Here is a 54,307-nt window from a genome sequence, read left to right as displayed (position 1 = left end):
CCCGGCAAAGAAACTCGTCGCATAAGACCAAGCTTGACCGATGCTAAATCGATTCATTCCTTTTCTCCCCCTGAATGACTCCCCAATTGCGACCCAAATTATGCGAATACGCCGCCGTCAGCGCGGACGGCCAACTGACGATAGATCGATGCAATCACCGCCGTATTGAGCAAGCCGAAGGCAGCCGATACAGCCGAATTAATCGCACTGCCGATCAGATGGCCGAACGTGCCCTGCACTCCGAAAAGCCCCGTGATACCTGCAGTGATCGCCGACACGACGAACAGGACAATCATGAACAGGATGACGAACAATGCGATGCGCCACCCATTGCCCCGCGTCAGATCCCAGCTGCCCTGCAGCGCCGTAAGCGGATTCTTGAGATCGCGATCGGCGAGCAGCGGATAAACGGCAGAGAATCGTCCGACGAGGTAGATCGCCGGCAGGATCAGCAACAATGCGGCGATCCCGAAGAGAAACATCTGGATCGCGAATATCGCAATCAGCGTCGGGATCATCGCAAATGCGAAGGCCAGCGCCTCGCCGACACTGGTTCCCGCGCGTGCAAGCCACAGCCGCAGGATGGCGATCGAGCCGAACGTCGAAGCGAGGGCGATGCCCAGAACCCACGGCAGTTGCTGCCGCATATCGGCGAGCATCAGCGTCATGAGTTGGTCCGGCGTTGCATCGCTAGGCGGGGCGAAGGGAACGGGGCCCAACACCGCCAGCGCCATCCCCGGCAGAAAGAGGAATATGCCCGCAAGAATGCTGGTCAACGGTAAATGGGCTTTCACAAGCGTCACCGCATCGTCCCACGCCGCACCCATGTCGAATTTTACCATTGATACCCCGTCATTTTTTCGTTCGTCGTTGCATCGAAGGTGACGATCTTGAGCGCGTCTGTCCAGCCCTGTCGGTAAAGCATGCCCTAGGTCTTGCGCATGGAGCTCTGGCGCGCCAGATAGCCGGCGCGATGAGCATGCTTCCTCCACCAGAATGGACGATCAGTTCCGGCCTTACCGACTATGATGTCGCGCTGTCCGACATGGAGGCCCGCGCCGCCGCGATCCATGCCGGAGACGCCGGGGAACGCATCTGGCTGATCGAGCATCCGCCGCTTTATACTGCGGGGACGAGCGCCGATCCGGCCGAGCTGCTGAGCCCGCAATTTCCGGTTTACGATGCCGGGCGCGGCGGACGCTATACCTATCACGGCCCCGGCCAGCGTGTCGGCTATGTCCAGTTCGACCTGACGAAACGCGGCCGCGACGTGCGCGCCTATGTCTCCGCGCTCGAAGGCTGGGTGATCGACGCGCTCGCGCTGCTCGGGGTCGAGGCGCGCCGCGCCGAAGGTCGTATCGGGATCTGGACCGACGACCTGGATGGCCGAGAGGCGAAGATCGGCGCGATCGGGGTGCGCGTGAAGCGCTGGGTGACGATGCACGGCTTCTCGCTCAACGTCGCACCCGATCTTGCGCATTTCGGTGGCATCGTGCCTTGCGGCATCGCCGAATTTCCGGTGACCAGCCTTGCGGCGCTCGGCAAGACGGCAAGCTTTGCCGACGTCGATGCCGCGCTGGTGCAAACGCTGCCCGCCTTTCTCGACAAGCTTTCGCCAAGCGATTAGGAACGCCGGATGACCCGCACCCTTCTCGCCTCGCTCTCCCTGCTTGCTCTCGCTGCCTGCGGCGGCGGCGACACCGCCGGCAAGTCAACCACCAAGCTCGACGCGGTCGAAGTCCAGCCAGGATCGGTGAGCGATTCGATGATCATCCTCGACGATGCGGTGAGCGACGGGACCGCGGTCGACAACAGCATCCCCGATGACGGCACCAAGAAGGATGCGGCGAAGACCGACGAAGCGGACGCGGCGGAAGAGCCAGCCGAGGAAGGTGCCGGGGCCGATAATCCCGATGCGGTCGATATGCCGGCTGCGAAGAAGGCGATCACCACCACCGACGCTGCCGCCAAAAAGGGCGAATAAGCTCTAGCGCAGCCCCAGATTCTTGTGCGTCTGCAGCGACAGGCGCCAGCGCGGGTCATCCATAACCAGATCGATGCACGCCTGAACATTCGCGGCGGCGTGTGGGTCGTCGAGCGGCTGGACGAGCAGATGTTCGAAATCGAGCGCCGCAAGCCACGCGACGTCGCTGCCCGGCTGGGGCCAGACAAGCTTCAGCTCGTCGCCACTCGTCTGCACCAGTTCGCTGCCGGCCTTTGGACTGACGCAGATCCAATCGATGCTGCGCGGGATCGCGAAAGTGCCGTTGCTTTCGATCGCGATGGTAAAGTCGCGCTCATGCAGCGCGTCGATAAGCGCCGCATCGACCTGGAGCATCGGCTCTCCGCCGGTCAGCACCACATAGCGGTCGTCGCCGCCCTTTCCCCAAGTTTCGGCGATGACATCGGCCAGCGCCGCCGCGCTCTTGTACTTTCCGCCGAGGCTCCCGTCGGTGCCGACGAAATCGGTGTCGCAGAATTGGCAGATCGCCTTCGCGCGGTCCTTCTCGCGTCCCGTCCACAAATTGCAGCCGGCGAAGCGGCAGAAAACCGCGCGGCGCCCTGCCTGCGCGCCCTCCCCCTGCAGCGTGAGGAAAATCTCTTTGACCGCGTAAGTCATCGGTTCAGGCGTAGCGCGTCGGATCGGCGAGCCCCGCGTCGGCGAAGCCCTTGCTGCGCAGGCGGCAACTGTCGCACGATCCGCAATGCAGCCCGTCGGGCGTTGGGTCATAGCAGGACCAGCTCATCCCTGCGTCCATGCCGAGCCGAGCCGCTTCGGCGGCGATATCGGCCTTGGTCATATGCTGGAGCGGCGCATGGATGTGGAACTCGACGCCTTTGTCGCCGTCGCGGGTTGCCAGCGCGGCGAGTTTTTCGAAGCCCTGGATGAATTCGGGGCGGCAATCGGGATAGCCCGAATAGTCGAGCGCATTGACACCGATGACGATATCCTGCGCAGCCCGCGCCTCGGCAAGCCCGAGCGTCAGCGACAGGAAGATGAGGTTGCGCGCGGGGACATAGGTGACCGGCACGTCGCCGCCCCCCTCGACTTCGGGGACGCCATCCTTTGGCACGTCGATGTCGGCGGTCAGCGCCGACCCGCCGAAGCGGCGGAGGTCGAGCGGCAGGACGATATGTTCGGCCGCCCCGACATAATCGGCGATCCGCGCGGCGGATTCCAGCTCGACGCGGTGGCGCTGGTTATAATCGATCGTGAGCGCGACGATCCGCGCGCCGGCTTCGCGTGCCAGGCCCGCACAGACCATCGAGTCGAGCCCGCCCGACAGGAGGACGATCACCGTTTTTCCGGAAACTTGCTGCATCGGCGCCAGATAGGCCCGTGGCGCGGGGGGTGCAAGGGCTGTGCCGCACCAAAAGAAATGGGCCGCGAAGCTGCTGCGACACGGCCCAGTTCGGCATCACAGCCGTTAGGGAGAAGGGCACACATCGGTATGCCACCCACTCACCCTGACACGGGATGGTTAATATTTCGTTCGATCAGCAGCCGCCGGTACGGCGTGCCTCGATCGCCTGCGAGAAGGGTTTGCCCTCGGCGATCCCTTGCGTATCGATCTGGACGAGCCGGTTCGTCTCGCTACGGATGCTTGTACGGCCATGCCCTGCACCGGGGCAGGTATAATGGACCGTCACCGAATTCGGCGTGTCCTCAATGACATAGCGCGAACAATTTGCGCGCGGATGCTGAATCTGGATCAGCCTGCGGGCGTCGCCAAGGCATACCGTCTGCAGCACGGCATCCTTGCCGCGCTCGCGTAGCTGCCAGCTTCCTTTTTCCAGCCGGTCGAGCATCGCCAGCGACGGCGCCTGCGCGGGGACCGCGCCGGCGCCCGCAAGGCCGAGCGCCATCAACGACATTCGCAACATGGGAGAGAAGATCGCCATTCCACCTATCCATTGGCCGCCCGCGAACGAGCGAATATGCGACCCCGTTCCCACTTAGCTAGCAAGCCGGGGATGCGTTTTCAACCGCTTGGCGCTGAATTTACTCGCCTCGCCGTGAAGAACGGCAGCGATTTCGTCGCTATTCCGGCCGATTGTGGGTCGCGATTTCATCCAGCGGGATCGGAAAGAAACGCGAGCAAAAGGCGCAGTCGACGACGATCCGGCCATTCTCGTCCGCCATATCGGCGCGCTCGGCCTCCGGAAATTGCGCGAGCACGCCCGCGAAATATCCGGTGCTGCACCGGCAGCCGCGCGACACCGTCACGCCGGCCTCGACGCGGACCTCGTCCTCGTGAAACAGCCGCCAAGCGAGCGTTTCCAGCGAGGTTGCAGGATCGGTAAGCTCCTCGGCCTTCAGCGTGGTGGCGATGGTCTTGGCATGTTCCCATTCGGGAGTGTCGTGCCGTACATGCAGACGGTCGCGGCCGACTTCGCCTTCGGGCAGATGCTGCAGCAACAGGCCGCCCGCGAGACACCCCGCCTCGGCGTCATGTCGCGCGGCCAGCTTGATCAGGCTCGAAATCTGTTCCGACTGCTCGAAATAATGCTCGGCGGCCTCGCCGATCGAGCTGCCTTCAAGCGGCACGATACCCTGATAGCGCTCGCCCGTGGTCGCCTGGTCGAAGGTGATCGCAAGGAAGCCTTCGCCGAACAAGGCGAACAGGGTCGGATCCGACCCGACCTCGGCAAGCCGTTCGGCATCGAATTTAAGGTAACCGCGCAGTTCGCCCGCGCGATAGTCGCAGACGAGCAGTTCGACGGGGCCGCCGCCGGTCTGCGCCTGCAGCGTCATCTGGCCGTTTTCGTCCTTCAGCGTCGAACCGAGCAGCACGGTAAGCACCAGCGCCTCCGCCAGCAGCTTTTCGGCGACCGGCGGATAATTATGCGCGCCGATGATCGTCTGAAGCGTCGGCCCCAAACGCACCAAGCGCCCGCGGACGTGCCGTTCGGCGATCGTGAACAGCAGGGGCTGGTCGAACCAGGTTTCGATGATTTCACTCACGTCTTCAAACTCACAATTTTCCGAACGCCCACAGCAGGATCGATTTCTGCGCATGGACGCGATTCTCGGCTTCATCCCATACACGCGACTGCGGGCCGTCGATCACCGCGTCGACCACCTCGTCGCCTCGGTGCGCGGGAAGGCAATGGAGGAAGATCGCATCTTCCTTGGCGCCGGTCATCAGCCGTTCGTCGACCTGATACGGCGTCATCGCCGCGATCTTATTATGCGCATGGTCCTGCCCCATCGACACCCAGGTGTCGGTGACGACAAGATCGGCGCCCGCAACGGCTTCACGCGCGTCGCGCGTGATGTCGATCCGGACGCCCTTCGCGCGCGCTGCTTCGACGAAGCCCGCCTCGGGCTCATAGCCCTGCGGCACGCCGGCGCGGACGTTGAAGCCGAAGAGGCCCGCGGCCTCGATCAGCGAACCAAGCACATTGTTTCCGTCGCCGAGCCAAGCAAGCTCGAGCCCCGGCAATGCCTTGCCGCTTTCGACGATCGTGAGCAGATCGGCAACGATCTGGCACGGGTGCGACAGGTCGGTAAGCCCGTTGATCACCGGGACGCTCGCATATTCTGCAAGCTCCTCGGCCTTCGCATGATCGTCGGTGCGGATCATGATCGCGTCGGCGTAGCGCGACAGCACGCGAGCGGTGTCGGCGATCGTCTCGCCGCGACCCAGTTGGGTGACGCCCGCGTCCATGATCATGGACGTGCCGCCGAGTTGGCGCATCGCGATATCGAAAGAGGCACGCGTGCGCGTCGAATTCTTCTCGAACACCATCGCCAGCACATGTCCCGCGAGCGGCGCGTCCGCGTCGGGCTTGCCCTTTGGCCAGCCCGCGCGCGCCGCCTTGCGATCGATCGCGTCGGCGAGCATCGCGGCGACCGCGTCCCCGCCCGCATCGGACAGGTTCAGGAAGTGCCGCATCAAACTTCGGGCGGCGTGTAGCTCGCCGCGCCCGCTGACAGTTTTTCGATGAACTCGGCGATATGGCTGTCGTCGATGTTCAGCGGCGGCAGCACGCGCACGACATTCTCGCCCGCCGCGACGGTCAGCAGCCCGTGGTTGTCGCGCAGATGCGCGACGAACGCGCGGCTGTCCGAATTGAGCTTGAGCCCGAGCATCAGCCCGACACCGCGCACGCTGTCGAACAGTTGATCGTGGTTCGGAATTAGCTGTTCAAGCGCGCCGCGAAGGCGCTCGCCGGTCGCCTTGACCTGATCGAGGAAGCCCTCTTCGAGCACGACGTCAAGCACCGCCTGCCCCGCCGCACAGGCGAGCGGGTTACCGCCATAGGTCGATCCATGCGTGCCGATGACCATACCGCGCGCCGCTTTCTCGGTCGCCAGGCATGCGCCCATCGGGAAGCCACCGCCGATACCCTTGGCGCTCGCCATGATGTCGGGGGTCACGCCGAAATGTTCATAGGCGTAGAGATGCCCGGTACGCGCAACGCCGCACTGCACTTCGTCGAACACGAGCATCAGGTCGCGCTTGTCGCAGATGTCGCGCAGCGCCTGCAGGAAAGGCTGCGAAGCCGGGCGAATGCCACCTTCGCCCTGGATCGGCTCGACCAGGAAGCCTGCCGTATTGTCGTCGACCAGATCGAGGGCGGCGTTGATGTCGTCGAACGGAGCATAGGCAAAGCCCGGCAGCAGCGGGTCGAAACCCTTGCGCAGCTTTTCCTGATTGGTCGCCGAGATCGTGCCGAGCGTGCGGCCGTGAAAGGCGTTGTTGAAGGTGATCAGCGTGTGTTTTTCGGCGTTCCCCGCGCTGGAATGATAAGCGCGCGCCGTCTTGATCGAACATTCGACCGCTTCGGCACCAGAGTTGGTCAGGAACACCGTGTCGGCAAACGTGTTCTCGACCAGACGCGCGGCATAGGCCTCGCCCTGCGGGCTGCCGTAGAGGTTCGACACATGCATCAGGGTCGCGGCCTGATCCTGGATCGCCTTGGTCAGGTGCGGGTGGCCGTGGCCGAGCAGGTTGACCGCGATGCCGCTGGCGAAGTCGAGATAGCGCTCGCCTCGTTCGCCGATCAGATAGGCGCCTTCGCCGCGAACCGGACGCACACCGCACCGGGGGTATACGGGCATCAGCGGCGTGATCGTCATGGCAGGCACCTTTCATTCAAAAGTAAAAAAGGCGACCCCAAAACGGGCCGCCCTTGGTCGGACCGCCCCTATACTGCCGCAGCCGGAGCCGCGTCAACACAGGGGGTGGCCCAATCCTTCCCATGGCCATGCCAAAGGGAGGATCGTTAGATTGACTTGCCCGCCTCCATAGCGAGCGCGACCGAATGTTTGCGCGCGTCATGGTCGTACATGGACGAGGCGACAATGATCTCATCGACGCCGGTGCGCGCCTGGAACGCCTTAAGGCCGGCCGCTACGTCGTCGACCGTTCCGACCGCCGAACATTGCAGGACATGGTCAAGGATCGCGCGCGCGTTCGGCGGGAGGCTGTCCTTGTAGCCAGCAAGCGGCGGCTTCATCTTGCCCGGATTGCCGGTACGCAGCGCAACGAAGGCTTGTTGCTGCGACGAGGCCAGCAGTTCGGCTTGTTCGCGCGTGTCGGCGGCGAAGACGTTGAAAGCGGCGGCCGCATAAGGCTGCGCCAATTGTTCGGACGGCTTGAACTGGCGGCGATAGATATCGAGCGCTTCATCCAGAGCGTCGGGCGCGAAATGGCTGGCGAAGGCATAAGGCAGCCCGAGCATCGCCGCAAGCTGTGCGCCGAACAGGCTGGAACCGAGGATCCAGAGCGGCACATTCGTCCCCTCACCCGGCACCGCGCGGATGCCGAGGCGGTCGTCGCCTGCCAGGAACGCTTGCAGCTCGACGACATCCTGCGGGAACTGCCTTTCGTCGCTCGCAAGGTTGCGGCGGAGCGCACGCGCGACGATGCCGTCCGAGCCGGGCGCACGACCAAGGCCGAGATCGACGCGGCCGGGGAACAACGCTTCGAGCGTGCCGAATTGTTCGGCGATCACCATCGGGGCGTGGTTCGGCAGCATGATACCGCCCGCGCCGATGCGGATCGTCGAAGTCGCCTGACCGATATGCGCGAGCACGACCGAGGTCGCGGCGCTCGCAATCCCCGCCATGCCATGATGCTCTGCAACCCAATAGCGTTCGTAACCGAGCGCCTCGGCATGGCGAGCGAGATCGGCGGCGTTCGCGAGCGACTGGGAAATTGTGCCGGTGTCGGTGACGGGCACAAGGTCGAGGAAAGAGAGTTTCGTCATGAAACTGATATGCGGTGCGGGTCGTCGCGGTTCAAGCGCAGCGGTTCGCGGGCGGTACGAAGAAAAACTATGCGCGCTCGTCCTTTGGCGAGTCCATCAGCACATAGGTGGTGATCGAATGCACCTGCGGCAGCACGCCGAGCACCTCGGTATGAAAATGCTTGTATGTCGCCAGGTCGTCGGTCTCGACGCGCAACAGATATTCGATCGTGCCGGTGATATTGTGACATTCGCGCACCTCGGGCGCGAGCGCCATCGCCGCCTCGAAATCGGACTGCGACTGTTTGGTGTGCGATGACAGACCGACGGTCACATAGGCGATGAAGGTCAGTCCGAGCTTCGCGGGGTCGATCACCGCGCGATAGCCCTTGATGACCCCGCTGCGCTCCAATTCTTGGACGCGCCGCAGACAGGCAGACGGCGACAGCCCGACGCGTTCGGCAAGTTCGAGATTCGAGATTCGTCCGTCGCTCGACAATTCGCGCAATATATTGCGGCCAATGGCATCAATCTTGGTCATAGATTGCATAATCTATCGCAATGCGCCCCATCTTTGCAATCCGTCGCGCATCGAAACGCATTATGTTGCGCCCTATGGATCAAACCGCTCTCGTCGCGCTCTCCGCCTTCGCTCTCGTCTCGTCGATCACGCCGGGGCCGAACAACATGATGCTGATGGCGTCGGGCGCCAATTTCGGCCTCCGCCGTACTGTCCCGCACGCGCTCGGCGTCGGTTTCGGATTCACGCTTATGATCGTCCTTGTCGGGGTCGGGCTGATGGGGTTGTTCGATCTGTTCCCGATCCTCAATACGGTGCTCAAGGTGGTGAGCGTCGCCTATCTGCTGTGGCTTGCGTGGAAGATCGCCAATGCGGCGGCGCCCGACACCGAAAGCGGCGGACGCGCCAAGCCGATGACCTTCTTTCAGGCGATTCTCTTTCAGTGGGTCAATCCCAAGGCCTGGTCGATGGCGCTGACGGCGATCGCGCTCTACGCTCCCGACCGCAATCTTGGGGCGGTGCTGCTCGTTGCGATCGTGTTCGGGATCATCAACCTGCCCTCGACCAGCCTGTGGGCGGTGATGGGCCAGGTACTGCGAGGCTGGCTGTCCAGCCCGGCGCGGCTGCGGGCGTTCAACTGGACGATGGCGGCGCTGCTCGCCGGATCTCTCGCGCTATTGATCTGACCCGATTGCAAGGTTGCATCGCGCAACCTATGGACGGCGCTCCCCTCTTCTGACCGGAGAACAAGAGCATGCAGAGTCGTCGTCTCGGCAAGAGCGCCATCCATGTGTCCGACATCTGCATGGGGACGATGACCTTCGGCAGCCAGACCGAAGAGGCCGAGGCATTCCGTATCCTCGACCGCTGCTTCGACGCCGGGATCAATTTCTACGACACCGCCGAGGGCTATCCGGTGCCGCCCGACATCAAATGGGTGGGCCGCACCGAGGAAATCGTCGGCCGCTGGATGAAGACCAAGCCGCGCGACGCGATCATCCTTGCGACCAAGGTATCGGGACCCAGCCATGTGTGGTTCAAGTCGCCGTGCCGCAACGGCATGACCGCGCTCGACCGCAAGAACATCTTCCAGGCGGTCGACGACAGCCTGACGCGGCTCCAGACCGACTATATCGACCTCTATCAGACGCACTGGCCCGACCATGATGCGCCTTATGACGAGATGATGGACGCGCTCGACGAACTCGTCCGCGTCGGCAAGGTCCGCATCCTCGGCTGTTCGAACGAGACGAGCTGGGGATTGATGAAGTCGCTGGCGGCGTCGGAACGCCTTGGCGCCGCGCGCTATCACACGATCCAGAATAATTTCAGCCTCAACAACCGCCGCTTCGAGGATGAGCTGGCGCAGGTGTGCCGGCAGGAAGGCGTCAGCCTGATCCCCTATTCGCCGCTCGCAGGCGGCGTCCTCTCGGGCAAATATCAGGACGGGGCCCGCCCCGAGGGTGCGCGCTTCTCGCGCTATCTGGGCATGGAGGGACGGCAGGCCGCGATGGGCCGCCGTTTCGTCAACGAAAAGAGCCTCGCGGCGACAGCGCATTACCTCCAGATCGCCGAAGAGGCGGGGCTGCATCCGGTGACGATGGCGACCGCCTGGTCGAAACAGCATGATTTCGTGGCTTCGACGATCGTCGGCGTGAGCGCCTATGATCAGGTCGATCCGATCCTCGACGCAATGGAACTGGTGCTCGCGGACGATGTGATGAAGGCGCTGCACAAGGTCAGCAAGGACATCCTCTACCCGATGGGCTGAACCGACGGCCATTCGAGGCTTAACGCACCGCCAACCGGCAGCGCGCGCCATGCCTTCGAAAGCCGGTCGAACGCCTCGAACACGTGCGGCCGCGCAGCGTCGATCCGCGCGCGTTCGTCGGCGCTGAGCGAGCCGCGCGTACGCTCGGCCTCGCCCAGCGCAGCGCGCTGCGCCGCGGTGTCGGGACGCGAGCGGCTACGCCATGCGATGTCGAAGAGGAAGGCGGCGAGTTCGGACAATTCGCCCTCGCGGCCCTGGCTTTTGATCAGCTTTGCGCCCTTGGCGACCTGTTTGCGCGCCGCGCGCTGGCGTTCCTTTGCCGACAGCGCGCCGCCTGCCTCGACATGGAAGGAGCCCGCATCGCCGCCCGCCGCGATCTGACCGAAGACGCCGGTCTTGAGCCCCAGCGCCGCCTCGACCACAAAATGCACCATGTCGTGCGGCAGGTCGGGGTCGAAGCCGGGCGCCGGGTCCATCACCAGCACCGGCGCATCGGCACGCTCGATCCGCATGGAGTAGCGGCGATCGCCCGATCGGATGAAATGGACTTTCATGGGCCCCGCCTATAGGCTTCGCAGCGGTTCCACCAAAAGGATTTGCGATGACTTCTGTCCGCCGTGCGTTTTTCGCCCTCGCTGCTTTTTCCGCCATCATCGGGACCGCGCACGCCGCGAACCCGGTGATGTTCCGCGATGCGGGCTGCGGATGCTGCCTCAAATGGCTCGAGCAGGTGAAGGCCTCGTTCGGACAAAAGGCGGTCGTGGTGAACTCGCCCGACATGAATGCGGTCAAGGACAAGCAGGGCGTGCCGCAGGCGCTGCGCAGTTGCCATACCGTGCTGGTCGGCGGCTATGTCATCGAGGGGCATGTGCCCGCGAAGGACATCGCGCGCCTGCTCCGCGAAAAGCCCAAGGGCGTAAAGGGCCTTGCGGTCGCCGGCATGCCGATGGGATCGCCCGGCATGGAGCATGGCGACCATCGCGAAGCCTATAAGGTCATGACCTTCGGCCCTGCAGGCCAGCGCGTCTTTGCAAGCTACGCCGCCAGCGGCGGCGCGCACGCGCACTGAGCGCGTTGCCGCAAATCAGGCCAGCTCGGCCTTGAACAGCTCGAGCATCCGGCTCCATGCCTTTTCAGCGGCCGCTTCGTTATAGGCGCGGCCGTCGGGCGGGCACCAGCCGTGCATCGCGCCTTCATAGACTTCGACTTCATGCCACTGTTTGCGCGGCGCGAGCACGGCGTTCAGCAAGACCTTCTCGTTCGGCGTTTCCTTGTCGTCATTGTCGGCGATCGCGAACAGATAGCCAGCGTTGGTTTTCGGGATCAGCAGGTGCGGGCTGTCGGGCTTGTCGGTACCGACACCGCCACCGTGAAAGCTTGCCGCCGCACCGACGCGGTCAGGTTTCAGCGCCGCCGTATAGATCGTCATCGCGCCGCCCATACAATAGCCGGTGGTGCCGATCTTGCGCTTCGTATCGACTTCCTTCTGCGTGTCGAGAAAAGCGAGATGCGCCTTCGCGTCGGTCTCGACGATCGGGCGCGTCAGTTGCTTGAGATAACCGAACAGCTTTTCGCGGATCGCAGGGTCGCTAAAGTCGTTGGCGGCATCGACCACCGGCGACTTCTGCCAGCGGTAAAAGGGGTTCACGGTCAGCACGGCATAGCCTTCGGCTGCAAGCCGGTCGGCCATCTGCCGGAATGCAGGGCGAAGTCCGCGGATATCGGGCCACACCAGCACGGCGGGATGCTTACCCTCTGCCGGAGCGACGAAATAGGCATCGCAGGTACCGTCGTCGGTCTTGATCGTGACATCGCGGCCCTTGACCGGCTTGCCCGCGATTGCCCGCGCGGGCAACGCCGCGGCCAACGCGCCCGCACCTGCAAGCACTGTGAAGCTGCGCCGTCCAACGGACATGCCGGCACGATCAAGATCGGCTTCGGTGTTCTCGGTGCACATGTGTCTCTCCTCGCTGGGCGTTTTGAAAAGTCGCTGAAAACTGCGCAACTTCACTCGGGATTCGATTGTTCGCGCCGTCATCGGGATGCGAACGAATGGCAAAGCTAATCCAGCACCATTTTATAGGACAGCGATTTTTGGGCAGCCCCCTGTCGCGGCAATAGCGTATTTAGAAGATGAGAGACGCCACCTCGTCAAATGTCAGCGCGACATGATGCACGCCGACCTCGCGCAGCATCTCACCATGCCCCGCGCGGTCGACGATATGGCCCGCGCCGCAGAAACCGACCACGGCCATTCCCGCGGCAATTGCCGCCCGCGCCCCCGTCGGCGAATCCTCGATGGCGAGGCATCCCGCGGGGTCGACGCCAAGACCCTTCGCGGCGGCGAGATAGATGTCAGGAAACGGCTTGCCTCGATCCCAGCCGTCGGCGCTGTAGACATGCTCCCCGAAATGATGGCCGAGCCCGAATAGGCCGAGTGCCCAGCCGATATATTCGGCGCGGCTCGACGAAGCGATCGCGCGCGGTAGCGGCCCCAGCGCGTCGAGAAATACAGCGACGCCGGGCACGGCATCGAAGCCCTCCATATAGCGCGCCCGCGCCCGCTCGCGGTGGGTCTCGCGAAAATCGGCGGGTAGTGCGCGGCCATAGCGCGCGACGATGCGCCGTTCGGTTTCCTGCCAATTATGGCCATAATAATCGCGCAGGCACTCGTCATAGGTCGCGGGCATGCCCGCGGCGGTCAGGCTTTCGGCAAGCGACAGGTTCGCGCGCACTTCGCTGTCGGCGACGACGCCATCGAAATCGAAAATGATCGCGGCAGGCGTCATGCGAATCTCACAATCTTCATACTTGGTGCCTAGGCGTTTCACGATCAGGAGACAGCATCATGAAATTCATTTCCTTGAACTCGCGCGGCGGCAATTATCTGGTCGTCGCCGAAAATGTCGCCTGGCTCCGCGATTATGAGAACGGCCAGACGCAGGTCGGGATGGTCGGCGGCGCACCGCTGCTGGTTTCGGGCAAGATCGAGGAGATCGCAGCGTCGATCCTTGCCCAGGCCAACGCGACGGAGTGACCGCGACTATTTCAGCGCATCACCTCATGCTCGCGCGCATAGCTCCATGGCCCCTCGCCGGACCAGCCGCGACCGTCGGGGAAGCTAAGCTTTAACCCGCTGAGCTGCGCCGGGTCGAAAAGGCGCATGTTCACGCCCATCATGTCGACCTCTCCGCCCATCCGTTCGATCAGTCCCTCGGTTGCCGACCAGTGCGTCGTACAGCCACAAGTCGCGCAAAAATGCAGGTCCGAATTGGGGTTTTCGCGGTCGGCGCGATTATAGGTGCGCGTCGCACCCTCGATCACGACGTCGCGCGGCGACATATAGCTCCAGAGGATGCCGTGCGAGAAGCAGAGCGAGCAATTGCACTCGGCGATTTCCTCGGGCGCCTTGGCAAGCCGCACCGAGACGGCGCCGCAGTGGCAGGTGGTGTTCCAGCTCATTTCGCCTGCACTCTATAATCCATATTTATCATTCCTTGTGACCAGCTCCAGTCCCGTCTCGACCAGCGTGCCGGCATCGACGGCATCGCGCGAGACTGGATAGAATTCGGAGACGCGAAAGGCCGCGCCGATCGCCATCAATTCCAGTTCCTTCGCCCCCAGAATTGCGTCGCGCACCTGCAGGAAATGCCGATGCATGTACGATGGGCCGTTTGCCATGAGCGTCGAATCGTCAACGGGCGCGCCGTCGCTCACGACTAGAAGGATGCGTCGCCGTTCGAGGCGGCTCTTTAGCTGATTGACGCCCCATTCCAGGGCCTCTCCGTCGACATTTTCGCGCAGGACATCGGGGTTCAGCATTTGCCGCCAGTCGTCCGGATCGAGCGCCGCATTGTCGAACGGCTGGTACAAGATATGAAGCAAGGCGCATAGGCGCCCGGGTCTGGACGGCTTTCCATCGCGCAGCCATTTGCGCCGCGTAAAACCACCATGCCAGCCAGCGGTCGAATAGCCGGCAACCGCGACACTTGCGCCGCGCCTTCCCAGCTCCTCCGATAGGCGCCGAACCCCCGCGGCAACCCACGCCATCGGTTCGCCACGCATCGAACCCGATTGATCGACCATGAGTAGCACAGCGGTACTGGAAAGTTCGCCGTCTTCATGAGTTTCCAGCGCCCCCAAATCTCCGAGCCGGTCATAATTGTGTTCTGCGCGATCGATCTGGAGACGCCACTTCCGATCATCCTTTTCGAGATATCCCTTTTCGCCGTCGGGGCTGATCTCCGGCAAGCTTGTCGGTACAGCGGCAGCAGAGAGGGTACGGTCGAATTCGCGCGTATATGCTCGATAAAGCTCGTTTTCCGGGCCATCTTCCACCTGTTGCGGCGTGCGGCGATGGAAACCGACCGTCAGCGCGGCGATCAGCGCAACCATGGCCAGCGCGATACCGATATCGACCAATCCGGGCGTCATACCCCCTCCGCGATGCGTCTCCTACTCGACCGTAACCGATTTCGCGAGATTGCGCGGCTGATCGACGTCGGTGCCCTTGGCGACAGCCACATGGTACGCCAGCAATTGCACCGGCACCGCGTAAACGAGCGGTGCGATCAGCGGGTGGACCTTGGGCATTTCGATCGTCGCCATGCAGCCGTCACCGGCTTCTGCGAGCCCTTCTGCGTCTGAAATCAAGACGACCTTGCCGCCGCGCGCCATGACTTCCTGCATGTTGCTGACGGTCTTTTCGAACAGCGGGCCCGAGGGAGCGAGGACGATGACCGGGACCGCCTCGTCGATCAGCGCGATCGGGCCATGCTTCATCTCACCCGAGGCGTAACCCTCTGCGTGGATGTACGAGATTTCCTTGAGCTTCAGCGCGCCTTCCAGGGCAAGCGGATAGTCGGGGCCACGACCGAGGTAGAGCACGTCGCGCGCGGGGGCGACGAGATGCGCCATCTTCGAGATTTCCTCGTCGTGCGCGAGCGCGGCGTTGAGTGCCGCAGGCGCCTCGATCAGATGCTTGACGATCTCATGCTCTTCCGCGGCGCTGAGCTTACCCTTTTTGAGCGCGAGATGCGCGGCGAGCGCGGCGAGCACCGCAAGCTGACAGGTGAAAGCCTTGGTCGACGCAACCCCGATTTCGGGACCGGCATGCGTTGGCAGCAGCAGGTCCGCCTCGCGCGCCATGCTGCTGGTGGGAACGTTGACGACGACCGCGATCGTCTGCCCGTTCGCCTTGCAGTGGCGCAGCGCCGCGAGCGTGTCGGCAGTCTCGCCCGACTGCGAAATGAAGAGCGCAAGCCCGCCCGGCTGGAGCACCGGGTCGCGATAACGGAACTCCGACGCGACATCGATGTCGACGGGAACGCGCGCGAAGGTTTCGAACCAATATTTGGCGACCATGCCCGCGTAGAAGCTGGTGCCGCACGCGACGATCGTAATGCGCTCGACCGTCGACAGATCGAAATCCATCTGCGGCAACGCGACCGTCTGTTCGAGCGGACGAATGTAGGAGGAGAGCGTCTGCGCGACGACGGTCGGCTGCTCGAAAATCTCCTTCTGCATGAAGTGGCGGTAATTGCCCTTTTCGACCGCGGCGGCCGTGACGCCCGAGGTCGTGATTTCGCGCGTCACGGGATTATTGTCGGCGTCGTAGATCTGCGCACCATCCTTGGTGATGACCACCCAGTCGCCCTCGTCGAGATAGGCGATCTTCTGCGTCAGCGGCGCAAGAGCCAAAGCATCGCTGCCCAGATAGGTTTCGCCCTCGCCATAACCCACGACCAACGGCGAACCGAGGCGCGCCCCGATCAAAAGGTCGGAATGCTGGCGGAAGGCGATTGCGAGCGCGAAGGCGCCGCGGAGCTGCGGGAGGACCGCCTTCACCGCGTCCTGAGGTGACTTGCCCGCTTCGACCTGTTCGCTGACGAGATGTGCGACGACCTCGGTATCCGTCTCGCTCTCGAACTTACGGCCGCGCGCGGTCAGCGCCTCGCGCAGCGGCTTGAAATTCTCGATGATCCCGTTGTGGACCAGCGCGACCTCGCCTGTCGCATGCGGGTGCGCGTTGCTCGTCGTCGGCGCGCCGTGCGTCGCCCAGCGCGTGTGCGCGATGCCGACGGTGCCGGGCGCGGGATTGCCGGCGAGTTCCTTGACGAGATTGCCGAGCTTACCCTCGGCGCGGCGACGGATCAGTTGGCCGCCCTCGACAGTGCACACGCCCGCCGAGTCATAGCCGCGATACTCCATGCGCTTCAGCCCGTCGACCAGACGGTCCGCCACCTGGTCCTTGCCGATGATTCCGATAATTCCGCACATGTGGTCTGGCTTTCTTCTAAAGCGTGTAGGGAACGCGAATACCCGGCATCGACGCCGGAAACACCTTGATATTGCGTGTAACCAGGATGCGCCCGCTGATCTGTGCGGTCGCCAGTACGAAAGCGTCGGCCAAGGTCAAGCCCTTGCGCTCGGCGCGCAGCGCCGCGGCACGACGCGCGACCGCATCCCCGATCTCCTCGACCTGGAAGCAGCCGAGAAAGGCCTCAACCGCTTTCACCGATGTGGGGTCGGCCGCTGACATCACCTCGGTCCAGCTGACACGACTCACGCTCTTGCGCCCGGCGCGGCGGATCTCGGCCCGCGCCGCTTCGATGCCGTTCAGCGCGTCGATCAGGATGTCGCTATCGAACTGCGCGTCGATCATTCGCGCTTGCCCCTAAGCCGCCGCTGATATTTCAGCCCGTCGCCGATATCGTCGCGGGTGCGAAAGATTCCGAAGGCGTTATCGATCGCGTCGCCTGACACGTCCGCGCGATAGGCCGCTACCGCACGGCGAACGAGCTCGGCCCGTGACACGCCTAGCTCGGCCGCAAGCGCGTCGAGCCACTGGATATCGTCATCGGGGATGTCCGCGAGAAAGCGCATGCCAGATTGATATCATATCATGATATCAAATCAAGCGGGCAGTTGCTTTCGATAGACGAGAACGCCGGTTTTTTCGGCAATGCGATCGTATAGCAGCATCGCGGTATCGTTGGTTTCGTGCGTCAGCCAATAAACGCGCGGGAGCCCGCGCTCCTTCGCCGCGTCATAGACGGCCTCGATCAAGGCGCGGCCGACACCCTTGCCACGCGCGTCGGCGGTGGTGAACAGGTCCTGCAGATAGAGCGACGGCAGGAGCGAGGTGGTGCTGCGATGGAGCAGATAATGGGTCAGGCCGAGAAGGGCGCCGTCCTGCTCGGCGACCAGCGCGAACATCGGCTCATAGGGATCGTAGAAGCGATCCCAGGTCGCGGCGGTGACCTCGGGCGCCAGCGCCGTATCGCCGCTGCGGCCGTAGAAGGCGTTGTAGCCGTCCCATAGCGGGAGCCACCGATCGTAATCGGCGCGGGCCGCGGGCCGGACGATCAGGCCGCTCATGTCCGCCCGAAATTGCGGTCGACGAAGATCATCGCGAACTGCACCGGATCGGGCGCTTCGCCATTTCCTGCGGCGAAGCGCGCCTTGCCATCGGTCCAGATTTTCAGAATTTGCGCGGGCAGGTCGGGGCCGAATTTCATCTGCTGCTCGACGATCTGTTCCCAGCTTCCCTTCACGTCAAAGCTCTGTTCGAGCTGCGGCACCATCGCTTTGCAATAGCCCTCGGTCGCGGGGTCGAGATGGCCGATCGCTTTCAGCACCCAGGCGTCGACGAAGCGCAGGAAAGGCTTGTCGGTGTAGCGATCGGTCACTTTGTGTTCTCCATCCATTCGTCGCGCAGCAAGCCGAAGATCAGCGAATCGCGCACCCCAATGTGCGTTTCCCATTCGCCGCGCAGCCGCCCCTCATATTGGAAGCCAAGACGCTGGATTAAAGAGATCGACCCGGCATTTTCGGGATCGGTATCGGCAAAGATGCGGCGCAGCTTCAGATCATCGAAACCATGGTCAATCACCCGCGACACCGCTTCGCGCGCGATCCCGTTGCCCCAATGATCGCGGTTCAGGATATAGCCGACCTCCTTCACGTCGGGCTTGCCGTCGATCAGGATCACCCAGCCGAGCGCGACATCGTCACCGGCGGTGATCGCCCAGCAATCATAGCCCTGCCCCTCGGCGGCATTGCCTTTGACATAGTCTGCCGTCTCGGCGAGCGACGCGTGCGGCCCGCTCGACCACCAGGTCATCACTTCGGGATCGGACAGCACGGGAAAGAGCGCCGCGGCATCGTCCTCGCGCAATTGGCGCAGCACGAGGCGCGCGGTGGTCAGTGTCGGTGCAGGCATCGGGTTATTTCTTTTCCGCCGCTTTTTTCTTGCGCATTGCCTCGTGGAAACGGTCGGCCCAGCCGGGCTTGACCAACTGCTCGCCGCGCACAAGCCGCAGTTCGCCATCGGCGACGTCGCGCGTCACCGCGCTGCCGGCGGCGACGATCGCATCGGCGCCGATCTTTACCGGAGCGACCAGCGCGCTGTTCGATCCGATGAAGGCACGCTCGCCAATCTCGGTCTTATATTTGAAATAGCCATCATAATTGCAGGTGATCGTGCCCGCGCCGATGTTGGCCCCCGCGCCGACGGTGACGTCGCCCAGATAGGTCAGGTGGTTGGCTTTGGCGCCCTTGCCGAGCACCGCCTTCTTGGTCTCGACAAAATTGCCGATCTTTGCCTTTTCGCCAAGGACCGTACCGGGCCGGAGCCGCGCGAACGGACCGACTTCGCAGCCCGTGCCGACGATTGCGCCTTCGATATGGCAATTCGCGCGGATCTTCACATTGTCGGCGATCTTCGCGCCGGGGCCGAAGAAGACATTGGGCTCGATCGTTACGTCGCGGCCAAGCTCGGTATCCCAGGCGAACCATATGGTGTCAGGGGCGATCAGACTGGCGCCATCGGCCATCGCCTGCACGCGGCGGCGCGCCTGCCATTCGCTTTCCATCGCAGCAAGTTCGCCGCGGCTGTTGATACCGGCCACATCATAGGGATCGGTGACGACGACCGCACAATGCCGCCCGTCGCCGTTCGCGATATTGACGATGTCGACGAGATAAAATTCCTTCGCCGCATTGTCGTCGGTAACACGCGCGAGCAGCGCGAAGAGGTCGGCCGATTTCGCGGCCATCAGCCCCGAATTGCAAAGGCGCACCGCACGCTCGGCGTCGGTCGCATCCTTATGCTCGACCATCTTGGTGACATAGTCGCCGTCAGTGATGACGCGGCCATATTGCTGGGCATCGGCGGGCTCGAACGCCAGCACCACGACCGCGGGCGCATCGGGGGCATTGAGCCGGTCGATCATCGCCTGCATGGTCGCGGCGGGAACGAAGGGCACGTCGCCATAGAGGATCAGTACATCGCCGTCGAAGCCCGTCAGCGCGCCCTCGCCCTGCTGCACCGCATGGCCGGTGCCGAGCTGCGGCTCCTGAACCGCCAGGTCCGCGCTTCCCGCCAGCGCCGCCTCAAGCTGATCGGCCTTGTCGCCGACGATCACGACTTTCTTTGCCGGGCTCAATTCATCGACGCTCGCCATCAGGTGCAGCAGCATCGGGCGGCCGGCGATCGGGTGCAGAACCTTGTGCAGGTCCGATTTCATGCGGGTACCCTTGCCCGCGGCAAGGACGATGGCGGCGATGGGATTGCTCATGCGCGCTGCCATGCCAGCAAATCATTGCGGTTTCCAGAGCATCGCGCCATGCGGGGCCGATGAACGCATTTCCTTTCGCGACCGTCGGCTTCGACCTCGACGGCACGCTCCTCGATACGCTCGGCGACCTCGCTGCCGCGGTCAATCACGCGCTGGCACTGATGGATCGCGCCCCGCTGAGCCCGGACGCCGTGCGGCCGATGATCGGGCGCGGAGCGAAGCATATGCTGGAGGAAGGCCTGCGCGCGAGCGGCGGCGTTCCAGAGGGGGCGGTCGAGCGGCTCTATCCCGAACTGCTCGACTTTTACGGGGCGCATATCGCAATCGAAAGCCGACTTTTTCCTGGCGTAGTCGCCGCGCTGGACCGGCTCGACGCGCTGGGCGTAAAGACCGCCGTCGTCACCAACAAGGCCGAGCATCTTGCGCGCATGCTGCTTGCCGAATTCGGCTTGGCCGATCGCATGGCGACGATCATCGGCGGCGATACGCTGAATGTCCGCAAGCCCTCCCCCGAACCGATTCACGCGATGGTGGAGCGATGCGGCGGCGGCCGCGCGGCCTTTGTTGGTGACAGCATTTATGACGTCATGGCGGCAAAGAATGCCGGCGTGCCGAGCGTCGCGGTCAGCTTCGGCTTTCTCGATCGCCCTGCGCCGGAACTTGGAGCAACCTATGTGATCGACCATTTCGACGAACTGGTTCCGCTTCTCGCGACGCTTTAGGGCGGATCGACATTCAGTTCAGGTACGTGAGCACCGGAAGCACGCGAAATCGCCATTTGCAGGCTGTCATGGGCTGAATGTCGATCCGCCCTTAGCGCTTGCGCCACTTCGTCCAGAGATGCCTCGCAAGCATCGCAGGCGGCATGCGCAGCCAGTGCGAGCGAATATAGAAAGCCTGTTCGAGCAGCGGATCGGTGACGCGGCCCCAATCGTCGCGCGCCAACAGGCGGCGGCGAAACCACGCATCGGCCGGGTCCTGGCGATCCCATTTCCCGGGCAGCTCCGCTCCATAAAGATCGCGCGCCAACCGCGCCGCCCGATGTACGGGCGTCCGCAACCCGTGGAGATCGGCGCGCGCATCGAGCTTGCCCCAATAGTCCGCGTCGGCCAGCGCGAATTCGCGCGTCATCAGGTGGAAATCCCACAGATTGCGCAGACCGCCCTGCAAATCGCCGTCGGCGAGCATATGCGCCGCGCAGTGGCACGCCATGTCGGCAGGGTTCAGCACCGCATGGCCGCTTCCGCTTGTCACGGCGTCGCTCATCAGCGCCAGCGCATCGGGCGTAATCCGGTGGGTGCGCGGCAGGATCGTGTGGTGGACGTCGATCATCCGGTCGCGCACTTTGTGGATCATCGGCGGCAGCTCGTGCATATGCTCGCGGTAATAGGCGTCGTCATAGGGATCCGACTTCACCCATTCCCATCCCGCCTTGAGCAACAGATTTTCGGCGCGGCGGATGTCGGAGGCGAGAACGAGGATATCAAGGTCGCCGATCTGCCGCCCCGCGGCGCACGCCATATCGGCAGCGGCATAGGCTGCCCCCTTCAGCAGCACGAACTCGATGCCCGCGGGCGCGAGCGCGCGCCGCGCCATCTCCGCCTCCCACAAGGCCTGCGCCTGCGCGACCTTGGCGGCCGCGCGCTGGTCGGCGAAGAGCGCGGCGACAGCCCGCGGAACGTCGGCATCGACAAGACGATACGCGAGCGTCGCAAGCATCGCCTCGCTACGCGCGACCCCGATCACGCCGTCCCAGTCGCGCGCGAGGAGCGTAGCGGGAGCACGCCGAGCCGCGAGCAGGTCGACGAAGGTCCGCACCGCGCTCACCGGGCGGTTTCCGCCCAGAGCTGCTCAACCAGCGCGATGCCGGCGGCGCTGTCGGGATAGGAAATGCCGAACGCCGGCGTTTCGCGAACAAGCCGCGTCAGCGCGGCGAAGCCCGCTTCGCCAAGCGCGACATAGTTGGTCGACGCCTCGGTCAGCCGCACGAACGCCTCGCCCTCGCCCATCGGCTCGATCGCAGTTTCGCCGCCGAAGCGCGGAAACAGCAACAGGGCAGGACGCGCGGGTTCGTGCATCGCGGCAATGGCGCTGGCACGCGGGATCAGGTGACGAATGTCGCCCTTGGGCGTCGCCGCAAGCAATGGCCCGAGCCGAGCCGGATCGACATGCGCCGCGACCTCAGCAATTGCGTCATTCTTCAGGCTGACCGCGCGCGGAAAGGCAAAGGCGTCGCCCGCGGCGGGGTCGATCAGCGTGAATTCGTCGCCCATCAACCGCCAGTCGCCCTCAACGCCCTTCTCGCCGAGCAGCGCCGCGAGGGTCGATTTTCCCGACCCCGACTCGCCCGACATGATCAGCGCGCGGCCGTCCTTCGCGACCGCGCTCGCGTGGAGCAGCATGTGCCGCCGCCACCCGAGTGCGACCTGCAAATTCATACCCATTTCGGCCGCAAGCAGCCCCATCGACAAGGGGAGCGGCAGCGCGTCGGGAACGACAAAATCGCCCCCGATATGGACCGGGGGACGCAGCCGGCGCCGCCAGGGCCGCGCCGCGAACAGGCGCACCGTCGCGTCGGCGGGGCGCGCTTCGTCACGCGGATAGCCGGCGTAAAGTCGCTCAAGCGCCGCGATCGGTTCGGCCCAGTCGCTTCCGATCCGGAACTGCACCGGGCCGACGGCAATGCGCGTACTATGCCTCACGCCCGCTCCACCAACCCCATCGCCGCGAGTTCGTCGAGCCGCTCGGCAAGGATCGGCTGCACATCGTCATCGCCGTCGAAATCGAAGCTTGCCGCAAGCCGTGACGCGAGGAGCGCAGCACCGCACGGGTCGACGCCCATGGCTTCGAGGATTTCGGGCATCGGCGAGACGACGAGGTGCGTCTGCATGGACCGCCGGTCGAATATCGCGGTCAGCTCACCCAAGGGCTCGATACGCAGCGCGCCCGGCGGCGCGGCGCGATAGGTGCGATCAGTCATAGGTTTCGGCGGCGGCAGTCAGCTTCGCAAGGATGGCCATCAGCGTCGCGCGTTCGCCGGCGGTGATATTCGATTCAAGCTGCGCCTCGCTCGCCAGCGCCGCAGGAACGATCGCATCATAGAGCGAACGGCCCGTTTCGGTGAGTTCCAGATGATGTGAACGCCCGTCGGCTTCATGCGCCTGGCGCGCGATCAGATTTCGGTCGGCCAGCGCCTTTGCAGCGCGGTTCACGGTAACCTTGTCCATCCGCGTCGCCTGCACCAGCTCGCGCTGGGTCTTGGGCTGTCCCTCGCCGAGCACCGCCATCAGTCGCCATTCGGGAATCTTGAGCCCAAAGCGATTCTCATATTCGGCGGCGATCCGGCTCGAAAGGGCATTTGACGCGATGGACAGGCGGTACGGCAGGAAATTGTCGAGATTCAGCTTCTTCGCGGCCATGCCTTGTATATCCCAAAAACCGTGAACCCCGGCGCGGACCATCCTATCGCCTGTTTCGGACCTGTGAAGGGCGCAATGTCGGGAAAATCAGAAAGAAACGCGCGCGCCGACCCAGATCGTACGCGGCGTCGCGCGTTCGACGATACCCGACGAGGAAATCGCTGCAGGGACAAGTTCGTCGAACAGATTTTCACCACGCGCCTCGATGCTGATCGCCTCGGCAAGCTTCCACGATACACCTGCATCCAGCGTGAGCGCATCGCCCAGTTCCAGAAGCCCGAGGTCGTCCTCATTCTGCTTGCCGACATAGCGTAAGGTCGCAAAGCCACCGAACGGCCCATTCGCATTGCTGCGCAGCGACACGCTGCCGCCATGCTTCGCGATCTGCGCCGGGCGACGGCCGTCGAGCGTTGCGGCGCCGCCCGACGCGTCGACCTTTGCATCGGTGAAAGCATAAGTGGCGCGCAGCGTCGCGGGGCCGATCCGCTGCTCGGCGCTGACCTCGACGCCCTTGCTGTCGATCGCGTCGAGATTCTGCCGCTGGTTGAGGTTCGGCGCGAGCGTCACATTCGCGATCGCGTTCGTCAGATGATTGGCGAACAGCGTCGCGGACAGCTTCGTACCGTCGCTGTTCCAGTCGACCCCGACCTCGCCGCCCCACAGCCGTTCAGGCTTGAGCATTTCGTTTGCCGTAGTCACCTCGGCGCCGACGCGGAAAGGGCGGTAGAGTTCGTTGAGCGTCGGCAGGCGCCAGCCGCGATAGCCCGCGGCGCGCAACGACAGCGCGTCCGAGGTCCAGCGTACGCCTGCGCGGCCGCTGCCTTCCCACCCCTGCCGCGCCGCAAAGCGCAGGTCGGCGATCACGGGGCCGGAAATATTGCGTTCGAGACGATAGCCTTCGCCAAGCGACCAGCGATCGACGCGCCCGCTGAGCGTCCAGAGGAAGCCGTCATTCGCGTCGCCCGATGTCCATTCGGCGAAAGCGCCGACGGTATCGCTGCTGCCGCCGGCGATGCGGTGGCGGCCGGGGATCACGCCGCTAAAGAAGAAATCCTCTTCGGTACGGCCGACGGTGCGCCGCCAGTCGAGCCCGAGGCGCAGCGGATTGGCCCCGTCGAGTGCCGGACGCAGTTCGAACCGCGCGCCGAGCCCGGTCGCGGGAACGCGCTGGAACAGCGCCGGCGCGACGCTGTTCCGCCCCGCCGCGACGCTCGCAAAGCCGCTTTCGAAATCGCGGAGTTGGACATAGGCGAGCGCGAGCCATTGCGTCGCGCCGGCTGGATCGTGGACGAAGCGCAAGCTCGCATCGACACCGTCGAATTTGCTTTGCGTGAAATCGGTCCCGCGGTCGCGCCGGTCGGAAAAACCACGCACGCTGGCTTCGATCCGGCTGTCGTCACCGGCGTCGAAACGCAAACGCAGGCCAAGTCCGCCCTGTTCATAGGGCGCGGCGCGATCGACGCGGCCGCGCTGGCCGTTGGCGACGGGAATGAAGCCGTCGCCGCGGCTATAGCGGCCATCGACCGCCACCTTTCCCTCGCCGATTTCGCCGCCGGCCGACGCCGATGCGTCCCAGCCGTTGCGGCTGCCATAAGCGATGCTGGCTTCGACGCCATCGGTCATCGTCGAGAATAGGCCGACCGTTCCCGCCAGCGCTCCGGGACCATCGACCCCGCTCCCGCCGCCCCGGGCAACAAGGATGCCGCCAAGGTTGATCGCGTCATAGGCACTCCACGCGACCCACCCGCCGAAAGGGTCGGCCTGCGGTATACCGTCGAGCGTTACCAGCGCCCGCGCCGACGCGTTGCCGCCAAGGCCGCGCAACGTGATGCCCTGGCTGGTCGGGTGGGCGGAGCGCCCGTCCGATCGCCGAAACTGCACGATGCCCGCCTCGTCGCGCAGGCGGTTTTCGATGCGAGCGCCCAAGCCCTGTTCGGGATAGGCAATCAGGCTGGAGCCCTGCACCGTATCGCCGTCCGCCGGTTGGAGCGCCCCGCTCCCCCTTACGATGATGATTTCGGTCGGAATGCGCGGAACCCAAAAGCTGCAACAGCCGCCATCGAATTCGGATTCCTCCGTTTCAGCCTGCGCGTCCTGCGCCATCGCCGCCGCCGGCAATGCCAGCGCGGCCGTTCCGATCAGAAGGCGGATCACGCGGGCTTGACCGCGTCGGGATGCGCCTTCTGGAATGCCTCCAGCGCCATGCAGGCCGCGTCGATCTCGGCCAGCCGCGGAAAGGCGTCGAGCGGCACTTCGAAGCGGCGCGCGTTATAGATTTGCGGGACGAGGCAGCAGTCGGCGATCCCCGGCGTATCGCCGCCGAGATAGCGGCCGTCGCCCGCCATCGCCTCCAATGCCTCGAACCCCTGCATGATCCACGTTGCGATCCAGCGGTCCTTGGTCTGCTCGTTGAGGCCAAGGTCGCGTTTCAGATATTTGAGCACGCGCAGATTGTTGAGCGGATGGATATCGCTCGCGATCACCTGTGCGCGCGCCAATGCGACCGCGCGCGGCATCGCCTCTTCGGGGATCAGCCGCGGTTCGGGGTAAGCACGATCGAGCCAGTCGATGATCGCCATGCTCTGGATGATCGGTTCGCCGTCGACGACAAGCATCGGGACAAAGCCCTGCGCATTCTGTTCCAGATACGCATCGCTGCGTTGCTCGCCCGCGATCAGGCTGACCTCGACGCGCTCATAATCGAGCCCTTTCAGGTTCAGCGCGATACGCACGCGAAAGCTGGCCGAGGAGCGGAAATAATCGTGGAGGACGAGCTGGGTCATGACCCGCCTAATGCGATGCTTTCGGCATCTCCGCAATCCATTGCCGCAGCAGCGCCGCACCTTCCTTGTGCACCGTCGACCGCCCGACCTCGGGCATCGCGATGCCGGGGTCGGTGCTTTCGAGGCGATAGATCAGAAAGCTGTGGTCGGGGTCGCCCGGCGCAACAGCAAAGTCCATCCCCCCGCTCCCCCGCCCCGCCGCCGTCGGGCGCTTGCCGATACCATAGTTCACGCCCGCCGGGTCATCGGTCCAGCGCAGGAACAGCCCGCTGTTCGAGGCGCTGCCCGCCGGATTGTGGCAATGCGCGCAATTGACGTCGAGGTAGGCGCGCGCGCGATCGGCGACGCTGCCGGCCTTGGCATCGTCCCATTGCGGCATCACTGGCTTGAGCGCCGCCGGATTTTCGAAATAGAGGCTACGCAGCTTGCCCGACGCCGCCGGGTCGACGATGAAATTGCGCGCCTTGGGCCCGATCGGCACGATCTCTCCGCCAAGGCTGTGGCATTCCTTGCACTGATTCTTGTTCGGGACCGCGTAACGAATGCTATGCGTTTCGCCGTCGGGGCTCTTGAAGGTTACGGGAACGCGGCGCCCGCCCAAGGCCAAGGTCGCGTCCTTGCCGTCGGCATCCCAGATATAGGGAAGCGCCACCCACCCCGACGCCCGCCGTATCAGCAGGCGCGTCTCGACCGGCCGCCCGCCGTTGACGTCGTTCCAGCCAAAGCTTTTGACGAGCACCGTTCCCACCGGAAACTCGATGACTCCGTCGTTTCCGACCTTCGCCTTCTTTCCCGCCGGGATCGAGACGAAGCGATGCTTTTCGGTATAGTCGCTGAACAGCGGCGCGCGCAGCGTATAGCCGATGCCGGTCGCGGGCTGCCCGGGATCATTACCGCGAAACAAGCCGAACTCCGACAATTTGGGCGGCATCGCGTCGCTCTCCACGACAGCCTGATCGACGCCCGGCGGCGCAAGCGCCGCCCCACCGCTCGAGCATAATAATGCCGCAGAGAGCGCGGCCAATATCCGCTTCACCGGACCTTCGCCTCCATCGCATCGGGCAGCTTGATCACCGGCAGCGCCGGGGACGGCGTGCCCTTCGACAGGTCCGCGGGTGCCGGCTTCGCTTCGCTCTGCGGCGTTTTCACATCGGGCAGGTTCAGCGAAAGCACCCCGACCTTGTCGAGCACGATGGCATCGCCCGCGCCATCCCACAGCACCGGCGGGATGCTGCCGCCGAGCGCCGCCGCGATCATGTCGCCGCCGGGAAATTTCGGCGCATAGCCGGCCTTGCCATGCTGATTGCCGCGCACGACGATGCCCTTCGGCAGCGGCTGGTACTTCGGATCCTTATGCTCGTAGCGATAGCCGACGATCATGACGTTTGCGGTGCCGTTCTGGTCGAACACATTGTCGAAAACCTCGACATTGCGGTTCGCCATGATGAGCACGCCCGTGCCGGTCGGGACGCTCGCGACAATATTGCCCTTCGGTGCAAAGTTCGGCGTACTATTGTCGTTGACGATATTTTCGAAGACACGGACATTGTGCCCGCCCTGCATCGGCAGGCTGGGCAGGTCGAACACGAGGATGCCGCCGGTATTCTTCGTCGCGATATTGTCGTGGACGTCGGCGCCATAGCTGTTCTCGATCTCGATCCCCGCGACATTTTCGGTCGCGATCGAATCGCGGACGACGATATTTTTCGACTGCCCGACATAAATGCCCGCATCCGACGCACCGCGCACGAAAACGCTGTCGATCAGCACGTCGCTGCTTTCGACCGGGTAGATACCATAGGCGCCGTTGGTTTCCTTTGGCCCCGCGGTCCATTCGACGCGCAGCTTGTAATAGACGATGCGGTCGGCGCCCTTCGACTTGATCCCGTCGCCCTTGGTGTTGAGCACGGCAAATTCGGTGAGCAAGACATCTTCTGAGGTGACGAGCAGCCCCTCGCCCGCGCCCTGCTGGCCCATAAAATCAAGGATCGACCCGCCCTCGCCCGCCCCGGCGCCGCGTACGGTAACATTGGCGACGTCGAGCGACAGGCCGTCGGTAAGCTTCCATACGCCCGCACCCAGTTGCACGATGTCCCCAGGCTCGGCGAGGATGAGAGCCTCTTGCAGCTTTTCATTGGCGTCGGGCGTTGTTGCGCTGACGCTGATAACTTTCGCCGCCGCCGGATTGGCGGCAAATGCTGCCACGATGCAAAGCGTCGCCGCGTGGCGCAGGCCATGGAATCGCATATGTCTCTCCCCTTATTTTCGGGGAACATGGTGCAAGACTTGACGGATGCCAAGCGTGTTGCTGACATATGTGTAGCTAACCCGGGGAGAGGTCGCTTTGATTCACAGATTTGGTTTGGCGCTTGTCGCCCTCATCGCCGTGCCGTCGATGGCCGCCGCGCCTGCGCCGATTGCCGGGCGCTGGAAAACCGACGATGGCAAGGCCGTCGTCGTCATGGCCGCGTGCGGCAACAAAATGTGCGGGCGCGTCGATCGCCTGCTGATCAAACAGCCCGCCGGCGGCCAGCTCGACGAACGTAACCCCGACAAGGCGAAGCGCGGCCGCAAGGTCACCGGCCTGCAGATTTACTGGGACCTTGTGCCGCATGGCGACGGCTGGAAGGGCGAAGGCTACAGCCCCGAGGACGGTCGCTATTACAAGGCGCATCTGCGCGCCAATGGCGGCAAGATGACGATGAAAGGCTGCGTCAGCCTGTTCTGTCGCACGGTGACGTGGACGAAGATGAGCTAATTCTTACCCTCCCCATCGCTTCGCGACGGGGAGGAAATTAGGATCAATCTTCGCCCAAAATCCAGTCGACCCCGGCGGAGACATGTATCCGCGTCGTGTCATAGATCGGCAGGAGATTGGCGTCGGTGTCAACCAGCATCACCAATTCGGTGCACGCCAGCACGATTGCCTGGATATCCTGCTTTGCGATGTCGGTGATAAAGGTCTTCATCGTGCGGCGCGAACTTTCGTTCACCTTGCCGAGCATCAACTCTTCATAGATGATCCGGTCGATCTCGTCGGCGCGGCTCGCGTCATAGGGCGCGAGCGTCAGTCCGTGGCGGACGAGGCGCTGGCGGAACCAGGGTTCGGTCATCACGTTGCGCGTGCCGATCACCGCCGCCGCCTTGATCCCGTCGGCCTTCATCTTCTCGCCGGTTTCGTCGACGATATGCAGGATCGGGATCGAGATCGCCGCAGCGACATCCTCGGCCACCTTGTGCATCGAATTGGCCGCGATCATCAGCGCGGTCGCACCCGCCGCTTCGAGCCGCTGTGCCGAGGCGATCAGCACGTCTTTGGCATGCGCCCATTGCTCCGGCGTCGTGATGCGCGACAGCTCGCAATAGTTGAGGCTTTCCATCAGGATCGGTGCCGAACAGGCGGTGCCGAGGCGCTTTTGCACGCCCTTGTTGAGATGGCGGTAATAAAGCTCGGTCGATGCCCAGCTCATTCCCCCGATCAGGCCGATTTTGCGCATTTCATCTCCAGAAAAACAGAAATCCGTTCGCCCTGAGCTTGTCGAAGGGCCGTTCTTTCATCCGGTAGAGGAAAAAACAGTGCCTCGACAAGCTCAGCACGAACGGAGTTTTGATCGGGTCGTCGGATTTAGTGCCCGCTACCGCTCAACGCCTTAACGATATCGTCGGCCATCTTCTTCGCATCGCCGAGCAGCATCATCGTCTGGTCCATGTAAAAGACGTCGTTGTCGACGCCGGCGTAGCCGACCCCGCCCATCGAGCGCTTCACGAACAGCACCGTCTTCGCCTTTTCGACGTCGAGCACGGGCATGCCGTAAATCGGCGAGGTCTTGTCGGTCTTTGCCGCCGGGTTGGTCACGTCGTTTGCACCAATGACGAAGGCGACGTCGCACTGCGCGAATTCGCCGTTGATGTCCTCAAGCTCGAACACCTCGTCATAGGGAACGTTGGCTTCCGCGAGCAGCACGTTCATATGGCCGGGCATGCGTCCCGCGACCGGGTGGATCGCATATTTGACGTTCACGCCTTCCTTTTTCAGCTGGTCGGCCATTTCGCGGAGCGCATGCTGCGCCTGTGCGACCGCCATGCCGTAGCCGGGGACGATGATGACATTTTCGGCCTGGCTCATCAGGAAGGCGGCGTCTTCGGCGCTGCCCGGCTTCCACGGGCGCTGTTCCTTCGAACCGCCCGCGCCACCGCCCGAATCGTCGGCACCAAAGCCGCCCGCGATCACGCTGATGAAACTGCGGTTCATCGCGCGGCACATGATGTACGACAGGATCGCACCCGATGAGCCGACGAGCGCACCGGTGATGATCATCGCGGTGTTGCCGAGCGTGAAGCCCATCGCCGCCGCGGCCCAGCCCGAATAGCTGTTGAGCATCGACACGACGACCGGCATGTCGGCACCGCCGATCGGGATGATCAGCAGGAAGCCGATCGCGAAGCTGAGGCCGGTGATCGTCCAGAACACCCACGGCGACTGGTCCTGCGTGAAATAAGCCGTCAGCGCGACGATCGCGGCGAGTGTGCCGAGGTTGATGATGTGCCGCCCGGGCAGCATGATCGGCGAACCCGACATATTGCCGTTGAGCTTGAGGAAGGCGATGACCGATCCCGAGAAGGTGATCGCACCGATCGCGATACCCAGCCCCATCTCGACACGGCTCACGACATGGATCTGTCCCGCGGCATCGGCGATGCCGAATGCGACGGGGTTGAGATAGGCGGCCGCCGCCACCGCGACCGCGGCGAGGCCGACAAGGCTGTGGAACGCCGCGACAAGCTGCGGCATCGCGGTCATCGCGATCCGCCGCGCCATCACGATGCCGATGACGGCACCGATGCCGATCGCAACGAGGATTTCGACCAGCCCGACCGTATCGAGGAGCCCGTCGGCGGTCGCCGGCGCGTGGGTGAGCAGCGTGGTCACGACCGCGATCAGCATGCCCGCCATCCCGAAGCGGTTACCGGCCTGCGCCGTTGCCGGGCTCGACAGCCCGCGCAGCGCTAAAATGAACAGGACGCCCGCTACCAGATAAGCGACGGCCGCCCAGGGATTGACCGCGAGGCCATGGCCGCCGGTCGCGGCGGAAAGGATCGACTGAAATTCCATCTCAGCGCTCCTTCTTCTTGTACATCGCGAGCATGCGTGCGGTAACTGCGAAGCCGCCAAAGATGTTGATGCTCGCCATTACCACGGCAGCGAGGCCGAGCCATTTCGACGACGCCGAGCCAGCGGCGGCGCTGGCGATCAATGCGCCGACGATGATCACCGACGAAATGGCGTTGGTGACGCTCATCAGCGGCGTGTGCAGCGCCGGGGTCACCGACCAGACGACGAAATAGCCGACAAAGCAGGCCAGTACGAAAATCGAAAAAATCGCGATAAAATCCACGGGCTCGCTCCCCTGCTGATTCCGTTTCGCGCACCTCTTGCCGCGCCCCGCCGGGTGTGTCGACTCCAAAGCACCCAAAAAGAAGCGCCCGCATTCCTCAGCGTGAGAAATGCGGGCGCTTTACGACATAAAATATCGCTTCGCCGGTCGGCCCGGCATCGTTTTTTACATCTTTGGAACGAGCACCGCGTCGATGACATGAACGACGCCGTTCGACTGACCGACATCGGCCTGCGTTACCGTCGCCTTGTCTCCGTTCGCACTGGTCAGCAGGATCGTGTTACCGCTCTTCGCCGCGATCAGGTCCTGCCCGTCGACGGTCTTGAGCACCGCCTTACCGCCACCTTCGGCGATCTTCGCGGCAAGGTCGGCGGCGGTCAGCTTGCCGGGAACGACATGATATTTGAGCACGCCCGCCAGCACGTCCTTCTGCGCCGGTCGCATCCAGCCGTCGCGCGTGACCGGCGGGACCTGCGCAAAAGCCGCATCGGTGGGCGCGAACAGGGTGAACGGCCCCGCGCCCGAAAGCGTCTCGGCAAGCCCGGCCTGCGTCACCGCCGCCGCCAGCGATTTGTGATCGGGCGAGGCCGCAAGATTTGCCGCGATCGTGCCGCTCGCCACCATTTGCGATGCGCCCGCGGCGGGCACGGGGGTGGTTTCGCTGTTAGCAGCTTTCGTCGTTTCCGTCGGTGTTTCGTTCTTGCCACCGCAGCCCGACAGCACGAGCGCGGCCGCTGCGGCCGTCAAGATCAGATGAGTTTTCATATTCTTACCCTTCGCATAACGGACGCAGCGGCCCGAATCGTCAGCCGAAGGTGGGCATCAACACGCCATTGATGACATGAATGTTACCGTTCGACTGTTCGACATCGGCCTGCGTGATGAAGCCGCTGCTGCCCTGCGTTCCGTCAACCTTGATGTTGCCCTGCACCTCTGTGAAGGTCAGCGTCTCGCCCTCGACAGTCGCAAGCGTCGCCTTGCCGCCGCCGGCTTTGATCTTTGCGAACAGATCCTCGGCGGTCACGCGTCCCGGGACGACATGATAGGTCAGCACCTTGGCGAGCGATTCCGTGTTGCCCGGGTTCATTAGCCAGTCGGTCATCGGCTGCGGCACCGCGGCGAAAGCCTGATCGGTGGGCGCGAAGATGGTGAAGGGCTGGCCCGCAAGCATTTCTGATACGCCCGCGGCGGTCAGCGCGGTTGCCAGCGTCTTGTGATCGGGCTTGGCAGCGATTTCGAGCGCGATACCGGTGGGCTGCGCGGGCGCGGCAGGGGCCGCTGCTTCGGCGGGGGCAGCAGCATCGGCCGCGACTTCGGCTTCGGCCGGAGCCGGAGTTTCCTGCGCATAAGCGGGCGACAGGGTGGCAAGCACGAACAGGGAAGTGGCGAAAAGCTTCGCAGACGACATCAATCATTCTCCAATTGGTTGAGAGTCAGAGTTAGGAAAACCCTGAACGCATAGTAACCAAAGGAAGTTTCATGAAAAGGCCGAAAACGGCCATTTTTTACGATTTTATCAGCGACCGACGATCAATTGCGCCATCAACTGCTGAATCTTCTGCGGGTCGCTCTTGCGCGAAATCTTGACCTCGAGCGGCGTCGCGGCGCCCGAAACCCATACTTTCATATCGGCGTCGAGGTCGAAGGTGCCGGCGGTCTCGAAAGAGAAACGCGTGACCGAGCGCCAGGGAATGCTCTGGAAATCCTTTTTCGATCCCGTCAGGCCCTGCACATCGACGAAAATGAAGCGCAGGTTCGTGAGCAAGACGGTGTCGCGAATGGTCCGGAACGCGGCGAGCACGCGCTCGCCCTCGATCAGCCATGCCTGAAATTCGGCCTGCGCGCCGGCGATGTCGATATCCCCGGCGCTGAACAGTCCCATCGCTTCAGCCCAGCAGCCGCTCGTTAACGACCTTGCCGCCCTGCGTCAGCCGCACGGCGTTGCCGATTTCCTCGTCGAGCACGGGCTTGCCCGCTTCCTTGTCCCAGAATGCCGAGAGGAAGTTGAACAGGTTGCGGCTGAACAGCGCGCTGGTATCGGCGGGCATCAGCGCGGCAATATTCCGGGCCCCGATCACGGTGACCCCGTGGATCTTCTTGGTCTCGCCCGCGACCGAACCTTCGACATTGCCGCCGCTTTCGGCCGCCATGTCGACGACCACGCTGCCGTTGCGCATCGTAGCAAGCTGCGCGTCCGAAATCAGCCGCGGTGCCGGGCGACCCGGGATCAGCGCGGTGGTGATGACGATGTCCTGCTTGGCGATATGCGACGACACGAGTTCGGCCTGCGCCGCCTTATATTCGTCCGACATTTCCGTGGCATAGCCGCCGGCGCCTTCGCCCTCGATTCCCGCGACGGTTTCGACGAAGATCGGCTTGGCGCCAAGGCTGAGAATCTGTTCCTTGGTCGCCGCGCGCACATCGGTCGCGCTGACCTGCGCGCCGAGGCGCCGCGCGGTCGCGATTGCCTGCAGCCCCGCAACGCCGACACCCATCACGAACGCCTTTGCGGCGCTCACCGTGCCGGCGGCGGTCATCATCATCGGAAAGGCGCGGCCATAGGCGTTGGCCGCGATCAGCACCGCCTTATAGCCCGCGAGATTCGCCTGGCTTGAGAGAATATCCATCGACTGCGCGCGCGTGATGCGCGGCATGAATTCCATCGCCAGCGCCTCGAGCCCGAGCTTCGCATAGTCGTCGACACGGGCGCGTTCACCGAACGGATTAAGGCCCGCAGCGAGCCATGCACCGTCGGCAAAACCCGAAAGCCCCTTGGGATCCGGCCCCTGCACGGCAAGAATGATGTTCGCGCCCTTCAGCGCATCGGCGCGGGTGCCGACCTTGGCGCCTGCGGCGCTATAATCGGCGTCGGCAATCGACGCATGGTCGCCCGCGCCCGATTCAACAGCAACTTCGGCGCCCAGACCAATGAATTTCTTCACGGTTTCGGGGGTCGCGGCGACGCGGGTCTCGCCGGCGGCGAGCTCCTTCAAGACGGCGATGCGCATGCCGGTCCGGTCAGGACGCGATGAGAAGGACGACGCCGATAACGACGATCGCGGTGATGATCGAGCCGATCTTGAACAGGCTGATGAAACCCGCGTAGGTTTCTTCGGCTGCCTTCATTTCCTGCTGTGCCATCGCTTTTCCCCTTTTACCTTCCGTTCCTGTGCGCGAGCGCACAGCGCCGCACCCCAGAATCGGTTATCGCGCCGGTCTTAGCCACGCACCCCGCCATGCTCAAGTGCGGGTTTGATCGCTGGACATCGCTACGGGAAAAGACGAATGCCCTTAATCGCCCTTTTACCCCTGTCGGATACACATGCAGCCCTCAGCAGAACAAACCCATAGCAATGTCGGTTCAGGGGGCAGATTCGAAACGATGACGAACACGCGCGACACGCGAACGGTCATGATCGTCGACAGCGAGCCTGCCCAGCAGCGCTTCCTCGCCGCCCTCGTTTCGCGGGGCGGCTGGCGTAGCGTCATCGCACCCGATACCGATACCGCGCTTGCGAAGCTCGGTACCCAGGAAGGTATGGCGCTCGACGCCGTGCTCGTCGACCAGGGTGCGCCGGGGATGGATATCGCCGAATTTGTCGCCGAGCTGCGCCGCTGGCGCCCCGCCCTGCCGCTCGTCGTGATCACGATGCGCAACGGCGTCGAGGTCGCGGTCAGCGCGATGCGCGCCGGCGCCAGCGACTTCGTCCAGAAGCCCATCGCACCCGACCGCCTTCTCGAAGCGCTCGACCGCGTCGTGTCGACCAGCGGTCCGCAGGGCGAACTCCGCCCGCTGACCGAAAAGCTGCGTGCGCCGCTGGCGTTCGAGGAAATCATCGGTTCGAGCCCCAATTTCCGCAGCGCGCTGGCGATCGCCGCCAAGGCCGCGCGCGCACGCGTGCCGGTGATGATCAACGGCAAGCCCGGCACCGGCAAGGAAGTCTTCGCCCGCGCGATCCACAGCGCCAGCCCGCGTGCGCGCGGCCAGCTCGTCATGGTCGATTGCTCAGCGGTGTCGCCAGGGCTCATCGGTTCGGGGCTCTTCGGTCACGAACGCGGCGCCTTTCCCGGCGCGTTCGATCGGCAGGTCGGGCGCCTCGTTCAGGCCGACGGCGGCAGCATCATCATCGACCATGTCGAGTGTATCCCGCTTGAAACGCAGGCCAAGCTCGTCGAATTCCTCAACAGCGGCGAAGTCCAGATGATCGGCGGATCGATCCGCCAGAGCGTCGACGTGCGCATCATCGCGACAAGCGCAAGCCCGCTCGACAAGCTGATCGAGGCCGGCCACTTCCGCGAGGATCTGTTCTACGCGCTGTCGAGCGCGCAATTCACCCTACCCTCGCTCTCTGAGCGCCGCGGCGACGTCGGCCCGCTTGCACGCCACCTGCTCGCACGCATCGGCGGGCTGCCGGGTATGGCGACGATCGGTGTCACCGACGACGCGCTTCGCCTCCTCGCCGCCTATGCCTGGCCGGGGAATGTCCGCCAGTTGCAGGATGTGCTGTTCCGCGCTGCGGTCGAGAGCAAGACCGACGTCCTGACCAGCGCCGACTTCCGCGCGATCGAAGCCGCGCTTGGCGGCGGGGCCAGCAATGACCGCGACGTCGCGATCAACGGCGAGGCGATCGGCGTTACTTTATACCTGCCCGACGGCAATCTGCGTCCGCTCGAGGAAATCGAAGCCGACGTAATCCGCCTCGCGATCGGCCATTATCGCGGCCGGATGAGTGAAGTCGCCCGGCGCCTCGGCATCGGCCGCTCGACGCTCTATCGCAAGCTGAGCGATCTCGGAATCGATACCGCGGCCTGAACTACCACAGGGGAAGCTGCGCCGCGAAAAAGGGGCGCGGCGTACACAGCGGATGGTCGACATACTCGTCACCTTCATACCCCTGCTCGAACCGTTCACGCCGATATGAAAAATGCAGACCGCCACCGCCGCGAAAGATCAACAGCGCATGCTGGTTGCGCAGGTGCGGACTTTCCGTCGCGCGCATAAGGAGCGGCGACAGGTCGAGCACCGTGCGTGCGGGCCGATAGTCCCCGTCCCCGTCACCGATCATGATGCAATAGGGCTGTCCTACGGCGCGCGCCTCCGCTGCGCGCGCAACGGCTGGCGGCCAGCTCAAAATATTGACCATTCCGACGATAATCGTGGCGCCGACAGGGATAAGGACCCAGCGACCGCGCACCGATCGCCATGCAAGCGTCAGCAGGAACAGCGAGACCGCCGCGCCGATGATCAACAATGTCCAACCACCGACCCAGCGCGCGATGGGCGATGCGAACTGCCAACCCGACCATCCGGTAAGGACGATGGCAAGCCCCGCCCTGAAGGGGCGATAGTCGATCAGATCGAGACGGAATTTCCGTGAGACGATCAGGTCGATCAGGGCGCGAAGGCCATAGGCCGCCAGCCAGAGCAGCATCGCGCCCATTACAATCATCTGGCCCCACCGTCCCCAGTCGTTGTCCATACTCATCGGGCGGCCGAGCTCCCAGGAAAGCCAACCGACCGCCAAAACGAATACGCCGAGCACCCACCCATAAATCTTTCGCGGCGCCAAAAGCAGGAAGAGCGGCAGCCCCAGAAACAGGAGCTGAAACAACGCCGCCATCTTTATGTCAGCCCGTCAGCGCCGCATCGCGCAGGCCGCGCCAGACGCGCAGCGCCTGTCGGTTTTCGGCGATGTCATGGACGCGCAGCAACTGCGCGCCCTGCGTCGCCGCCTGATAGTGGAGCGCCACGGTGCCGCCGAGCCGCTGGTCGGCGGCCGCCTCATTGTCGAGCGCGCCGATCATCCGCTTGCGGCTGGCGCCGAACAGGATCGGGCAGCCCAAGGTATGGAACAGCGCGAGCCCGTTGATCAGTGCCAGATTGTCGCCGACTCCCTTGCCGAACCCCAGCCCCGGATCGACGATGATCTTTGACCGGTCGACCCCGGCGGCAATGCACGCGGCCACGCGCTCGGCCAGCATGTCGTAAACATCGAACAGCACGTGCGCATAGGCGCCGCCCTCATGCGGATCGCTCTTGGCTGACGGCGCATGCATCAGCACGACCGGGCACCCAGCGTGCACGACCACTTCCATGGCACGATCATCGTGACGCAGCGCCGAAATATCGTTGACGATCCGCGCACCGGCGGCGAGCGCCGCCTCCATCACCGCAGCCTTGCGCGTATCGATCGACACGGCGACCCCGCCGCGCGCGAGCGCAGAGACGACGCCTTCGATACGCTTAATTTCGTCGCCTTCCCACACCACCGGGGCGCCGGGGCGCGTCGATTCACCCCCGACATCGATGATCGAGGCGCCCGCCGCGCCCATCGCAAACCCGGCCTCGGCAGCGGCGGCGACGTCGACATGCTTGCCGCCGTCCGAGAAGCTGTCGGGCGTGACGTTCAATATTCCCATGAGCTGCGGCTCATTCAGCCGGATCGTCCGCTCGCCCAGTTGCAGATTGCCGCGCGGCCGCACGACGCCGTCGCGCTGCGCCGTCGCCGATTGCGCCAGCCGGTCGGGCATCGCCGCGACCCAGGCATTCCATTCGGAAACCGGAACGATCGTCGATTCGACCGTCAGTCCGTCGCGCAGGCTGACATGCCAGGCGGCGAACCAGACCATCGTGTCGGCGATCCGCAGGCAATTGTCGTCGAGTTCGTGCGGCCGATCGACGAAGCAGGTCGGGCGGCAATAGATTTGCGCGTCCGCTGACGCGGCGCCGAGGTCGGGCTTGGTCAGCGGCTGGAACATCAGGCTTCGTTCGCCAGCAACCAATCCTGCCGTACCGCGTCGATCACGCGCAATTCCTTGCCATTGTCGACGTGCCAGAAGGTCCAGCCGTTGCAACTCGGCGCGCCTTGCAGGCTTGCACCGACCTTATGGATCGACCCCGCCGGCTGGCCGTCGCAATCGAGGCTGCCATCGACCCGCACTTTCGCCTTCCAGCGGCGCTTGGCGTCGGTCAGTACCGTTCCTGGTGCGATCATGCCGCATTCGACGAGCGTACCGAACGCGACGCGCGTCGCCGCCTTGGGCGCCATCATCGTCTTCACCGCGCTTTCATCGAGCGGCAGCGCCAGTTCGATGCGCTCCAGCGCGGCCGCGATATAATCATCCTCGCGCTCGATGCCGATGAAATGGCGGCCGAGGCGCTTTGCCACCGCGCCCGTCGTGCCGGTGCCGAAGAAGGGGTCGAGGACCACGTCGCCGGGGTTCGAACAGGCGAGCAGGATGCGATAGAGCAACGCTTCGGGCTTCTGCGTCGGATGGACTTTCGTGCCGCCCTTCTTCAGTCGCTCTTGACCGCCGCAGATCGGGATCAGCCAGTCCGAGCGCATCTGAAGCTCGTCGTTCAGTGTCTTCATCGCGCGATAATTGAACGTATAGCGTGACTTTTCGCCCATCGACGCCCAGATCAGCGTCTCATGCGCGTTGGTGAAGCGCGTGCCCTTGAAATTCGGCATCGGGTTCGCCTTGCGCCACACGATGTCGTTGAGGATCCAGTATCCATTGTCCTGCAGCGCGGTGCCGACGCGGAAAATATTGTGATAGCTGCCGATCACCCAGATGCTGCCGTTCGGCTTCAGGATGCGCTTCGCTTCCTTGAGCCAGGCGTGGGTGAAGCGATCGTAGGTCGCGAGGCTGTCGAACTTGTCCCAATCGTCGTCGACCGCATCGACCTGACTTCCGTCGGGACGCAGCAGATCGCCGCCGAGTTGGAGGTTATACGGCGGATCGGCGAAGATCATATCGACCGAAGCGGCGGGCAGGCTGCGCATCATTTCGACGCAATCGCCCTGCAAAATGCTGTCGAGCGGCAGGTCCGCGGGGTCTACCTTGGGCGTCCGCAGCTTCGCCGCCGGCGCCTTGACCCGTTCCATAACACCCATGCTTCACCCCGTTCCTTGCTCGTAAGAAGGCCCTGATGAGTCAGGCGGAGTCCGCCGTCAAGCGCAGGAGTCTAGGGATTCCGCCTCTCTAACTGGTTAACGCGAGGAGAACGAAACGAGTCTGCCACACCATATGGAGTCATCAGCGAATCGCAGACTCAACCACTGGTAGTGTGGCGGTGAGGACTCACTTCCGAAAAATTTTTTGCGGTGCGGGGTCAAAGCCCCGGATCGACCCCGGTCAATTCGATTGAACGCATCCAAAGCTCGCGTGCCAGCTTTGGATCGCGCGCGTCGCGAGTTGCGCGCGCGGGCCCCGAGCGTCCCGATATCTCACCAAGCCCCTGCGGCCCCAGATAGTCGCCGCCCTGGACGCGCGCGCCCGTTGCCGCCTGCAGCGTCGGCCAGGCACCCTGCGCTGCGCTGTTGAAAAAGGGGCCTGCAAGCGGCGTCATCGTGCGTAGCGGGAGCGGCAGGTGCCGGGTCAGTTCGGTGAGCGCCACCCCCGGGTGGCATCCGATCGCCTGCGTCGCTCGTCCTGCGGCGCTCAAACGACGGTCGAGTTCGAACATATGGAGCAGGTTCGCGAGCTTGCTCATCTGATAGCGCGCCCAATTATGATAGCTGCGCGACGCCGACAGATCGCTGTAATCCATCGCGCCGCTCTTGTGCGCGATACTGCCGGTGATGACGATCCGGTCGTCGACATGGCCGTGGACCAGCCCGGTGAAGGCGAAGGTGCCCAGGTGATTGACCCCGAATTGCAGCTCGAAACCCTGCTTCGTCAGCGTCCTCGGTGGGATCATCACCCCGGCATTGTTGATCAGCACATCGATCCGCGGACCCGAGAGCACGGCCTTCGCCGCATCGCGGACCTGGTCGAGATCGGCAAGATCGAGCGGCTGGAACGAAAGCTCAGCCTTTGGCACGTCGATCCAGATGCGGTTCATCGCGACCTCGGCCCTGTCCTCGTCGCGGCAGGCGAGGACCACATGTGCGCCGCGCGCTGCGAGGATTTTTGAGACTTCGAAACCGATCCCGGCATTGGCACCGGTGACAAGGAAAGTGCGGCCGGTCTGGACCGACACATCGTCGGCCGTAAATCCCCTGCTCATCCTTTTCCCCCCTTGGTTTCGGGTTTTCAGACCAGCTGCATTTGGGCGACCGGGGCAAAACTGGTCCGATGATGCGGCGTGGGGCCATGCTGCCGCAGCGCCGCAAGATGCTGGGCGGTACCATAACCCATGTTGGTTTCCCAGCCAAAGCCGGGGAAGTCGCGCGCCGCTGCCACCATGAAGCGGTCGCGATGTTCCTTCGCGATGATGCTCGCCGCCGAAATACAGGGGTGCAGCGCGTCGCCGCCTATGATCGCGCGCGCGGTATAGCGCCAGCGCGGCAGGCGGTTGCCGTCGACCAGCACCTCGGCGGGTTCGAACCCCAGCGCTTCGACCGCGCGCGTCATTGCGAGGAAGGTCGCCTGCAGGATGTTGATGCGGTCGATTTCCGCAACGCTCGCCTCGCCGACGCCCCAACGGCAGCGCGTCTTGATCTGCGCTTCGAGTTCGGCGCGGCGTTTTGCGGTTAGCTTCTTGCTGTCATCGAGACCATCGATGCCGCCTTCGCAGAGCAGCACCGCCGCCGCGACCACCGGGCCCGCCAGCGGCCCGCGCCCGGCTTCGTCAACGCCGACGATCATATGCGCCACGGCGGATAGCGCCGATATTCGGCGGCCTGATACAGGCACAGGCGATTGCCCGCGGGATCGGTCAGTCGCGCCTCGCGCCAGCCCCATTCCTCATCCTTCGGCATCTGGTCGAACCGGACGCCGCGCCGCGCCAGATACGCGACCCACGCGTCGAGCGCGCCGCTTTCCAGATAGGTCGTGGCACCGCCAGCCGCGCCGTCGCCGACATGGATCGACAAGGTAACGCCGTTCGCAGCCTCGAAGCGGGCATATCCATTGTCGGGACTATCGACGATCTGCTTCAACCCCATCTGCTTGTAGAAGGCGACTGATACCGCATAATCATTTGCGGGCAGCGTGACTTGGTTGAGCGCCGGGCCGGTGAACAGCCCGTCGTTACGCACATATTGCTGCCCCATCGGGCCATGCCCCTGCCCCAGCCCCGGTGCATCGTGCAGCGAAAGGCGCACGAAATCCCGCGCACGCGCGATCGCGGGCTCAAGCGGCATTCCCTGCGCCAGCCCCGTTGCGATCGCGCTCGCAAGCGTGCAGCCGGTGCCGTGGCTGTGCGGCGTGTCGATCCGTGGTGCTTCCCAGCGCGCAACCTCGCCCTCGCCCGTTTCGAGCAAACGGTCGATCACCGTCTCGCCCTCGGCATGGCCGCCCTTCACCAGCAGCGAACAGCCGTGTGCGAGCACCGCCTCCTCACCGCCAAGCGCATCGAGTTCGGGCAGGTTCGGCGTCGCGACCATCGCGCGGTTCAGCAACGCGCGAAACGCGTCGATTGTCGGCGCATCGGCGAGGACCGATCCGCTGGTGGCGACCATCACCGGATCGAATACAAGCGCAGCCTGCGCGAGGTCTGGCTGCGACAATCGTTCCGCCACCGCCGCAGCGGTTTCGGCGCTGCCGATCATGCCGATCTTGACCGCATCGACGCCGATGTCCGACGCGACGCTGTCGATCTGTTGCAAGGCCATCGCGGTCGGGACCGGATGGACGCCCTGCACCCCCAGCGTGTTCTGCGCGGTGATCGCGGTGATCGCGGTCATCGCATGGCCGCCGAGCATCGTGACCGCCTTGATGTCGGCCTGGATACCGGCGCCGCCGCCGCTGTCAGAACCTGCAATAATCAGGACGCGCGCGGTCATGGTTCATCAACATAAGGATCGTCACCCCGGACTTGATCCGGGGTCCATGATGCCAGGGCAGCGGAGGATGCCGGATCAAGCCCAGCATGACGAAAAAGGGAATTGGTCACCCCTTATGCTTTCGCTCCGTCGACGCGGGGAATTTGGCCAGCGCCGCGCCTTCGCGCAGCGGCCGGTCGAGCAGGTCGCCGCCGCAATTGGGGCAAATCTCGTCGAGCTTGTCTGCGCAGTTCGCGCAGAAGGTGCATTCGAACGAGCAGATGAAGGCCCCGTGAAGATTGGCGGGCAGATCGCGTCCGCATTTTTCGCAATCGGGTCGCATTTCAAGCATGATAAGTCTCTTTCGGTTCTAGAAAATCAAATGGCTATGCCGCCGCGGCGCGCACCGCGTCGCAGATCATGTCGACGACCTGCTCGACCTGTCCGGCATCGTCGCCCTCGGCCATCACGCGGATGAGCGGTTCGGTGCCGGACGGACGGATGACGAGACGCCCGCGCCCGTTGAGCGCCGCCTCGCCCTCGGCGATCGCCGCGATGACATGCTTGTCCTCGAGCGGCTTGCCGCTGGCAAAGCGGACATTCTTCAAAAGCTGCGGCACGGGATCGAACTGGTGGAGCAGATCGCTTGCCGGCTTGCCGCCGGCAACCAGCTCGGCAAGCACCTGCAGCGCCGCCAGCGTCCCGTCGCCGGTGGTCGCATGATCCGACAGGATCATATGCCCCGACTGTTCGCCGCCGACGTTGAAGCCGCCTTCCTTCATGCGTTCGAGCACATAGCGGTCACCGACCTTGGTGCGTTCGAGCCGCAACCCTTCGCCTTCGAGAAAGCGTTCGAGCCCGAGGTTCGACATCACCGTTGCGACGACCCCGCCGCCCTTTAAACGCCCTTGCCGTGCCCAGCTCGCTCCGATCAGTCCCATGATCTGGTCGCCGTCGACGATCGTCCCCTTTTCGTCGACGACGATCAGCCGGTCGGCATCGCCGTCGAGCGCAATGCCGATGTCGGCGCCGCTCGCAACCACAGTTTCCTGAAGCAAGGCGGGCGCGGTCGATCCGCATTTGTCATTGATGTTGGTGCCGTTGGGCTCGACCCCGATCGCGACGACGTCGGCGCCAAGCTCCCAGAACACCGTTGGCGCACTGTTGTAAGCCGCTCCGTTCGCGCAATCGAGCACGATGCGCAGCCCGTCGAGGCGGACCGATTCGGGCAGGCTCTGCTTGACCGCGTGGATATAGCGGCCGCGCGCATCGTCGATGCGCTTGGCGCGGCCGATATGCGCCACATCGGCGAGCTTTGGCTCGACGGTCAGCAGATGTTCGATCTGTGCCTCATCCTCGTCGGAGAGCTTGTAGCCGTCGGGGCCGAACAGCTTGATCCCATTGTCCTGATAGGGATTATGGCTCGCCGAAATCATCACGCCGAGGTCGGCGCGCATCGAGCGCGTCAGCATCGCGATCGCCGGGGTCGGCATTGGGCCGACCTGCACCACGTCCATGCCCACACTGGTGAAGCCGGCAACGAGCGCATTTTCGAGCATATAGCCCGACAAACGCGTGTCCTTGCCGATCACGACGCGATGCTTGTGTTCGCCGCGCAGAAAATGTGCGCCCGCCGCCATCCCGACGCGCATCGCGACCTCCGCGGTCATCGGCGCCCGGTTGGTCAGGCCGCGAATCCCGTCGGTTCCGAAAAACTTGCGCATGTTCCCTCTGCTACTTAAGCCAAGGCCGACAAAGCCTGCCCCGGCGTCCACGGGATGGCCCCCGCGGAGCATTTCCCGGCCCAAAAACCGGTTCCCGTTTGTTACGGGAGGTGCTCTAAGTCACCCTTATTTGCTTGGCAAGCAGGCCAGAAAAAACGCCGGGAGAATCCGCTTTGAAATCCGCTTGGTTCATTCTCTCGGCGCTTGTCGCTGGCATGTTGCTAGGGATCGCCGTCGAACTTGTTTCGCCCGCTGCGGGCACTGCGTCGCTTCCCTATATCGAACCGATCGGGCTGCTCTGGCTCAACGCGCTCAAGATGACGATCGTCCCGCTTGTCGTCGCGCTGCTCGTCACGGGTATCACCGCGACCGCCGATGCCGCGCGCGCAGGCAAGCTCGCCTTCCGCGCGGTGATGACCTTTCTGGGTGCGATCTTCCTGTCCGGGTTGATGACGCTGCTGCTCGCGCCCTTGCTGCTCCGCCTCTTCCCGCTGTCTCCCGGCGCCGCCGAAGCGCTGCGTCACGGACTTGGCGGCACGACCGAGGCAGGCCCATCGCCGACCTTCGGCGATTTCCTGTTGTCGCTCATTCCGACCAACCCGATCGCGGCGGCGGCAGACACGGCGATTCTGCCACTCATCGTCTTCACGACCATCTTTGCCTTCGCGATCACCAAGCTCGAGCCGCCGCAGCGCGCGACGCTGTCGGGGCTGTTCAAGGCGCTCGGCGATGCGATGCTGATCGTCATCGGCTGGATCCTCGCGCTCGCGCCTATCGGGGTTTTCGCGCTCGGCTATGCGCTTGCGGTCAAGGCGGGAGTCGCGGCGTTCGGTGGGCTTGTCCACTACGTGCTGATCCTGTCGGCGATCGGTGCCAGTTGCATTTTGCTCGGTCTGCTCCTCGCATGGCTTGTCGTCGGCATACCCCTCCCGCGCTTCGTCCGCGCGATGGTTCCGACGCTCGCGGTCGCGATCAGCACGCAAAGCTCGCTCGCAAGCCTGCCGGCGATGCTGAAGTCGTCGGAGGAACTCGGCGTCGATCCGAAAAAGGCCGACGTCGTCCTGCCGCTCGCGGTCGCGCTGTTCCGTTTCACCAGCCCCGCCATGAACCTTGCCGTTGTCGTCTATGTCGCGTGGCTGTTCGGCATCGAACTGACGCCTTGGGAAATGGCCGTCGGTCTCCTCGTCGCAATGGCGGCTGCGCTTTCCTCGGTCAGCCTGCCAGGCTCGATTAGCTTCGTGACGTCGATCGCCCCGATTGCGGTGTCGATGGGCGTTCCCGTCGCACCGCTCGGGCTGCTCGTCGCGGTCGAGACTTTCCCTGACATTTTCCGTACAATCGGCAATGTTATCGGCGACGTCGCTGCGACCAAATATGCCGCCGACGGCGTTGAAGGCGAGGCCCCTACCGTAGGAGAAACCGCATGAAATACCGCAAGCTCGGCCACGGCCTCGAAGTTTCGGCGATCGGCATCGGCTGCATGCCGATGATCAAGGGCGGCAATATCCTTTATGGCGAGGCCGCCGACCTCGACGAATCGACGCGCACGATCCACCGCGCGATCGACCTGGGCGTCACCTTTTTCGACACCGCGCAAATCTATGGCCCGTTCAGCAACGAGGAATTGCTGGGCGAGGCGATCAAGGGCAAGCGCGACGGGCTCGTCATCGCGACCAAATTCGGCTTCAAATTCGACGGCAGCCAGATCGTCGGCGTCGACGGCTCGCCCGCCAACGCCCGCGCCGCGTGCGAGGGTTCGCTCCAGCGGCTCGGCATCGACACGATCGACCTTTTCTACCAGCACCGCGTCGACCCGTCGGTTCCGATCGAGGAGACCGTCGGCGGCATGATGGAGCTGGTGAAGGAAGGCAAGGTGCGCCACATCGCGCTTTCCGAAGCCGGCGCCGACACGATCCGCCGCGCCGCCAAGGCTGCGCCGATCACCGCGCTGCAAAGCGAATATTCGATCTGGGAGCGCGATGTCGAGGACGACATCCTCGGCGCGTGCCGCGACAATGGCATCGGCTTCGTCCCCTATTCGCCGCTCGGCCGCGGCTTCCTCGCGGGCGCGGTGCGCAGCCGTGACGAGCTTCCGGAGAATGACTGGCGCCGAAACGACCCGCGTTATTCGGACGAAAACCTCCCCGCCAATCTTGCCATCGTCGATGCGATCGGCGCGGTCGCGGACAAGCATGGCGTATCAAAGGCGCAGGTAGCGCTCGCCTGGCTGCTCGCACAGGGCGACGACATCGTCCCCATTCCCGGCACCAAGCGCCGCGCGACGATGGAAGACAGCGTGGCCGCTGCCGAGGTCACGCTGACCACCGACGACCTCGCCGCAATCGATGCAGCCGCGCCCAAGGGCGGAACGAGCGGCCCGCGCTATGGCGAAATGGGGATGCGGATGGTGCGGCTTTAGGCACCCAGTCGGAGGGGCAGCTTTCGACCGGTTGCTGCCGTTGCAGGTGTGTGCCCCGGCGAAGGCCGGGGTCCAGAGCGCAACGAGCAGAGGTCGGCTCTCTGAAGCCCTGGGCCCCGGCCTTCGCCGGGGTGCGCAAATGGGAAACGACCGGTTGCCGACCAATCCTTTTTCGTCACCCCGGACTTGATCCGGGGTCCCGCTTGAGGCCGAAGTCAGTGAGCGCGTCAAAAAGCGGGATCCCGGGTCAAGCCCGGGATGACGGAAGTGGGGGGCGGGATGTCCGCTTCCCACCCCAAAACAGACATCACCTTCAAAATAGGCCTTTCCTACATTATCCGGCTATGCCAGCCTTCATCCGGCTCTTTCAATCGGTGAACAAAAAGGCGGTGGCTGCCTGGCTTGCGGGTTCGACCATGATCGGACGTGCCGCGCACATCCAGCACGCCGCGACTGGCAAATCGGGGCGCTCATAGGGCTGAACTTTACTGAACTTTGGAATATCCAGCCGGGCGATGTCCAAAGAGGGCAACGTCAGCTCACCACCCCAAAAACAGACATCAACTTCTGCCCTTTGCCTTAACCCTTAACCTCCATCCGCTCGCACAGCGCATCGACCTTTCCGGCCAACTCGTGAATCCGCATCTGATCGAGCTTCTCGTGCAGCCGCATGATCTCCAGCTCCGCGCGCAGGTTGATCTCGTAATCGAGCCCTGCCGCGATTCGATCCTTCGCCGACGCGCGGTTCTGGCTCATCATGATGATCGGCGCCTGGATCGCCGCGAGCGTCGAGAGCATCAGGTTTAGAAAAATGAAGGGATAGGGATCGAACGCCATCCCCCAGCGGGCAAGCACGTCCGAATTGAGCAGCATCCAGCCGAGCAGCACTGCGGTGAAGGCGATGATGAAACCCCATGAACCGCCCACCGCAGCGACACGATCGGACAGGCGCGCGCCGAAGCTCGCCTCGGCATCATCCAGGTCGGCAGCGTCGCGGCTGATCAGTCGCCGCTCGGCAATCGCATCGAGTACCCGAAGCTCGTCGGCGTCGAGTTCGTCGAGCGGCCGCCCAAGCAGGCGAAGCGACAGGTCTGCGGTCGTCGTTTTATCGTGCATTATATCAACCCATCCAGCGCCAGATTCCGGCCACCATATATCCAAGCGCGCCATGTGCCCATGTCGCGACAAGCCAAAGCACTATTCCACCGAACAGCGCGTGCGGCCGCGGAATCGTGTCGCCCCATGGCGCCGCCCCGCCGATCTGCCGCGCATAGGGCAGAAAGCTTGTCCGCGATGCCCAGCCGCGCCAGGCATCGCCCATCAGCCTTGCCTTCTTTGCATCCTGCCCCGCCGAACCGACGAGCGCGAGGAAGATGATGATCGCCGACAGAATGATCTGGCCAGGCGTCGGCATCACCAGCGCATGGGCAAAGGCCCACAGCGTGAAGCCCCACATCATCGGATGCCGCGTGATCGCAAACACCCCGCGCGGCGCAGCTTGCGCTGCCTTCGCGGCGCCCGGCGCCGGCATCGCGGGGTTGCCGATCAGCGACCCCATGAACAATATGCTCGCAAGCAGCACGATCAGCGAGGCCAGCATCCAGAGCGGATCGTCGACCGCCCATAAGGGCGGCTCGGCGGGCATTCCGCGCCACGCCTGCACCAGCAGGATGAAAGTCGCGATCGCGACGACCGAATAGACGATCTGGAACCCGCGCTCGCCCAGTCGGCCCGCGAGCCCGTCGCGCAAGGGATGCGACAAGGCAAGATGCGAGCCGACGAACAACACGCCGGTGACGATCAAAAGCGACATGGGCTGCATGGCCAATCCCTCCTTACCGCCGACGGCCACGCGGACGGCATGGCGACTCGCGGCGTCATGCCGGCACCATCTGCCACCAAGGTAACAGTGTCAACATAGAGGCGAGGAGCAAGGCAGGCGCTGCCGCGCCTGCCCGTCCTTATCTGTCGTAAGCCTTGGGCAACGCCCCTTCCTGCGGCGTCCGATACCGATCGCGCAGACGATCCTGCCGCGTCGTCAGCGACTGTGCCTTGCCGTCGATCCAGACCGCCGTCGGGCGGCTGCCGAGTTCGAGCGGGTCGTTGTCCCAGATCACGACGTCGCCGGCGCGGCCCGGACGCAGCGAACCGATGCTGCCTTCCATACCGACAGCCCGCGCGGGAACGCTGCTGATCGATGCGAAGGCCTGATCCCACGTCATCCCGCTCGCCCCCGGTACGCGCGCAAGGCCGACGAGATTGCCCGCATATTGCGTCGCATAGCCCATCTTGTGCGCGTCATCGTCGTCGAACACGCCGACCGACACATCGACGCCCGCAGCCTTGAGCCGGCCCGCGTTCGACTGCGTCGCGCCGAGCTGTTCGAAAGTGCCAGGCAAATCGGTGAGCGGCGAGACGAGCACCGGCACCTTTGCCGCCGCGATTTCGCGCGCGACGAGCCAGCCCTCGGTGACCCCAACGAGCACCAGCTTCAATGCCGGAAACTCCTGCCTGAGCTTGATGACGTTTACGATATCGGCAGCGCGATCGACGCGCACGAACAGCGGCGTCGTACCGTCGATCACGCGCACCAGCGCATCAGCATCGGCGCGCTGGATCATCGCGTCATTTCCCCATTCGGCGAGCGACGCGGGATTGCGGGCATAGCTGCGCGCCGCCAGCAATTGCTCGCGGAACAGCAGGAAGGTTGCCGCCCGACTGCCGCCGGCCTTCGCCGAACCATCCTCACCGAACGCGACATATTGCAGCGCACGCGGCTTCGTCACCATGTCCATATCGTCGGCCAGGTCGACGACCGCGCCTTGGCCCGCGAACAGATTGCTGCTGCCGCCCGGCGCGACGATCGCGCGGGTCACGCCCGACGCGCGGTTCACCGCGACGGGAGATCCCATCGGATTCAGCGCTGGCGCGATGTCGAGCCCCGCCGAAAAGCGCGTGCGCGGCGCCGACCGGTCGTTGGTGCCGGTGACGGCATCGACCTCGGTCAGCCCGACGCGGCTGAACGCCGCGACGATACCCGGAGTCACATAACGCCCCTGCGCGTCGACGCGCTCGACGCCAGCGGGCACGGCAACACCCGCGCCCGCGGCGACGACCTTGCCGCCGCGCACGACGACGGTGCCGCCCTCGATGGGCGCGCTGCCGTCGCCGATGACGAGCTTGGCATTGACGATCGCGACATCCTGCGCCGCGGCCGGAACGGCGATCAGTGCCGCGGCGGAAAGAAGAAGCGCGCGGATCATTTCACGTCTCCTTCGCCCGGCTGGCCCAGCTCGAAATCGCTCACCGGACGCCGTTTCGGATCTTTCGCGTCGAACATCAAAGCGCCGTCGATCCAAACTTTTTCTGGCCGCGTATAGGCGCTGAACGGATTGCCGTTCCACAGCACGACGTCGGCCATCTTGCCCGGCTTCAGGCTGCCGGTCCTGTCGGCGATACCGAGCGCCTTCGCCGGGTTATACGACAGCCAGGTCCACGCCTGTTCGTCGCTGACGTCGATCCCGATGCGGCGGCCGGAAGCGCGCGCTTTCGCGGCTTCCTGATTCAGACGCTGGATCTGGTTCGCATCGTCCGAATGGACGATCGTGCAGGCACCCGCCTTATAGACGAGGGGGATATTCTCGTTCACGCTGTCATAGGCTTCCATCTTGAAGCCCCACCAGTCGGCCCACATCGCCGAACAAATGCCTTCCTTCGCGAGAATATCTGCGATCTTGTAGCTTTCGACCGCATGGTGAAAGGTCGACACCTTGTAGCCGAATTCCTTCGACATATCGATCACCAGCGCCATCTCGTCGGCGCGATAGCAGTGATTGTGGACGAGGATTTCGCCCGACAGCACGCCCGCGAGCGTTTCCATCGCGAGGTCGCGGTCGACGGCTTTCCCTTCATCCATCTTCTTCTTATAGGCTGCGGCCTTCTGCCAGGTCGCGCGGTTCACCGCGAAATTGCCCATGCGGGTCGAGGGCATCCGCCCCTTGCCGCCATAGACGCGCTTCGGATTCTCACCACACGCCATTTTCAGGCCATAGGGCGCGCCAGGGAACTTCATCCCCTGCACCGTGCGCGACGGCACATTTTTGAGCGTGATCGAGCGGCCGCCCATCAGGTTCGCGCTGCCCGGAAGTATCTGAAGCGCCGTCACGCCGCCATTGGCGAGCGCGCGGCTGAAACCCGGGTCCTGCGGCCAGACGCTATGTTCGGACCAGACTTCGGGCGTCGTCGGCGACGTCGCCTCATTTCCATCCGAATGCGCGTCGACGCCGGGTGAAGGATAGTCGCCAAGGTGGCTGTGTATGTCGATGACGCCGGGGGTGAGGAACTTGCCCGTGCCGTCGATGACGTCGGCGTCGGTCGGCAGTTCCATGTCGGGCCCACCGATCCGGTCGACCTTACCGCTCGTCATCACGATCGAACCATTGTCGATCCGCCCGCCCTCGCCGTCAAAGATGGTGACACCCTTCACCACCGTCAGGCGGGTCGGATATCCCTTGTACGTCGACGGATAGGGATCCTTGTTGAACTTCACCGGCTTATCGGCGGGCTTGTCGCTCGCCGAAGCCACGTCTCCACCACCGCTCGCCGCGCAACCGACGAGCGCCAGCGACACTGCAGCCAGCAGGCTGCCCTTCACACCCCGGATCATTATTACGCCCCTTTGGTTTCGGGATGGATACCCGCAGCCTGCGCCTCACCGATTTCATTCTCGCCGGCCAGCCCATCGGCATCGCGCAGCGTGTCGAGATGCATCAGCTTCTTGATCAACGGCGACACGACGATGACAAGCACACCAAAGCCGATCGCCCACAGGCCGATCGTCTGGTAGACATCGAGAACCAGCGCCTTGCCCGCGCCTTCGCCGCTCGCCTTTTCAGACCCCGTCGCCGACGCAATCAGGCCGGCGGCGAAATTGCCGGTCGCCGATGCGAAGAACCAGGTTCCCATGATCAGGCTCGCCATATGCGCCGGCGCCAGCCGGTTCATCGCGCTGAGGCCGACGGGCGAAAGGCAGAGTTCGCCCATCGTGTGGAGAAGGTAGATCAGGAAGATGAAGAGGACCGGCGTCGCATTGTCCATGCCCACCGCTTCGGCACCCCATTTCAGGACGAAGAAGCCTAGCCCGAGTTGAAGCATGGCAAAGCCGAACTTAACCGGCGCCGATGGCTCCATGTTGCGGCGGCCAAGCCATGTCCACAGGCCCGCGAAGAGCGGGGCCAGGAGCACGATATAGATCGCGTTGACCGACTGGAACACCGACGCCGGCACGCCGCCACGGTCGACATAACGGTCGGTGAAAAGATTGAGCGACGAACCGGCCTGTTCGAACAGGGCCCAGAAGAGGATCGAGCCCATGATGAGGAACATCGCGGCAAAGATGCGGTCGCGGTCTTCGGCGGGCAGCTTGATCACCGCGGTACCGATGACATAGGCGATCAGGATCGCGCCGGCCACGCCAAGGAGCGTGCCGACCAGCGCCTGATTCTGCACCAGCCACCAGCAAACGCCGACGGCGACGAGGCCGACCAGATAAAGCACCCATTCGAACTTCAGCCCGAACTTCTTCTCATTCAGCAGCGCCGGATTTTCAGGCTCGCCACGGCCGAGCAGCAGCGGCTTGAACACGACAAAAACGATCAGGCCGGCAAGCATGCCGAAGCCCGCGGCGCCGAAGCCATAGGCCCAGCCATAGACTTCGCCGAGATAGCCGCAGAGCAGCGAACCGAGCGCCGCGCCAAGGTTAATCCCCATGTAGAAGATGGTGTAGGCACCGTCGCGGCGCACGTCGGTGCGCGGATAAAGCTGGCCGACGATCACCGAGATATTGGCCTTCAGGAAGCCCGAACCGACGATGATAAAGGCAAGCGCGAGCCAAAAGATATTGAGGCTCGCCGCATCCTGACCGCCAGAACCTTCGAAACCCATCAGGAAATGGCCGAATGTCAGCAATATGGCGCCGTATAGCACCGCCTTTCGCTGCCCAAGCCAGCGGTCGGCCAGATAGCCGCCGAGCACCGGGGTGATGTAGACAAGCGCGGTATAGGCACCATAGATGACACCCGATTCCCCGTCCGAAAACAGCCAGTGCTTGGTCAGGTAGAAAATCAGGAGAGCGCGCATCCCATAATAGGAAAAACGCTCCCACATTTCAGCGAAAAACAGGACAAACAGGCCCTTCGGGTGGCCGAGGAACGTCCCGGCGGCATCCCCGTGCTGGGCATAGGCTTTGGTCATGGCGACCCTTCCCTGGTTATGGTTATAGGCCCCGAAAACGAGGCAGATGGCCGTAACACTAGCGTCAAAATTGCGTATGGGAAGAATCTAATTGCGCGTGAAACCATCACGATCGGGCCGAAATTTATTGCGAATGGTTCGCAACACTTGCGCAAACCTGCATGAAAGGCCACATGCCGCACCATGTTCAACGACACCTCCTCGCTCCTCGCCCATCTCGCCACCCGCCGTTCGGGCAAGGCGCGCGACATGATCGCGCCCGGCCCCGGCGCCGCGCAGCTTCACGATATCATCGCGCTCGCGCTGCGCACCCCCGACCATGGAAAACTGGCACCCTGGCGCATCGTCACAGTCGCCGACAATCAGCGCGAGGCCTTTGCCGAGCTGCTCAAAAAGGCGTGGGTGGCCGAAAATCCCGGCGCCGCGGGCATGGACCTCTCGGCGCTCGACCAGTTCGCGCATCAGGCGCCGACCTTGCTCGTCCTGCTCTCCACGCCGATTCCGGGCAGCAAGATTCCCGTTTGGGAGCAGCAGATGTCGGCGGGCGCAGTCGGGATGAACCTGCTCCACGCCGCACACGCACACGGTTTCGTCGGCAGTTGGCTGACCGGCTGGGCCGCCTATAGTGCCGAAGTCGCTGCGGCGTTCGGCGCGAGTGAAGACGACACGATCGTCGGCTACTTCTTTCTGGGAACCCCGGCGCGCGAACTCGATGAACGCCCTCGCCCCGAATATGACGATGTTGTTCGGCCATGGGAAATTTAGTTTCGTCTATCGGACTGAATTTGTAATTAGTCGCATTTGACTGTGCTGCTGTCTTATGGCATTAAGGCGGCATGCTCGATCAGTCAAAACCCGTGTACCAGCGCCTGCGCGATGTCATCGCGAACGCCATCCTCGACGGCACTTTCCGCGACGGCGACATGCTACCGTCGGTCCGGTCGCTCGCGGCCGAGGAAGGCGCCAATCCGCTGACAGTGGCCAAGGCGTATCAGACGTTTCAGGACGAAGGGCTGGTCACGGTCAAACGTGGGGTCGGCATGTTCGTCGCCGAAGGCGCGACCGAGCGCCTGCGCGACCTGATGCGCGCCGATTTCCTCGCCAATGTCTGGCCGCCCGTCGCGCAACAGATGCGCCGCATCGGCCTCGACGCAAGAGCCTTGCTCGATCTGACCGAGGCGTAACACCGCTTTTCCGTTTAGGGGCGGTGAGCTGTCGTTGCCCTCTTTGGACATCGCCCGGCTGGATATTCCAAAGTTCAGGAAAGTTCAGCCCTGTGAGCACCCCGATTTGCAAGTCGCGGAGTGCCTGATGTGCGCGGCACGTCCGATCATGGCCGCACCCGCAATTCGGGCAGCGACCACCTTTTTATTCACCGAATGAAAGAGCCGGATGAAGGCTGGCACGGTCGGATAATGTAGGAAAGACCTTTTTTAAGGCGATGTCGGTTTTGGCACGGTGAGTTGTCGTTCGTCCCGCATCTTCGTCACCCCGGACTTGATCCGGGATCCATGACGATGGTGCGGCTATG

At 63.9% G+C, this 54,307-nt stretch carries 64 protein-coding genes (1 of these 64 only partly in view); 13 read left to right on the top strand and 51 right to left on the bottom strand.

Translation table 11 applies throughout. From position 1 onward, the window contains the following. Positions 1–57: the start of a glycerophosphoryl diester phosphodiesterase membrane domain-containing protein gene (locus SC1_RS08530; protein ID WP_062180095.1), read on the bottom strand. Its footprint begins 786 nt before the window's first position; only the first 57 of its 843 coding nucleotides appear in the window; its start codon is at positions 55–57; its stop codon lies off the left edge, out of view. A gap of 41 nt (positions 58–98) precedes the next feature. Then, positions 99–842: a hypothetical protein gene (locus tag SC1_RS22145; RefSeq protein WP_062180094.1), complete on the bottom strand. Its 744-nt coding sequence runs from the start codon at positions 840–842 to the stop codon at positions 99–101. 131 nt (positions 843–973) lie between these two features. Here SC1_RS22145 and lipB point away from each other — a divergent pair, with 131 nt between their 5' ends. Both lipB and SC1_RS08515 read left to right on the top strand, forming a co-directional pair. Beyond that, complete coding sequence (lipB, locus tag SC1_RS08520) at positions 974–1,627, top strand: lipoyl(octanoyl) transferase LipB (protein ID WP_062180093.1); 654 nt, start codon at positions 974–976, stop codon at positions 1,625–1,627. A gap of 9 nt (positions 1,628–1,636) precedes the next feature. Beyond that, positions 1,637–1,984 (top strand): hypothetical protein, encoded by a 348-nt coding sequence (locus tag SC1_RS08515; RefSeq protein WP_062180091.1) that lies wholly within the window; start codon positions 1,637–1,639, stop codon positions 1,982–1,984. Between the two features lie 3 nt (positions 1,985–1,987). Here the strand turns inward: SC1_RS08515 and queE are convergent, their stop codons facing one another. The 8 genes from queE to SC1_RS08475 all read right to left on the bottom strand — a co-directional run bounded on the left by queE (position 1,988) and on the right by SC1_RS08475 (position 8,740). Further along, positions 1,988–2,620, bottom strand: a complete 633-nt coding sequence (gene queE / locus SC1_RS08510; RefSeq protein WP_062180089.1) for a 7-carboxy-7-deazaguanine synthase — start codon at positions 2,618–2,620, stop codon at positions 1,988–1,990. A gap of 4 nt (positions 2,621–2,624) precedes the next feature. Beyond that, positions 2,625–3,323 (bottom strand): 7-cyano-7-deazaguanine synthase QueC, encoded by a 699-nt coding sequence (gene queC, locus SC1_RS08505; RefSeq protein ID WP_062180086.1) that lies wholly within the window; start codon positions 3,321–3,323, stop codon positions 2,625–2,627. A 175-nt stretch (positions 3,324–3,498) separates the two neighbouring features. Beyond that, on the bottom strand, positions 3,499–3,903 hold the full coding sequence (locus tag SC1_RS08500; RefSeq protein ID WP_083435758.1) for a hypothetical protein: 405 nt from the start codon (positions 3,901–3,903) through the stop codon (positions 3,499–3,501). Positions 3,904–4,042: 139 nt separating this feature from the next. Next, positions 4,043–4,966 carry an Hsp33 family molecular chaperone HslO gene (locus SC1_RS08495; RefSeq protein WP_238586627.1) on the bottom strand — a complete coding sequence of 308 codons (924 nt, stop codon included), beginning with the start codon at positions 4,964–4,966 and terminating at the stop codon, positions 4,043–4,045. Positions 4,967–4,976: 10 nt separating this feature from the next. Next, a complete protein-coding gene (argF, locus tag SC1_RS08490; RefSeq protein WP_062180079.1) occupies positions 4,977–5,903 on the bottom strand; it encodes an ornithine carbamoyltransferase in 927 nt (308 codons plus the stop codon). Continuing rightward, positions 5,900–7,087: an aspartate aminotransferase family protein gene (locus tag SC1_RS08485; RefSeq protein ID WP_062180076.1), complete on the bottom strand. Its 1,188-nt coding sequence runs from the start codon at positions 7,085–7,087 to the stop codon at positions 5,900–5,902. The genes argF and SC1_RS08485 overlap by 4 nt, the downstream gene beginning before the upstream one ends. Before the next feature lie 146 nt (positions 7,088–7,233). Beyond that, positions 7,234–8,220 (bottom strand): LLM class flavin-dependent oxidoreductase, encoded by a 987-nt coding sequence (locus tag SC1_RS08480; protein ID WP_193749135.1) that lies wholly within the window; start codon positions 8,218–8,220, stop codon positions 7,234–7,236. A 67-nt stretch (positions 8,221–8,287) separates the two neighbouring features. Next, complete coding sequence (locus tag SC1_RS08475) at positions 8,288–8,740, bottom strand: Lrp/AsnC family transcriptional regulator (RefSeq protein ID WP_062180070.1); 453 nt, start codon at positions 8,738–8,740, stop codon at positions 8,288–8,290. Between the two features lie 74 nt (positions 8,741–8,814). Here SC1_RS08475 and SC1_RS08470 point away from each other — a divergent pair, with 74 nt between their 5' ends. Together SC1_RS08470 and SC1_RS08465 are read left to right on the top strand one after the other, a co-directional pair. Then, the gene (locus SC1_RS08470; RefSeq protein WP_062180068.1) at positions 8,815–9,405 is read left to right on the top strand and encodes a LysE family translocator; all 591 of its coding nucleotides are present in this window, start codon (positions 8,815–8,817) and stop codon (positions 9,403–9,405) included. A 68-nt stretch (positions 9,406–9,473) separates the two neighbouring features. Next, entirely contained in the window at positions 9,474–10,490 is a 1,017-nt protein-coding gene (locus SC1_RS08465; RefSeq protein WP_062180065.1) for an aldo/keto reductase, read from the top strand. Here the strand turns inward: SC1_RS08465 and SC1_RS08460 are convergent. Next, positions 10,475–11,044 carry a hypothetical protein gene (locus SC1_RS08460; protein WP_062180063.1) on the bottom strand — a complete coding sequence of 190 codons (570 nt, stop codon included), beginning with the start codon at positions 11,042–11,044 and terminating at the stop codon, positions 10,475–10,477. The genes SC1_RS08465 and SC1_RS08460 overlap by 16 nt on opposite strands. 47 nt (positions 11,045–11,091) lie before the next feature. Between SC1_RS08460 and SC1_RS08455 the strand changes: the two genes are divergently transcribed. Continuing rightward, the gene (locus SC1_RS08455; RefSeq protein WP_062180060.1) at positions 11,092–11,559 is read left to right on the top strand and encodes a DUF411 domain-containing protein; all 468 of its coding nucleotides are present in this window, start codon (positions 11,092–11,094) and stop codon (positions 11,557–11,559) included. A gap of 15 nt (positions 11,560–11,574) precedes the next feature. On the opposite strand, the gene SC1_RS08450 is transcribed toward SC1_RS08455, so the two are convergent. Together SC1_RS08450 and SC1_RS08445 are read right to left on the bottom strand one after the other, a co-directional pair. Then, a complete protein-coding gene (locus SC1_RS08450; RefSeq protein WP_062180057.1) occupies positions 11,575–12,447 on the bottom strand; it encodes a dienelactone hydrolase family protein in 873 nt (290 codons plus the stop codon). A gap of 169 nt (positions 12,448–12,616) precedes the next feature. Further along, positions 12,617–13,279 (bottom strand): HAD family phosphatase, encoded by a 663-nt coding sequence (locus SC1_RS08445; protein WP_062180054.1) that lies wholly within the window; start codon positions 13,277–13,279, stop codon positions 12,617–12,619. Between the two features lie 59 nt (positions 13,280–13,338). Between SC1_RS08445 and SC1_RS08440 the strand changes: the two genes are divergently transcribed. After that, entirely contained in the window at positions 13,339–13,527 is a 189-nt protein-coding gene (locus SC1_RS08440) for a hypothetical protein (RefSeq protein WP_062180051.1), read from the top strand. An 11-nt stretch (positions 13,528–13,538) separates the two neighbouring features. Here SC1_RS08440 and SC1_RS08435 read toward each other — a convergent pair whose 3' ends face one another. From SC1_RS08435 to glmU, 9 genes are read right to left on the bottom strand one after another with little or no spacing between them, the layout of a single operon-like run. Next, positions 13,539–13,952, bottom strand: coding sequence for a GFA family protein (locus SC1_RS08435; protein ID WP_062180048.1), 414 nt, complete (start codon positions 13,950–13,952; stop codon positions 13,539–13,541). A gap of 12 nt (positions 13,953–13,964) precedes the next feature. Further along, positions 13,965–14,924 carry a hypothetical protein gene (locus tag SC1_RS08430; RefSeq protein ID WP_062180045.1) on the bottom strand — a complete coding sequence of 320 codons (960 nt, stop codon included), beginning with the start codon at positions 14,922–14,924 and terminating at the stop codon, positions 13,965–13,967. Positions 14,925–14,945: 21 nt separating this feature from the next. Further along, complete coding sequence (gene glmS, locus SC1_RS08425) at positions 14,946–16,769, bottom strand: glutamine--fructose-6-phosphate transaminase (isomerizing) (RefSeq protein ID WP_062180043.1); 1,824 nt, start codon at positions 16,767–16,769, stop codon at positions 14,946–14,948. Between the two features lie 16 nt (positions 16,770–16,785). Then, positions 16,786–17,154 (bottom strand): PIN domain-containing protein, encoded by a 369-nt coding sequence (locus tag SC1_RS08420; protein WP_062180040.1) that lies wholly within the window; start codon positions 17,152–17,154, stop codon positions 16,786–16,788. Further along, positions 17,151–17,375, bottom strand: a complete 225-nt coding sequence (locus SC1_RS08415; protein ID WP_062180036.1) for a ribbon-helix-helix domain-containing protein — start codon at positions 17,373–17,375, stop codon at positions 17,151–17,153. The genes SC1_RS08420 and SC1_RS08415 overlap by 4 nt, the downstream gene beginning before the upstream one ends. A gap of 30 nt (positions 17,376–17,405) precedes the next feature. Next, positions 17,406–17,870, bottom strand: coding sequence for a GNAT family N-acetyltransferase (locus SC1_RS08410; RefSeq protein WP_062180033.1), 465 nt, complete (start codon positions 17,868–17,870; stop codon positions 17,406–17,408). Next, a complete protein-coding gene (locus tag SC1_RS08405; protein WP_062180030.1) occupies positions 17,867–18,181 on the bottom strand; it encodes a hypothetical protein in 315 nt (104 codons plus the stop codon). Before SC1_RS08405 ends, SC1_RS08410 begins: the two co-directional genes overlap by 4 nt. Beyond that, complete coding sequence (locus SC1_RS08400; protein ID WP_062180027.1) at positions 18,178–18,714, bottom strand: GNAT family N-acetyltransferase; 537 nt, start codon at positions 18,712–18,714, stop codon at positions 18,178–18,180. The genes SC1_RS08405 and SC1_RS08400 overlap by 4 nt, the downstream gene beginning before the upstream one ends. Positions 18,715–18,718: 4 nt before the next feature. Further along, positions 18,719–20,071, bottom strand: coding sequence for a bifunctional UDP-N-acetylglucosamine diphosphorylase/glucosamine-1-phosphate N-acetyltransferase GlmU (glmU, locus tag SC1_RS08395; protein ID WP_238586626.1), 1,353 nt, complete (start codon positions 20,069–20,071; stop codon positions 18,719–18,721). A 59-nt stretch (positions 20,072–20,130) separates the two neighbouring features. Here glmU and SC1_RS08390 point away from each other — a divergent pair, with 59 nt between their 5' ends. Beyond that, positions 20,131–20,793 (top strand): HAD-IA family hydrolase, encoded by a 663-nt coding sequence (locus SC1_RS08390; RefSeq protein ID WP_062180021.1) that lies wholly within the window; start codon positions 20,131–20,133, stop codon positions 20,791–20,793. A gap of 91 nt (positions 20,794–20,884) precedes the next feature. Here SC1_RS08390 and SC1_RS08385 read toward each other — a convergent pair whose 3' ends face one another. From SC1_RS08385 to SC1_RS08350, 8 genes are all read right to left on the bottom strand, one after another. Further along, positions 20,885–21,898: a nucleotidyltransferase family protein gene (locus tag SC1_RS08385; protein WP_083435756.1), complete on the bottom strand. Its 1,014-nt coding sequence runs from the start codon at positions 21,896–21,898 to the stop codon at positions 20,885–20,887. Next, positions 21,895–22,773, bottom strand: a complete 879-nt coding sequence (locus tag SC1_RS08380) for an HprK-related kinase A (protein WP_062180018.1) — start codon at positions 22,771–22,773, stop codon at positions 21,895–21,897. Before SC1_RS08380 ends, SC1_RS08385 begins: the two co-directional genes overlap by 4 nt. Further along, the gene (locus SC1_RS08375) at positions 22,770–23,051 is read right to left on the bottom strand and encodes an HPr-rel-A system PqqD family peptide chaperone (protein WP_062180016.1); all 282 of its coding nucleotides are present in this window, start codon (positions 23,049–23,051) and stop codon (positions 22,770–22,772) included. Before SC1_RS08375 ends, SC1_RS08380 begins: the two co-directional genes overlap by 4 nt. After that, positions 23,044–23,490 carry a MarR family winged helix-turn-helix transcriptional regulator gene (locus tag SC1_RS08370; protein ID WP_062180013.1) on the bottom strand — a complete coding sequence of 149 codons (447 nt, stop codon included), beginning with the start codon at positions 23,488–23,490 and terminating at the stop codon, positions 23,044–23,046. The genes SC1_RS08375 and SC1_RS08370 overlap by 8 nt, the downstream gene beginning before the upstream one ends. Before the next feature lie 87 nt (positions 23,491–23,577). Beyond that, complete coding sequence (locus SC1_RS08365; RefSeq protein WP_062180010.1) at positions 23,578–25,644, bottom strand: TonB-dependent receptor; 2,067 nt, start codon at positions 25,642–25,644, stop codon at positions 23,578–23,580. Continuing rightward, on the bottom strand, positions 25,641–26,273 hold the full coding sequence (gene maiA / locus SC1_RS08360) for a maleylacetoacetate isomerase (RefSeq protein WP_062180008.1): 633 nt from the start codon (positions 26,271–26,273) through the stop codon (positions 25,641–25,643). Before maiA ends, SC1_RS08365 begins: the two co-directional genes overlap by 4 nt. A 7-nt stretch (positions 26,274–26,280) precedes the next feature. Beyond that, positions 26,281–27,309: an SO2930 family diheme c-type cytochrome gene (locus SC1_RS08355; protein ID WP_062180005.1), complete on the bottom strand. Its 1,029-nt coding sequence runs from the start codon at positions 27,307–27,309 to the stop codon at positions 26,281–26,283. After that, positions 27,306–28,520, bottom strand: a complete 1,215-nt coding sequence (locus SC1_RS08350; protein WP_062180001.1) for a parallel beta-helix domain-containing protein — start codon at positions 28,518–28,520, stop codon at positions 27,306–27,308. Before SC1_RS08350 ends, SC1_RS08355 begins: the two co-directional genes overlap by 4 nt. Before the next feature lie 97 nt (positions 28,521–28,617). On the opposite strand from SC1_RS08350, the gene SC1_RS08345 reads away from it, so the two are divergent. Then, complete coding sequence (locus SC1_RS08345) at positions 28,618–29,031, top strand: DUF2147 domain-containing protein (protein ID WP_152682339.1); 414 nt, start codon at positions 28,618–28,620, stop codon at positions 29,029–29,031. 43 nt (positions 29,032–29,074) lie between these two features. Here the strand turns inward: SC1_RS08345 and SC1_RS08340 are convergent, their stop codons facing one another. From SC1_RS08340 to SC1_RS08305, 8 genes are all read right to left on the bottom strand, one after another. Then, on the bottom strand, positions 29,075–29,770 hold the full coding sequence (locus SC1_RS08340) for an aspartate/glutamate racemase family protein (RefSeq protein WP_062179995.1): 696 nt from the start codon (positions 29,768–29,770) through the stop codon (positions 29,075–29,077). A gap of 128 nt (positions 29,771–29,898) precedes the next feature. Further along, entirely contained in the window at positions 29,899–31,386 is a 1,488-nt protein-coding gene (locus SC1_RS08335) for an NAD(P)(+) transhydrogenase (Re/Si-specific) subunit beta (RefSeq protein WP_062179992.1), read from the bottom strand. A gap of 1 nt (position 31,387) precedes the next feature. Beyond that, the gene (locus SC1_RS08330) at positions 31,388–31,669 is read right to left on the bottom strand and encodes a proton-translocating transhydrogenase family protein (protein ID WP_039573456.1); all 282 of its coding nucleotides are present in this window, start codon (positions 31,667–31,669) and stop codon (positions 31,388–31,390) included. Positions 31,670–31,834: 165 nt separating this feature from the next. Continuing rightward, positions 31,835–32,434, bottom strand: a complete 600-nt coding sequence (locus SC1_RS08325; protein WP_062179989.1) for a fasciclin domain-containing protein — start codon at positions 32,432–32,434, stop codon at positions 31,835–31,837. Positions 32,435–32,474: 40 nt separating this feature from the next. Beyond that, positions 32,475–33,077 carry a fasciclin domain-containing protein gene (locus tag SC1_RS08320; protein ID WP_062179986.1) on the bottom strand — a complete coding sequence of 201 codons (603 nt, stop codon included), beginning with the start codon at positions 33,075–33,077 and terminating at the stop codon, positions 32,475–32,477. Positions 33,078–33,185: 108 nt separating this feature from the next. Then, positions 33,186–33,551: a PH domain-containing protein gene (locus SC1_RS08315; protein WP_037510620.1), complete on the bottom strand. Its 366-nt coding sequence runs from the start codon at positions 33,549–33,551 to the stop codon at positions 33,186–33,188. A gap of 4 nt (positions 33,552–33,555) precedes the next feature. Then, on the bottom strand, positions 33,556–34,677 hold the full coding sequence (locus SC1_RS08310; RefSeq protein WP_062179983.1) for an NAD(P) transhydrogenase subunit alpha: 1,122 nt from the start codon (positions 34,675–34,677) through the stop codon (positions 33,556–33,558). A 10-nt stretch (positions 34,678–34,687) separates the two neighbouring features. Continuing rightward, positions 34,688–34,810, bottom strand: coding sequence for an aa3-type cytochrome c oxidase subunit IV (locus SC1_RS08305; protein ID WP_062179980.1), 123 nt, complete (start codon positions 34,808–34,810; stop codon positions 34,688–34,690). Between the two features lie 241 nt (positions 34,811–35,051). On the opposite strand from SC1_RS08305, the gene SC1_RS08300 reads away from it, so the two are divergent. Then, on the top strand, positions 35,052–36,482 hold the full coding sequence (locus SC1_RS08300; protein WP_062179977.1) for a sigma-54 dependent transcriptional regulator: 1,431 nt from the start codon (positions 35,052–35,054) through the stop codon (positions 36,480–36,482). 1 nt (position 36,483) lies between these two features. Here the strand turns inward: SC1_RS08300 and SC1_RS08295 are convergent, their stop codons facing one another. From SC1_RS08295 to glmM, 8 genes are all read right to left on the bottom strand, one after another. After that, positions 36,484–37,290, bottom strand: a complete 807-nt coding sequence (locus SC1_RS08295; RefSeq protein ID WP_062179974.1) for a hypothetical protein — start codon at positions 37,288–37,290, stop codon at positions 36,484–36,486. Between the two features lie 7 nt (positions 37,291–37,297). After that, positions 37,298–38,428: a dihydropteroate synthase gene (folP, locus tag SC1_RS08290; RefSeq protein WP_062179971.1), complete on the bottom strand. Its 1,131-nt coding sequence runs from the start codon at positions 38,426–38,428 to the stop codon at positions 37,298–37,300. Further along, positions 38,428–39,567, bottom strand: coding sequence for a site-specific DNA-methyltransferase (locus SC1_RS08285; protein ID WP_062179967.1), 1,140 nt, complete (start codon positions 39,565–39,567; stop codon positions 38,428–38,430). The genes folP and SC1_RS08285 overlap by 1 nt, the downstream gene beginning before the upstream one ends. A 218-nt stretch (positions 39,568–39,785) precedes the next feature. Further along, on the bottom strand, positions 39,786–40,682 hold the full coding sequence (locus SC1_RS08280) for an oxidoreductase (protein WP_062179964.1): 897 nt from the start codon (positions 40,680–40,682) through the stop codon (positions 39,786–39,788). Positions 40,683–40,708: 26 nt separating this feature from the next. Next, a complete protein-coding gene (locus SC1_RS08275; RefSeq protein WP_062179961.1) occupies positions 40,709–41,263 on the bottom strand; it encodes a ribonuclease HII in 555 nt (184 codons plus the stop codon). Continuing rightward, positions 41,260–42,402, bottom strand: coding sequence for a bifunctional hydroxymethylpyrimidine kinase/phosphomethylpyrimidine kinase (gene thiD, locus SC1_RS08270; protein WP_062179958.1), 1,143 nt, complete (start codon positions 42,400–42,402; stop codon positions 41,260–41,262). The genes SC1_RS08275 and thiD overlap by 4 nt, the downstream gene beginning before the upstream one ends. 106 nt (positions 42,403–42,508) lie before the next feature. Beyond that, entirely contained in the window at positions 42,509–42,733 is a 225-nt protein-coding gene (locus tag SC1_RS08265) for a DUF1272 domain-containing protein (RefSeq protein WP_037510600.1), read from the bottom strand. A 34-nt stretch (positions 42,734–42,767) separates the two neighbouring features. Beyond that, entirely contained in the window at positions 42,768–44,105 is a 1,338-nt protein-coding gene (glmM, locus tag SC1_RS08260) for a phosphoglucosamine mutase (protein WP_062179955.1), read from the bottom strand. Between the two features lie 173 nt (positions 44,106–44,278). Between glmM and SC1_RS08255 the strand changes: the two genes are divergently transcribed. Both SC1_RS08255 and SC1_RS08250 read left to right on the top strand, forming a co-directional pair. Further along, the gene (locus SC1_RS08255) at positions 44,279–45,532 is read left to right on the top strand and encodes a dicarboxylate/amino acid:cation symporter (protein ID WP_083435755.1); all 1,254 of its coding nucleotides are present in this window, start codon (positions 44,279–44,281) and stop codon (positions 45,530–45,532) included. Further along, positions 45,529–46,524 (top strand): aldo/keto reductase, encoded by a 996-nt coding sequence (locus SC1_RS08250; protein ID WP_062179953.1) that lies wholly within the window; start codon positions 45,529–45,531, stop codon positions 46,522–46,524. The genes SC1_RS08255 and SC1_RS08250 overlap by 4 nt, the downstream gene beginning before the upstream one ends. Positions 46,525–47,103: 579 nt before the next feature. Here the strand turns inward: SC1_RS08250 and SC1_RS08245 are convergent. The 5 genes from SC1_RS08245 to SC1_RS08225 form a co-directional block, all read right to left on the bottom strand. Next, a complete protein-coding gene (locus SC1_RS08245; RefSeq protein WP_062179950.1) occupies positions 47,104–47,640 on the bottom strand; it encodes a DUF1003 domain-containing protein in 537 nt (178 codons plus the stop codon). Positions 47,641–47,644: 4 nt separating this feature from the next. Continuing rightward, entirely contained in the window at positions 47,645–48,346 is a 702-nt protein-coding gene (locus tag SC1_RS08240; protein ID WP_062179947.1) for an NnrU family protein, read from the bottom strand. Between the two features lie 139 nt (positions 48,347–48,485). After that, on the bottom strand, positions 48,486–49,787 hold the full coding sequence (locus tag SC1_RS08235; RefSeq protein ID WP_193749134.1) for an amidohydrolase family protein: 1,302 nt from the start codon (positions 49,785–49,787) through the stop codon (positions 48,486–48,488). Then, on the bottom strand, positions 49,784–51,190 hold the full coding sequence (locus SC1_RS08230) for an amidohydrolase (protein ID WP_083435754.1): 1,407 nt from the start codon (positions 51,188–51,190) through the stop codon (positions 49,784–49,786). The genes SC1_RS08235 and SC1_RS08230 overlap by 4 nt, the downstream gene beginning before the upstream one ends. Positions 51,191–51,192: 2 nt before the next feature. Further along, a complete protein-coding gene (locus SC1_RS08225; RefSeq protein ID WP_062179944.1) occupies positions 51,193–52,776 on the bottom strand; it encodes a peptide MFS transporter in 1,584 nt (527 codons plus the stop codon). A 183-nt stretch (positions 52,777–52,959) separates the two neighbouring features. On the opposite strand from SC1_RS08225, the gene SC1_RS08220 reads away from it, so the two are divergent. Both SC1_RS08220 and SC1_RS08215 read left to right on the top strand, forming a co-directional pair. Continuing rightward, complete coding sequence (locus SC1_RS08220) at positions 52,960–53,541, top strand: nitroreductase (protein WP_062179940.1); 582 nt, start codon at positions 52,960–52,962, stop codon at positions 53,539–53,541. Between the two features lie 71 nt (positions 53,542–53,612). Next, entirely contained in the window at positions 53,613–53,960 is a 348-nt protein-coding gene (locus SC1_RS08215; protein ID WP_062179937.1) for a GntR family transcriptional regulator, read from the top strand. Positions 53,961–54,307 lie beyond the last annotated feature (347 nt).

The sequence above is a fragment of the Sphingopyxis sp. C-1 genome (assembly GCF_001047015.1).
Classification (GTDB): domain Bacteria; phylum Pseudomonadota; class Alphaproteobacteria; order Sphingomonadales; family Sphingomonadaceae; genus Sphingopyxis.
This window is presented reverse-complemented; position numbering and strand designations above follow the sequence as displayed.

Bases quoted from the DNA above. Each gene is read 5' to 3' on its own strand.
- queC (WP_062180086.1), bottom strand. From the start codon at position 3,323: ATGCAGCAAGTTTCCGGAAAAACGGTGATCGTCCTCCTGTCGGGCGGG.
- SC1_RS08410 (WP_062180033.1), bottom strand. From the start codon at position 17,870: ATGAGCGGCCTGATCGTCCGGCCCGCGGCCCGCGCCGATTACGATCGG.
- SC1_RS08315 (WP_037510620.1), bottom strand. From the start codon at position 33,551: ATGGGACTGTTCAGCGCCGGGGATATCGACATCGCCGGCGCGCAGGCC.
- SC1_RS08480 (WP_193749135.1), bottom strand. From the start codon at position 8,220: ATGACGAAACTCTCTTTCCTCGACCTTGTGCCCGTCACCGACACCGGC.
- SC1_RS08415 (WP_062180036.1), bottom strand. From the start codon at position 17,375: ATGCGCTTTCTCGCGGACATCCCCGATGACGATATCCAGTGGCTCGAC.
- SC1_RS08455 (WP_062180060.1), top strand. From the start codon at position 11,092: ATGACTTCTGTCCGCCGTGCGTTTTTCGCCCTCGCTGCTTTTTCCGCC.
- glmM (WP_062179955.1), bottom strand. From the start codon at position 44,105: ATGCGCAAGTTTTTCGGAACCGACGGGATTCGCGGCCTGACCAACCGG.
- SC1_RS08250 (WP_062179953.1), top strand. From the start codon at position 45,529: ATGAAATACCGCAAGCTCGGCCACGGCCTCGAAGTTTCGGCGATCGGC.
- SC1_RS08420 (WP_062180040.1), bottom strand. From the start codon at position 17,154: ATGATCGACGCGCAGTTCGATAGCGACATCCTGATCGACGCGCTGAAC.
- SC1_RS08350 (WP_062180001.1), bottom strand. From the start codon at position 28,520: ATGCGATTCCATGGCCTGCGCCACGCGGCGACGCTTTGCATCGTGGCA.
- SC1_RS08310 (WP_062179983.1), bottom strand. From the start codon at position 34,677: ATGCGCATCGCCGTCTTGAAGGAGCTCGCCGCCGGCGAGACCCGCGTC.
- SC1_RS08485 (WP_062180076.1), bottom strand. From the start codon at position 7,087: ATGACGATCACGCCGCTGATGCCCGTATACCCCCGGTGCGGTGTGCGT.
- SC1_RS08275 (WP_062179961.1), bottom strand. From the start codon at position 41,263: ATGATCGTCGGCGTTGACGAAGCCGGGCGCGGGCCGCTGGCGGGCCCG.
- SC1_RS08215 (WP_062179937.1), top strand. From the start codon at position 53,613: ATGCTCGATCAGTCAAAACCCGTGTACCAGCGCCTGCGCGATGTCATC.
- SC1_RS08370 (WP_062180013.1), bottom strand. From the start codon at position 23,490: ATGGCCGCGAAGAAGCTGAATCTCGACAATTTCCTGCCGTACCGCCTG.
- SC1_RS08305 (WP_062179980.1), bottom strand. From the start codon at position 34,810: ATGGCACAGCAGGAAATGAAGGCAGCCGAAGAAACCTACGCGGGTTTC.
- SC1_RS08335 (WP_062179992.1), bottom strand. From the start codon at position 31,386: ATGGAATTTCAGTCGATCCTTTCCGCCGCGACCGGCGGCCATGGCCTC.
- SC1_RS08225 (WP_062179944.1), bottom strand. From the start codon at position 52,776: ATGACCAAAGCCTATGCCCAGCACGGGGATGCCGCCGGGACGTTCCTC.
- SC1_RS08465 (WP_062180065.1), top strand. From the start codon at position 9,474: ATGCAGAGTCGTCGTCTCGGCAAGAGCGCCATCCATGTGTCCGACATC.
- queE (WP_062180089.1), bottom strand. From the start codon at position 2,620: ATGACTTACGCGGTCAAAGAGATTTTCCTCACGCTGCAGGGGGAGGGC.
- SC1_RS08235 (WP_193749134.1), bottom strand. From the start codon at position 49,787: ATGATCCGCGCGCTTCTTCTTTCCGCCGCGGCACTGATCGCCGTTCCG.
- SC1_RS08295 (WP_062179974.1), bottom strand. From the start codon at position 37,290: ATGGCGGCGTTGTTTCAGCTCCTGTTTCTGGGGCTGCCGCTCTTCCTG.
- SC1_RS08285 (WP_062179967.1), bottom strand. From the start codon at position 39,567: ATGGGTGTTATGGAACGGGTCAAGGCGCCGGCGGCGAAGCTGCGGACG.
- SC1_RS08470 (WP_062180068.1), top strand. From the start codon at position 8,815: ATGGATCAAACCGCTCTCGTCGCGCTCTCCGCCTTCGCTCTCGTCTCG.
- SC1_RS08475 (WP_062180070.1), bottom strand. From the start codon at position 8,740: ATGACCAAGATTGATGCCATTGGCCGCAATATATTGCGCGAATTGTCG.
- SC1_RS08440 (WP_062180051.1), top strand. From the start codon at position 13,339: ATGAAATTCATTTCCTTGAACTCGCGCGGCGGCAATTATCTGGTCGTC.
- glmU (WP_238586626.1), bottom strand. From the start codon at position 20,071: ATGAGCAATCCCATCGCCGCCATCGTCCTTGCCGCGGGCAAGGGTACC.
- SC1_RS08265 (WP_037510600.1), bottom strand. From the start codon at position 42,733: ATGCTTGAAATGCGACCCGATTGCGAAAAATGCGGACGCGATCTGCCC.
- SC1_RS08375 (WP_062180016.1), bottom strand. From the start codon at position 23,051: ATGACTGATCGCACCTATCGCGCCGCGCCGCCGGGCGCGCTGCGTATC.
- SC1_RS08390 (WP_062180021.1), top strand. From the start codon at position 20,131: ATGAACGCATTTCCTTTCGCGACCGTCGGCTTCGACCTCGACGGCACG.
- SC1_RS08325 (WP_062179989.1), bottom strand. From the start codon at position 32,434: ATGAAAACTCATCTGATCTTGACGGCCGCAGCGGCCGCGCTCGTGCTG.
- SC1_RS08435 (WP_062180048.1), bottom strand. From the start codon at position 13,952: ATGAGCTGGAACACCACCTGCCACTGCGGCGCCGTCTCGGTGCGGCTT.
- SC1_RS08450 (WP_062180057.1), bottom strand. From the start codon at position 12,447: ATGTGCACCGAGAACACCGAAGCCGATCTTGATCGTGCCGGCATGTCC.
- SC1_RS08220 (WP_062179940.1), top strand. From the start codon at position 52,960: ATGTTCAACGACACCTCCTCGCTCCTCGCCCATCTCGCCACCCGCCGT.
- SC1_RS08515 (WP_062180091.1), top strand. From the start codon at position 1,637: ATGACCCGCACCCTTCTCGCCTCGCTCTCCCTGCTTGCTCTCGCTGCC.
- SC1_RS08430 (WP_062180045.1), bottom strand. From the start codon at position 14,924: ATGACGCCCGGATTGGTCGATATCGGTATCGCGCTGGCCATGGTTGCG.
- SC1_RS08230 (WP_083435754.1), bottom strand. From the start codon at position 51,190: ATGATCCGGGGTGTGAAGGGCAGCCTGCTGGCTGCAGTGTCGCTGGCG.
- SC1_RS08300 (WP_062179977.1), top strand. From the start codon at position 35,052: ATGACGAACACGCGCGACACGCGAACGGTCATGATCGTCGACAGCGAG.
- glmS (WP_062180043.1), bottom strand. From the start codon at position 16,769: ATGTGCGGAATTATCGGAATCATCGGCAAGGACCAGGTGGCGGACCGT.
- SC1_RS08320 (WP_062179986.1), bottom strand. From the start codon at position 33,077: ATGTCGTCTGCGAAGCTTTTCGCCACTTCCCTGTTCGTGCTTGCCACC.
- SC1_RS08500 (WP_083435758.1), bottom strand. From the start codon at position 3,903: ATGGCGATCTTCTCTCCCATGTTGCGAATGTCGTTGATGGCGCTCGGC.
- SC1_RS08445 (WP_062180054.1), bottom strand. From the start codon at position 13,279: ATGACGCCTGCCGCGATCATTTTCGATTTCGATGGCGTCGTCGCCGAC.
- SC1_RS08280 (WP_062179964.1), bottom strand. From the start codon at position 40,682: ATGAGCAGGGGATTTACGGCCGACGATGTGTCGGTCCAGACCGGCCGC.
- SC1_RS08460 (WP_062180063.1), bottom strand. From the start codon at position 11,044: ATGAAAGTCCATTTCATCCGATCGGGCGATCGCCGCTACTCCATGCGG.
- thiD (WP_062179958.1), bottom strand. From the start codon at position 42,402: ATGACCGCGCGCGTCCTGATTATTGCAGGTTCTGACAGCGGCGGCGGC.
- SC1_RS22145 (WP_062180094.1), bottom strand. From the start codon at position 842: ATGGTAAAATTCGACATGGGTGCGGCGTGGGACGATGCGGTGACGCTT.
- SC1_RS08400 (WP_062180027.1), bottom strand. From the start codon at position 18,714: ATGCCTGCACCGACACTGACCACCGCGCGCCTCGTGCTGCGCCAATTG.
- folP (WP_062179971.1), bottom strand. From the start codon at position 38,428: ATGTTCCAGCCGCTGACCAAGCCCGACCTCGGCGCCGCGTCAGCGGAC.
- SC1_RS08240 (WP_062179947.1), bottom strand. From the start codon at position 48,346: ATGCAGCCCATGTCGCTTTTGATCGTCACCGGCGTGTTGTTCGTCGGC.
- SC1_RS08245 (WP_062179950.1), bottom strand. From the start codon at position 47,640: ATGCACGATAAAACGACGACCGCAGACCTGTCGCTTCGCCTGCTTGGG.
- maiA (WP_062180008.1), bottom strand. From the start codon at position 26,273: ATGACCCAGCTCGTCCTCCACGATTATTTCCGCTCCTCGGCCAGCTTT.
- lipB (WP_062180093.1), top strand. From the start codon at position 974: ATGAGCATGCTTCCTCCACCAGAATGGACGATCAGTTCCGGCCTTACC.
- SC1_RS08340 (WP_062179995.1), bottom strand. From the start codon at position 29,770: ATGCGCAAAATCGGCCTGATCGGGGGAATGAGCTGGGCATCGACCGAG.